Genomic DNA, 56,504 nt, shown 5'->3' with positions numbered 1-56,504 from the left:
CCGTGGCCACCGGCGCATTCCGGTCGCGGCCCGTCACCACCAGGAGCTGCCCGCACCGGCGCGGGCATCCCGCCCCAGGTCCGGGGCCCCGGCCCCGGAAGTGGCGGCGCCAGGGTGACCGGACGCGGTGTGCGTCGTGGTGACCGGACGTGGTGTGCGTCGTGGTGTGCGCATGGCCATGGGCCGACCCCCGGTCGCTGACCTGCGGTGTCACCGCCGAAGCAGCCACGGCCGAGTTCTCCGCGTCCATGCTGTAGAACGTTTGCTCGATTACGCGGGTACGCTGCACATATGGGTGCGTATCTCCAAGGCTCGCTCTTCGACCAGACCGACGACATCGGTCTCGGCTCGTTGTGCGGGATGCGCAGGACCGAGCTCGGGTCCGGGGCCTGGATCGATCTGCTGCCCGGGTGGCTGAGGGGAGCGGACGACCTGTTCTCCCGGCTCGTCGCCGAGGTCCCCTGGAAGGCCGAGCGGCGGCACATGTACGAGCAGGTGGTGGACGTCCCACGGCTGCTGTCGTTCTACGGCGCGGAGGACCCGCTGCCGCATCCCGTCCTGTCCGAGGCCCGGGAGGCGCTCTCCACGTACTACGCCCCAGAGCTGCGGGAGCCCTTCACCACGGCCGGGCTGTGCTACTACCGCGACGGCCGGGACAGCGTGGCCTGGCACGGCGACCGCAACGGCCGTGGCGGAAGCGAGGACACCATGGTCGCCATCCTGTCCGTGGGCGCGCCCCGGGACCTGCTGCTCCGCCCGCGTGGCGGCGGCAGCGCCATGCGACGGCCGCTCGGCCATGGCGATCTGCTGGTGATGGGCGGCTCCTGCCAGCGGACCTGGGAACACGCGATCCCCAAATCCTCCCGCGCCACCGGCCCACGGATCAGCATCCAGTTCCGCCCCAGCGGCGTGCGATGAGGCCGACTGTCGACCATCCGACTGCCCGACCACCCGACCACCCCGACCACCTCGGCCACGGCCGTCCGCCGTCCGCCCCCGCCGTGATTGTTAGGCTGCGGCGGTGATTCTGCCGACCGCCGACGAGGTGCGTGCGCTGCACGAGAAGTACGCGCCGACGCGTGCGGCCCTGGACCTCGTGTACACCCACTGCGAGATCGTCTGCCACATCGCGGAGCAGCTCATGGCGCGCGCCGGGCTACGGCTCGACGCCTCCCTCGTCCGCGCGGGGGCGCTGCTTCACGACATCGGTGTGTATCGGCTCTACGATCACACGGGCCGGCTCGACGAGGGCGGCTACATCCGCCACGGAGTCCTCGGCCACGAGATCCTCCGCCAGGAAGGCTTTCCGGAGCCCCTGTGCCGCTTCTGCTCCCACCACACGGGCGTCGGCATCACCCGGGACGACATCCGCGCGCAGAAGCTGGATCTCCCTGCGGCCGACTACACGGCCGACACCACGGAAGAGCAACTGGTGATGTACGCGGACAAGTTCCACAGCAAGACCTCGCCACCGAAGTTCCTCACCGCCAACTCGTACGCCACCTATGTACGGAGATTCGGCGGCGCCAAGGTCGATGGATTCCAGCTTCTGCGCGAGCGGTTCGGCGAGCCCGACCTCACGTCCCTCCGGGCGCGGTACGGCCACTCTCCGGTCTGAGCCGGGGCCAGGGCCGCGACTGGTTTTGGTCCAGACCATTGACATATATGGCTCGGGGCGCTGTCATGAGGGACCGTCAGCTCTGGGGCGGATTGTCATGATCGGGGCAGCGGCAAAAGAGGCAACGTGGTCGCCGCCGCGGCCGGCTGGCGAACGGCACACCCGCGCTCACATCACACCACCACAACCCGAAGTGAGGTTCTCCGCCATGCGCAAGGGAACGCTGATCGGCCGAGTGGCGGCCGCCGCCGTCGCACTGACCGCCGTGCTGGGTGTCGCCCCGGCGAGCACCGCCGCGACCAGCGACACCCCGCCGGCCGGTGAGAACTGCTGGGCGACGCACTACGGCTACATACCCCCAGGCGCCTATACCGCCAGCGGCGAACTCTTCGACAACAACGCGGACACCGCGGCGACTTCTCTGAGCCGCGATCCGCAACTGCCGTTCGGGACCAGGGTGAAGGTCACCAATGTCGCGAACAACGCGTCGCTGGTCGTACGCGTCAACGACCGCGGCACCTTCGCGTGGACCCCGTCGGTGCCCAAGTGCCTCGACCTGACCGACGGGGCGTACGCCCGGCTCGGCGGCGTGCTCGACCCGGACTCCGGTCACATTGTGGTCAAGGAGGAAATCGTGCCATGAGCCGGTGAAGACCGTTCATTTCACGCCGTGCGACGGCCGGGTGCGACCGTCGCACGCCGGAGGCTTCCCTCCTTCCGGGGGCCATCCACCGGAAGCGCTACCCACCGACGTCGGGGCCAAGTACTCTCCGTGGCGACACGGGAACGTGATAGGTGCGATGAAACGGGGTAGCGGGGGTGCGGGTGATGGCGGAGGCCGGTGACCGGGTCGCCGACCGATATCTCCTCCAGGAGCCCATCGGGAGAGGCGGAATGGGCGTCGTCTGGCGGGCCCACGATGAGCTGCTGGACCGCCAGGTCGCGGTGAAGTGTGCCCGTCCGGACGACGACCGCGCGGCGCTGCGACTCACCAACGAGGCACGGAACGCCGCGCGGCTGCACCATCCGCATATCGTCTCGGTGTTCGACTTCGTGGAAGAGAGTGAAGTCTGCTGGATCGTCATGGAGTACGTGTCCGGGGGCAGCCTCGCCGACCTGGTGCGCGACCGTGGTGCGCTCACCCCGGAGGAGGCGGGCTCCATCGGCTGCCAGATCGCCACCGCGCTGGCGAAGTCGCATGCCGAGGGCGTGGTGCACGGCGATGTCACCCCGGAGAACGTCCTGATCACCGAGGACGGCGTCGCCAAGCTGACCGACTTCGGCATCTCCCGGGCGCTGTGGAGCGAGGCCACCATGACCCGGACCGGCGGGGTGCGCGGCAAGCCGCCGTATCTGCCGCCCGAGGTGGCCAGGGGAGACGCGGCCGACCGGAAGTCCGATGTCTTCTCCCTGGGCGCGACGCTCTACGCGGCGATCGAGGGACGGTCCCCGTACGGCGAGGCATCGCACCCCATGGCCTACGTGGCGCGGGCCATCGAGGGCTATGTCGAGACCCCGCACCGGGCCGGTCCGCTGGTGGACCCGCTCAGCGCGCTGCTGAACGTGGAGCCGAAGCGGCGCCCCGCCGCCGATCAGGCCGTACGGCTGCTGCGGCGGGTCGCCCCGTCGTCCCCCCACCTCGAACACATCGAGGACACCTACGAGGACCCGCACGACGGCGACACGCTGGACCGCACCCCATTCACGATGCGGCTGCTGCCGCCGTCGGTGCGAGGGGCATGGCGCCGCCCCACCCGCCGGGTGGTGATCACCGCGACCGCGATGGGCACCGCCGCGGCCCTGGTGGCCTGGGCCGCCCTCGTCGGCCCCTGGGGCGACGGGCACTCCGACGAGAGCGGCCGGTCCGGGCAGGACGGCGGGCGTGGCGCGTCCGGTACGGGCGGCTCGCTGTCACAGGCGGGACGGGCCGGCACCGTGGGCGACGCGCGGACGGCCGACCCCTGCAAGCTGCTCAACGCCGCATCGCTCAGCCGCTTCGGCGAGACCGTCATCGACCCGGACTACGGCGAGATCGACCGATGCGATGTCCTGCTGCGCGGCGAAACCGGCGATGACATCGCCGATGTCCAGCTCAACTTCGACGCCGACCCGCCGGAGCCGGGCGGCGACGTGCCCACCCGGAGGATCGGCAACGTCACCGTCGGCGCCTTCCAGCGCGAGGGGGACGAGTGCGTGCGGAACATCGCCTCCGCCGACCGCGAGCAGATCTGGATCATCACCGAGCGGCTGGACACCCCGGCGCCCGACCCGTGCCAACTGGGCGACGCCGCCACCGACTACGCGGTCAGTGTGCTGGACCGCGGTCAGGTCCCCCGGCGCTCGGGGCAGCCGGTCGCGAGCTCCCTGGTTCGCACAGACGCATGCCGGCTGCTGGACGGCGACGAGCTTGAGCGGATCGCCGGTATGCGGGTGAAGGACCGCGACCCGGGCTTCGGGGACTGGCGGTGCGAGTGGGCGGACAGCTCGGACGACGCGGGAGTGGAGCTGGAGTTCACCCGGGACAATGAGTTCTCCCCGGAGGACGGGCAGCGGGCGGAGATCGACGGGAAGCTGAGCTCCGTGTCGCCCAAGGAGTGGGACGACGACTCATGCCTCGTCCGGATGCTGCACCGCTCGTACCGCAACTACCTCGGTGACGACACCGTCGAGTTGATGGCGTTGAACGTCTACGGGCCGAAGCCCACCAAAAAGCTCTGCCAGACCGCCAAGGCGCTCGCCGCCACGGCCGCGAAGAAACTCCCGAGCTCATGACCACACCTCCCGGCAGCGATCGCCGCACCACCGGCTGGGCCCCCGCCGCCCGCCACCCCGCCACCGGCCGTCACGCCGCGGGCGGCCGCCTCCTGCCCGCCGCACACGGCAGCCTGGCCCGCGGTGTGACCGCGCCGGTGCCGGGCACCGCCTTCGCCCTCGCGCTGACCGGTGGCATGACCCTGGGCCCCGGCGACGGCCGTGAGCTGCTCTTCGGGCGGAACCGCCCCGAGGTGCACGTCTGCGTGGGCGAGGACGACCCCCAGGTCAGCCGCTGCCAGGGCAGACTGACCCACCGCCACGGCCGCTGGTGGGTCGCCAACAGCGGCCGGCTTCCCCTCCGTTTCCCGACCCGGCTGCTCTTCACTGGCGAGGAGCCACTGCCCCTCGAAAGCGGCTACACCCCGCTGTTCGTCCGGGGCTCGCGCGACCGTGAGCATCTGCTGGAGGTCTTCGTCAGCGGCCCCGAGGCCGAGCGGCCGGTAGCCCTGCCCGGGGAGGTCACCCGCCCGCCTCGGGTATGGGTGCTCACCGAGGAGGAGAAGCTCGCGCTCGTCGTCCTCGGCCAGCGGTATCTGCTCCACGAACCCCGGCCGCAGCCCCTCACCTGGAAGCAGACGGCCGCCCAGCTCGCCGAGTTGCGGCCCGGCGAGGGCTGGCGGGAAAAGCGCGTCGAGCACCTGGTCAACCGGGTCCGCATGATGCTGTCGCGGGACGGAGTGCCCTGGCTGACCCGCGAGGAGGTCGGTGAGCCGGTCGGCAACGCGCTCAACGACCACCTCATCCGCGCCCTGATGATGTCGACCACGCTCGTCCCCCCGGACCTGGCCCTGATCGACGCCGCCTGACCGCACACCCCCGCGCACTCGGCGCCCGCCGCCGCACCGGTCATTCGGTGTCCGCGCCGATGGCCTCCAGCATCGGGAGGCGGGCGGCCTGACGCCCCGGCCAGAGCGAGGCGAGCACACCGATCGCGGCGCTCGAGAAGAAGAAGAGGGCCGCCCTGCCCCAGGGGATGACGAGCGGAACCACCTCCTGGCCGAGGACCGCCGCCGCGCCGATGGCCGTACCGGCGACGACACCGAGCGCGGAGCCGAAGAGCGAGATGGTCACCGACTCCAGGCGCAGCACCGATCCCACACCGGCGCGGTCCAGTCCGATGGCCCGTAGCAGTCCGATCTCCCGCACCCGCTCGAAGACGGCCATGCCCATGGTGTTGACCACCCCGAGGGCGCCGATCAGCACGGTGACGCTGAGCATGGCGTACATGATGTTGAGGAACGGCGCGGACCGCGCGGTGGCGGCGGCCCTCGCGTCGGCGTGGTCCTGGACGAGCAGCGCCGGGTTGTCCAGGGCGCGCCGGATCTCGTCCTGGAGCGCGGCGGTGCGGCCGGGGGCGGCCTTGACCAGGACCGAGCTGATGGTCGGCCGGTCCTCGGCGCCGGCCGGACGCGGCAGGGCGCGGTCGGAGACGAGGGCGGGGGTCAGATCGTCCGGGCCGTCGTAGATCGCCACGACGGGCAGGCTCGTCGGGGTGCCCGGCTTATCCGAGCTCGCGCCGGTGAAGCTGCCGGTGACGCGGGAGCCGAGCCGCCAGCCGCGGGCGGCGGCCAGCTTCTCGGTGACGGCGATGCCATGGCCGAGGCGGTCCAGCGAACCCTCGCGGACGGAGAGCGATGCCGCACGTTCCACCGCGCCGGGGTCGACCGCGGTGACCGCCAGGGACGGCTCGTCCGGGACGTCGAGGTAGGTCTGGATGATGGGTGTGACGGCCTCGGCGTCGGCGAGCCGCCCCACCCGGGCCGCCGTGTCCTCGCCGATCTCCCCGAAGTCGACGGCCGTGATCCGCAGATCCGAGGTCATGGAGCTGTCCACCTCCTGCTCGTCGAAGCGGTTCAGGGAGGTGACGGCCACGGTGACGGCGGTGACCATCGCCAGGCCGACCATCAGGGTCGTCGCCGTGGCCGCCGTACGCCGTGGATTGCGGCGGGCGTTCTCCACCGCCAGCTTGCCCCGGATGCCCGCCAGCCGGGTCAGCGGGGAGCGCAGCAGCCCGGTGACGCCCAGGGCGAGCAGCGGGGTGAGGACGATCAGGCCGACCAGCAGCAGCGGCGCGGCACCGAAGAGGAGGTTCGGCTCGCCGATGGCGGCGGCGACCAGCAGCGCTCCGCACGCGGTGACGATCAGCCCGATGGTGTTACGGCGGCGCAGCGAGGCGGCGGTGGACGGCTGGACGGTCCGCAGCGCCGCCACGGGCGGTACGGCCGCCGCCCGGCGGGCCGGGACGTAGGCGGCGAGGACGGTGACGCCGATGCCGACGGCGAAGGCCGCGATGAGCGCCTTGGCGGACCACGCCTGCACGGTGGCGCTCCCTACACCGGAGGCGTCGAACAGGCTGCCCATCAGGTTCGCGGCACCGATGCCCAGCCCGTAACCGAGGGCCGAGGCGGCCGTGCCGACCAGGGCGGCCTCGGCCAGGACCATCCGCATCACATGGCTCCTGGTGGCGCCGACCGCCCGCAGCAGCGCGTGTTCCCGGGCACGGGCCGCGCTGAGCATGGTGAAGGTGTTGGCGACCAGGAAGGTGGAGACGAACAGGGCGACACCGGCGAAGCTCAGCAGCAGTGTGGTGAGCTTGTCCGTGTCCTGCTCGGAGGCGGCGCCGGACTCCAGCTCCGCGCGGGTGGCCGCCCGCAGCCCGGACGGCAGCGACTTCTGTGCCTGCTGGGCGAGTTGGGCATCCGTTGTGCCGTCGGCGGCGGACAGGGTGATCGCCGAGTAGCCGTTCGGCGTGGGAGCGAAGTGCCGTTGTGCGGTGGCGGTGTCGAAGGCGGTGAGCGTACCGCCGGAGTCCACACGGCTGTCATGGGCGGTGAAGACGCCGACCAGCCGCGCGTCGCGGGCCGTGCCGCCCACGACGATGCGCACCTTGGCACCCACCCGGTACCCGGCGCGCTCGGCGGTCCGCCGGTCGACGGCGATCTCGTCGGCGCCACGGGGGCCGTGGCCCGCGGTGAGCGGATAGCGGACGTCCTCGCCGCTCTCGTCGGGCACATAGTTGACGCCCGCGGCCTGGTAGAGATCGCCCACCAGAGTGCCGTCGGAGCCGACGAGGAACGAGGGGCCCTCCACCACACCGCGCGCCGCGGCCGCCGACGGCAGCGCCCGCAGCCGCCGCAGAAGCGTGTCGTCGAGCGGGTGTGCTTCGGAGGAGTCCGCGGCAGAGGAGTCTGCGGTGATCGAGACGGACGCATCGGGCTGGGAGTTGGCGTGTGCGCGGTTCACGGCCGCCTGGACGGAGTCGCCGTAGAGCAGCGACCCGGTCACGAAGGCCACGCCCAGCACGATGGCCAGGGCGGGCATCGCGAAACGGAGCCGATGGGATCGGAGGGTGCGCAGAGCGGTGCGGAACATCGACTGCCTTCGGAAGGGACAACGGTCGGAAGGGGCGCGGCGCATCGCGCTCGAGCGCTCTCCGGCCGCCCCGGATGCCATCCTTCGCGAGAGCGCGGCGCGGCGGATCCACCGGATTGCCGAAGCGATCCGCGCACCTTCCCCGGCTTCCTCGGCCGAAAGTCTGATGTGGCGACGGCGGCCGGGCCGTAGCGTGACCTGCCATGATCTCCGATTTCCGGTCCAGTTTCCGGTCCCTGTCCGGGTCCCGCTTCCGTTTCCGGCATCTGTGGCTGGGCCTGGTCGGCGTCAGCCTGATGGTCCTGGTGGTCCTGGAGGGGCTGAACGCGCCGCATCCGCCGATGGCCGCGGCGACGATGGTGTCCGGGGTGCTGTGCCTGGCCGCGTTCGCCGTGCCGGAACGCCTCTTCGTGCGCTACGCCATCGGCGCGGCGGCCGTCTCCTGCGCGCTGACCTTGGTGGAGGCGCAGCTCTCCCAGCGTCCCCCGAACACCCCGGGCCTGGTGGAGCTGGGTGTGCTGCTGCTGCTCATCACCCGCGCCGTGCGGCGCTGCCCGCCCCTGCGAGCGGCCGGGCTGGTCGCGGGAGCCACACTCGCCGCCGTGGTTCTTCCCCTGCGGATCGAGGAGAGGAACGGCAACCTGCTGAATCTGATCGCCGTCATCGCGGTCTGCGCCGTGCCGTTCATGGTGATGGTGGGGCTGTGTCTGCGTCTGTACGACACGCTGCGGGAGCGGGAGCGCGAAGCCATCCGCCAGGGGCAACGCCTTGAGCACGCACGGGAGTTGCACGATTTCGTGGCCCACCACGTGACGGCGATCGTCGCGCAGACCAAGGCCGCGCGCTTCACGGCCGCGGCCGGCCACACCCAGTCCCCGGAGGACCTGGACCGGATGCTCGCCCAGATCGAGCGGGCCGGATCCCAGGCGCTGGGGTCGATGCGCGCCATGGTCTCCAGCTTGCGGGAGCACACCACCGCCTCCGCCACGACCCGGCCCACGGGCGATCCGGCGGGGCTGCGCGGGCTGCGCGACCTCACCGAGGAGTTCTCCGAGGTGGGGCCGCCCGCCGAGCTGACCCTCGCCCCGGAACTCGCCGACCGGCCGCTGCCGCCCGGCATCCTCACCACCGTCCACCGGGTGGTGCAGGAGTCGCTGACCAATGTGCGCAAGCATGCCACCGGGGTCGGCCGGGTCGAGGTGCGGATCGGTGTGCGGCCCGGCGCCCCGGAGCAACTGGAGGTGTCGGTCGTGGACGACGGGCAGGGTGGTGCCTCGCCCGCCGCCGAGCGGTCGGTCGAGGGGGGCGGCTACGGTCTGGTCGGCCTGGCCGAGCGGGTCGAGAAGGTCAAGGGGCGTATCACCACAGGGCCACGGGACGGCGGCGGGTGGCACGTCGTGGCGGTCCTCCCGCTGAACAAGGCGGATATGGCGGATATGGCGGATAGCGCGGACAAGGCGAACGCGACGGACAGCGCGTACACGGCGACCCTGGGCAAGATGGCCCCGAACGCGGCCTCCTCCGGCTGACGGCCCGCGCGCCTGCGATCATGCATGACATGACGATCCAGGTGCTCATCGCCGACGACCAGGAGATGGTCCGTGCCGCTTTCCGCATGATTCTCGACTCCCAGCCGGATATGCGGGTGGTCGCCCAGGCGGCGACCGGTGTCGAGGCGGTCGAGCAGGCCCGCCGGCTGCGGCCCGACGTCTGCCTCCTGGACATCCGCATGCCCGAGCTGGACGGTCTGGAGGCCACCCGGCTCCTCGCCGGGCCCGATGTGCCGGACCCCCTCAACGTCCTCATCGCCACCACCTTCGACCTCGATGAGTACGTCTACCGGGCGCTGCGCAACGGTGCCTGCGGCTTTCTGCTCAAGGACGGCGCGCCCAGCCTGCTCACCGAGGCGGTGCGGGCCGCGGCCTCGGGCAACTCGCTGATCTCCCCGTCGGTGACCGTCCGCCTGCTCGCGCACATGGGCCCCCACCGCGACCGGTCGGCCCCCGCCGAGGCCCGTCCGGTCAGCCGGGGGAGGGGCGAGCCGGAGGGCCTGATCGAGCCGCTGACCCAGCGGGAACGCGAAGTGGTCCGGCGGGTCGCCCGCGGCCGTACCAATGAGGAGGTGGCCGTCGATCTGCATGTCACCCTGTCCACGGTCAAGACCCACCTCGGCAACGTCCAGCGCAAGCTGGCCGCCCGCAACCGCGTCGAGATCGCGGCCTGGGCCTGGGAACACGGCATGGTGGACCAGTCCTGGCCGAGCGACGGCGGGTGACCCGCCCGGCGGCATTCCCTGATGTGCGCGCTACCAGGTGCGGGCGGCGCGCTGAAGCCGCTCGCGGACCCGCGCCACGTCCGGGTTGGCGGGGCCGATGAGGCCGTTGCCCCCTACGAGGCGTTCAAGGCCGCGGGCCACGAGATCACCGTGGCCACCCCCGGCGGCGTCGTTCCGCCCGTCGACGCCGCCAGCCTCAGCCCCGAGGCCAACGGCGGCCCGGAGAACGCCGCCAGGATCAGGAGCGTCGCCGAGACCGCCGCCGAGTTCCACGCCCCCATCGCATTGAGCGAGGTGCGCCTGGACGAGTACGACGCCGTCCACGTCCCCGGCGGTCACGGCCCCATGGAGGACCTCGCGGTCGACGCCGACTCGGGCCGGATCCTCACCCAGGCGGTACGCGGCGGTATGCCGGTGAGCGTGGTCTGCCACGGCCCGGCCGCGCTGCTGGCGGCGGTCACCGAGGACGGCACCCATGCCTACGCCGGCTACCGGATCACCGCCTTCACCAATGAGGAGGAGACGATGGCCGGTAACGCCGACAAGGCCAAGTGGCTTTTGCAGGACCGCCTGACCGAGGCGGGCCTCACGGTGCGCGTCGGCGAGCCCTTCGCACCGCATGTGGAAGTCGACCGTAATGTGATCACCGGCCAGAATCCGGCCTCCTCCGGCCCGCTCGCGGACGAACTGCTCAAGAAGCTCGGCTGACCGCTCATCCCTCGTCCCCGTCCACCGCACCGGTGGACGGGCCGTGGTCCGAACAACCGCCTAGGAGCTGGGGGGCGCGGAGGGCTTGGCCGGCGGTTGCCAGCCCTGTGTGAGGATGTCGAAGATCGCGTCGACGGCGGCTCGGCGGTCCTGCCGGCCGCGGGCCAGGGCCGGGATCTCGAGTACGAATCGGGCAAGGGTCACACATGCGAGGTCGTCGTGGTCGACGCCGAACTCGTCGGCGATGGCCGCGCCGAGGCTGTCGGTGTGCCGGGTCCACATGCGTTCCGCATAAGCACGCAGTGCCGGTGTGGAGTCCACCAGGTTGGTGAACTCGGCTATCCGCGGATGCGCCGTGATCGGCAGCCAGGAGTCGAGGACATGCTGTCGGAGGGCGTCGAGGAGGCTCTGACCGGCGGCTCGTTGCCGCACCGCCGCGTTCAGTTGCGACTCCCGGTCCTGCTCCTGGTCGAATACCAGCGCTTCCTTGCCGGTGAAGTGCTTGAAAACCGTCGTCGTCGACACATCGGCCGCATCGGCGATGTCACGGATGCTCACCTGGTCGTAGCCGCGTTCCAGGAAGAGCTGTAGCGCGGCGTCGGCGATCGATTGGCGGGTGGCCGCCTTCTTGCGTTCGCGGCGGCCGACGGGGGGCTCGGTCATGGCTTGAGCATATCCGATAGTTGCATCGAGGGCTAAGTTGACTCGTTGCACTTTTCTACTGGGTCTGCTTTTCTGAGGTCTGCGAGAACCCGAGCGGCGCCTCTGCCTCGGCATGGTCCTCGCCCCTCTTCGCCGGTGAAAGGAACCACCATTGACCTCCCCCGAACCTGCCCACGCCCGCATCAGCGTCATCGGCGCCGGGCCCGGCGGCCTGACTTGCGCCCGCATCCTCCAGCAGCGCGGCATAGCGGTCACCGTCTACGACCGCGACTCGGGTCCCGGCGCGCGCAACCAGGGCGGCACCCTCGACCTGCACGCGGACAACGGCCAGATCGCCCTGCGCGAAGCCGGTCTGCTCGACGAGTTCTTCAAGCTGGCCCGCCCCGAGGGGCAGGAAATGCGCAAGTTCGACCCGGCCGGCACGGTGACGTTCCATCACATCCCGGAGGCCGACGAGCTGTTCAAGCCGGAAATCGACCGCGGCCAACTGCGCACCCTGCTGCTCGACTCCCTGAAGCCGGGAACGGTGCGGTGGGGACGCGCCCTCGACAGGGTCGGCGGACCCGCCGACGGGCCGCGGCAGTTGTCCTTCGCCGACGGCACGACCATCGAGACCGACCTGGTCATCGGCGCCGACGGCGCCTCCTCCCGGGTGCGCCCGGCCGTGTCCCCGGCCGTCCCCGGGTACACCGGGGTGAGCTTTCTGGAGGCATGGTTCTCCGACGTCGAGAACCGGCACCCCGACATCGCCGAACTGGTCGGCTCGGGCAGCGCGGGCGCGGCCGACGGCGAGCGCGGCCTGTTCGCCCAGCGCAACAGCGGAGACCACATCCGCGTCTACATCATCCGGCGAGCCCCGGTCGACTGGCTCGCCATGGGCGGCCTGACCGCAGACGACACCGACGGCATCCGCGCCCTGCTCCTCGACGAGTACGCCCACTGGTCGCCCCGTATGCGCCAGATGATCACCACCAACGACGGCCCCTACGTCGACCGCCCGCTCTTCGCCCTCCCGGTCCCGCACACCTGGGAGCACAACCCGACGGTGACCCTGCTGGGCGACGCCGCCCACCTGATGCCTCCGCTCGGTGTCGGCGTCAACCTCGCCATGCTCGACGCGAGCGAACTCGCCCTCGCCCTCGCGAACGCGGCCACCGTCGATGACGCCATCCGCGTCTACGAGAAGACCATGCTTCCCCGCTCCATCGAGATGGCCAAGGCCCTTGAAGGCGGCGCCGAGCACCTGCTGTCCGCCGACCTGCCCGACGGCTTCTGAAGCCAGAGGTGAAACGGACCGGTCGTCGCGTATCAGGCGGGCCCGGCCGTCGTGCCCCGGATGACGAGGTGCGGGGCGACCACGGCCTCGTCGGTGGGTGTCCGCTCGCCCTCCAGGCGGGCGATGGCCCGGCCGACGGCGAGTTCGGCGAGGCGGGGGATGTCCTGGCCGACGGTGGTGAGGTTGATATGGGCCAGGCGCGCCAGATGGCTGTCGTCGAAGCCGATGACGGAGACCTGGTCGGGAACGGAGACCCGGGCACGGAGGAAGGTGTCCAGGACGCCGGTGGCGCAGCGGTCGTTGAAGGCGAGGACGGCCGTGGGCAGGGGAGTGGCGTCGAGGAGGGCGTGGGCGCCCGTGGCGCCGTCCTCCTCGGTGAGCCCGCCGGGCAGGATATGGACGCGGTCGGCGAGGCCATGGCGGCTCATGGCGGTGCGGTAGCCGCGGCGCCGGTCGGCGGCGCCCGGTGCCCTGCCGCCGTCGATATGGGTGATGTCGCGGTGGCCGAGGGCCACCAGGTGGTCCACGGCCTGGCGAGCGCCCTCGTCGTCGGCGGTGCGCACCACCTCCACGCCCGGGGCGGTCCCGCGCAGCCGCCGGGCCACGGAGACGACCGGAAGCTGTCCGGCGAGTTCGGCCAGCCGCGCGGCCGGGGCCTGCGGGCCGAGCAGGATCAGGGCCTCGCAGCGGTCGGCGAGCAGCGCGTCGGTCGCCCGCTGCTCGCCCCGACCGGCGGCCACGGCGCTCAGCGCGATCTGGTACCCGGCGGGCTCCGCCACCGCGTAGATGCCCTCCAACAGGTCTGAGTGGAAGGGGTGCTGGAGGCCGAACTGCACCCCGAGGAGATGGGACCGGTGGCTGCGCAGCAGCCGGGCCCGGGTGTCCGGCCGGTATCCGATCTCCCGTGCCGCCTCGAGGACCCGCTCGCGGGTGGCGGCACCGGCGCCCTTGGCGTCCCGCATCACGATGGAGACCAGCGCCGTGGACACGCCTGCGCGCGCCGCCACGTCCGCGAGGGTGGGGCGCTTCCCATGGGGGACGGCCGGGGTCGGTGGCACCACTGGTCTCCCTGGTCGAGATGTCGGTCGAGATGTCGTCTTCGGGCGGAGCGGGGCGGTCGGCGTTTCGCCTTCCGGGCGACGATCGTAGCCCAGGCCGCGATGGGTGGCGCCCGGCTTCTATAACGTTCTAGCCATTCGGTCGTCGGCCCTTGACAGGGGTGGCCGGTGGCTGGCTTACTGCTGCTCGTTCACTAGAACGTTCTAGCAATTGGAGCGTTCTAGTTGGTGTCGGGGTCGTCGTAGAGAGGGCGAGCAGCGATGTACACGTTGGCGGTCTGCGCCGAGATGGTCTTCCGGGAGCTGCCGGTCCAGGAACGGGCACGGCGCATCCACGACGCCGGCTTCCAGGTCGAGATCTGGGACTGGAGCCGACACGATCTGACCGCCCTGGAGCGGACCGGCGCGGTGTTCTCCTCGATGACCGGCTATCTCCGCGGCAGCCTGACGGACGAGGACGGGGCGGCCGAGCTCCTGCGCACCGCCGAGGAGTCGGTCAAAGTGGCCGAACGGCTCGGCTGCCCCCGGCTGAATCTGCACGGCACCGGGCTGGACGGCGACGGCCTGCCGGTGGTGCCGGTGGCGGGCCCGGCCACCGGCCCGATGTGGATCGCCGCCCACCGCACCCTCACCCGCCTCGCCGAACTGGGCGAGCGCGCCGGGGTCACTTTCACCCTGGAGAATCTCAACACCGCCGTCGACCACCCCCAAGTGCCGTTCGCGACGGCCGCCGACACCCTGGCCCTGGTCGCGGCGGTGGACCGGCCGGGCCTGCGGATGAACCTGGATCTGTACCACGCGCAGATCGGCGAGGGAAACCTGATCGAGCTGGTCCGCCGGGCCCATGGCCGGGGCCTGATCGGCGAGATCCAGGTGGCCGACGTACCCGGCCGCCGCGAACCGGGAACCGGGGAGATCAACTACCCGGCCCTCGCCCGAACCCTCGTCGACCTCGGCTACGAGGGCACCGTGGCCATGGAGGCATGGGCCTCCGGCGACAGCGGCCTCGCTCTGGAGCGTTTCCGCTCCGCCTTCACCCGCTGACCGACCCCGCGGGCGCGACACCGTACCGCCCTGACCGCACCCGTTCTCACCCGTTCCCGCTACGGACCTCACGGAATCCACGGAGCATCCGCATGACCACGCGACACCCCCTCCCCGTCGGTCTCATCGGCGCCGGCCGCATGGGCTCCTTCCACGCCGAGACCCTCGCCCGCCGTCTCCCCGGCGCCCGTCTCGCGGCCATCGCCGACCCGGCCCCGGGTGCCGCCCAGGGGCTCGGCGACCGGCTGGGCGGCACCACGGCGTACACCGAGATAGCCGAACTGCTCGCCGACCCCGGGATCGAGGCGGTGGTCATCGCCACCCCGGCCCGTACCCACGCCGGGCTGGTCGAGGCAGCGGCCCGGGCGGGCAAGGCCGTCTACTGCGAGAAGCCCATGGCCGTCACCCTCGATGAGGCGGACCGCGCCATCGCGGCCGTGGCCGACGCGGGCGTCCCCCTCCAGGTGGGCTTCAACCGCCGCTACGACACCGGCTTCCACGCCGCCCACGAGAGGATCCGCGCAGGTGCCATCGGCACCCCGCAACTGCTGCGCTCGCTCACCCGCGACCCCGAGCTGGCCGATCCGGGCCGCATCCCGCCGTGGACCATCTTCCTGGAGACCCTCATCCACGACTTCGACACCCTGCGCCACCTCAACCCCGGCGCCGAGCCCGTCGAGGTCTTCGCGTTCGCCGACGCCCTGGTCCGCCCCGACTTCAAGGACCGCGGACTGCTCGACACCGCCGTGGTCACCATCCGCTTCGACAACGGCGCCCTCGCCACCGCCGAGGCGAACTTCCAGGCGGTGTACGGATACGACGTCCGCGGTGAGGTCTTCGGCTCGGCCGGCATGCTCACCATGGGCGACATCCGCCGCAGCCATCTGACCGCCTACGGCCCGGACGGCGTAGGCGCCGCATGCGTCACCTACGACCAGGATCTCTTCCACGACGCCTACGTCGCCGAACTCGCCGACTTCACCGAGTGCGTGCGCACCGGCCGCGCCCCCTCCGTCACCGGACAGGACGCCCGCGCCGCCCTGTCCATCGCGCTCGCGGCCATCGAGTCGGTCACCACCCATGGACCCGTCCGGGTCGGCGACGCCGTGGCGTAGGCCCTCACACCGCCTCGGCGGGCTTCCGGTAGACCACGACATATCCGCCCTCCGCGGTGAAGGGCGCCCGCGACCAGCCGTCCCAGCGCCCTTCCAGCCGGAGGCCCGCCAGCCGTGCCATCAGGTCCAGCTCGGTGGGCCAGGCGTAGCGGAACACCATGGGGTACAGCTTCGTCCCGCCCTCGGTGATGGCGACGTACTGCCGGTTGACCGTCTGCGTCACCCGGTCGAACTTCGAGACCCGCAGCACCACCTGGTCGAGTGCCACCTGAAGGGCGTCGCTGGCCTGCGGCTGGATCAGCCGGTGCGGATCGGGCACGAACACCTGGAGGACGAAGGCGCCACCGGGGGCCAGCCGCGCGGCCACGTTCTGGAAGCAGCGGATCTGGGTCTCCTGGTCGCGCAGCAGGAAGAACGTGTGCTGGACGGCGTAGACGAGGTCGAAGGTCCCGTCGACGGCGGCCTCCGCGAAGTCGCCCTGGACGGCCCGCACCTGGGCGCTGCCCGGCTTGTCGGCCATCTGCTGGAGCATGACGGGGGAGGCGTCGATGCCGGTGACCCGCACTCCCCGCTCCGCCAGCGGCAGGGCGACCCGCCCGGTGCCCACGCCGAGTTCCAGCGCATGGCCGGGCTTGGCCACGTCCACGAGGAACCCCACCGCCGCTTCCTCGTCCTTCGCGGCCGGCCAGCCGATGGCGTCGTGGTCGGTCATGCGGTCGCCGTAGGTCGACGATTGGTATCCCTGCACGTGCGCACTCCTTAAGGCTATGCGACTCGGCGCGGGCCCAGCAGGCCCTTGGCGGCGAACGGAACGAGAACGAGAGTGCATGCCGCGGAGAGCAGCAGTCCGCCGCGCGCACCGAGCGCGCTCACCAGCGGGCCGCTGAGCGGCAGGCCGATCGGGGCCGCCAGCGTCGAGCCGGTGGTCCAGAGCGTGATCACCGGCTGCTGCTCATGAGGCGGGAGCTCCGACTGCACAAAGGTGTAGGCGATGGGGGTGAACGGGGCGTAGATGAGTCCGCCCAGGGCGAAGGCGCACATCGCGACCGGCCCGGAGGGGGCCAGGGCGAGAAGCACCACCGAACCGCCCCACAGCGCGATGACCGCCACCAGGACGGCCTGCTGGTGCAGTTTCCGCAGGAAACCGGTGAGCGCCCCGCCGAGCAGCGCCCCGGCGCCGAAGGCGGTCCAGATGATGCCCAGGGTGTTTCCGTCGCCGTGGAGATCTCCGTTGACCAGCACGGGAAGCGCCACTTCCACCGGCATATAGGACAGATTGAAGAAGAAGACCACGAAGAACAGCCGGGCGGCCACGGGACGCAGCCGCAGGATCCGCCACCCGGACTCCGCCGACCGCTCCGCCCGGGGCGCTCTCGGCTGTGGTGGCACGACGAGCGCGACGGCCGCGAACAGCAGGAGGAAGCTGAGCGCTTCGAGGAGGACGGCCACGTCCGCTCCGAACGCTACCGTGACCGCGCCGCCGACCGCGGGCCCCACGACGTAGAGCGCCAGGCTGTTCGCGAAGCCCAGCAGTCCGTTGACGGTGAAGAGCTCGCCCTTCCCGGCCATACCGGTGGCGACGAGGCGCCGGCTGCTGGACGCCGTCTGATGCAGCACGGACCCCAGGAGCAGTGCCACCACCAGGAATCCGATGCCGATCCGGTCGGCCATGGCGGCGAGGCCCACCACCGTGAAGAGGACGGTGCGCAGCGCGCTGTCGGTGATGACCACGGCCCGGGTGGGCAGCCGCAGCCGTCCCAGGCCGATGCTGAGGGCGAGCACGGTCGACAGCACATACGGTGCGGTCATCACCAGGCCGACCGCCACGGGGGCGGAGAGCTGCCCGTGGTGGCGTAGGGCCAGCAGCGGCAGGGCGATCAGCAGGATGCCATCGCCCACGCTGGAGATCACATAACCGGCGAGCAGTACGGCCAGCCGCGGATTCCCCGTCAGCACCTGGCGGTAGGACCGGTGGCCGGCGGCCCCGCCCGCCGTCTCGTCCGTGGTGTCCGTGCTCATGGGCAGTCCGTTCGCGCTTCGCCGGGCGGGCGGAAGGACAGGTCCGCGATCCACAGGGTGTCGGGCACCAGCAGGGCCCAGCGGGTGCCCCGGGCGGACGGGTCGCCGCGCAGGCTGAACCGGGCGTCCCACAGCTCCTCCCGCTCGCCCAGGTACCGGGTGAGCTTGCGGCGGCCCCGGTCCGTGTCGAAGTCCACCACCCGGCCGCGGCCGCGGGCGATGACCTGGTGAACGGTGCCGGTCGCCAGGTCGCATGAGTCCACCACGAGTTCGAAGACCGGGTCGCGGGCCAGTCGCTCCGCCAGCCGGGCCCAGGGGCCCGTGAGCACCCAGAAGGCGTGGTCCTCCCACAGGAACCACACGGGCCGCACCCGTGGGCCCTCGGTGGCCAGCCGGGCCACCAGGGGCCGGGCCAGGAACGCGGCCACGTCGAACGGGGCCTTGTCGAGACCGGGGAAGGTTCCGTCGTCGTCCCTGGTGAGCTTCATGAGCGGGGTTCCTCGCGCAGGGTCCGCCACGCCCGTTCCAGCCGGGCGACGCCTTCGACGATGTCCTCGGCGCGGGTGCAGGAGAAGGACAGCCGGAGGGTGGACGGGTCGGGTTCGGTCGCGTAGAAATCGGTCCCCGGTACGAAGGAGACGCCTTCCTCGACCGCGGCGGCCAGCAGTTCGGTGGCGTCGGCGCCCCCGGGCAGCCTCGCCCAGACGAAGAAGCCACCGTGCGGCACCGCGAACTCCAAAGCCCCCTCGAAGGAGCCGGCCAAGGCGCTCACCAGTGCGTCGCGGCGCTTGCGATAGAGATGACGGGAGCGCTCCAGCCGGGTGGCCAGAAAGCCGGGCTCCTGGACGAGCTCATGCACCACCTGCTGCATCAGAAGCGAATTGCCCAGGTCGGCCGCCTGTTTGAACTTCATCAGCACATCGGTGAGAAACGGTGGGACGACCAGATGGCCCAGGCGCGCGGCGGGGAAGAGCACCTTGGAGAAGGTACCCATCCGTACGGCGGAGGCCGCGGCGGCAGGCCGGGGCGCGACGGTGTCGTAGCCGAGATCCCGGTAGGGGTCGTCCTCGACGAGGACGCAGCCGTACCGCTGGGCGAGGGCGGCCAGCCGGCGCCGGTGCGCGGTGTCCAGGGTGGCGCCCGTCGGATTGGCGAAGGTGGGGACCACATAGATGATTTTGGCCCGTTCCTCCACCGACAGTGCCGCTTCGAGCCGGTCGAGACCCTCGTCCGACCCCAGGGGAATGTCCACCACCCGGGCCTGGAAGAGACGGAAGACCTGGAGCGCTCCCACATAGCTGGGCCGGTCCACGAAGACCACGTCCCCGGGATCGAGCAGCGCCTTGCACAGCAGATCGAGGCCCTGTTGTGAGCCATGGGTGAGAAGCACCTGCCCGGCGTCGACCGGACGGCCGAGCCCGGCGGACTCCCGGGCCGCGATCCACGACCGGAGCTCGGGCAGCCCGCTCGCGTCGCCGTACCGCAGCGGCAGACCGCCCTGGCTCAGCAGGCGGGTGGTGACGTCGGCGAACTCCTGGTGGCAGTAGGTCTCCGGGGCCGGGCTGCCGGCCGCCAGCGCGATCACATCGTGGCCGTCGGTCAGCCGGAGCACGGCGCCGACGGCGGAGTCCGCGAGCTGGTCCGTACGGCTCGCCAGAGCCGGAAGCCTGCTGGGTGCGTCCGTGAAGGTCACCGGGGCTCCTCCCCGCCGTCGCTCGCGGCCGTACAGATCCGGCGCGGGGTCCGCTGACGGAAGATGAGGGTGTAGGGGACGTCGATGCCGTGCCGTTCCAGGAGGGACTGCCGCACCCGGGCGACGCCCATGGAGTCCCCGCCCAAGCCGAAGAAGTCGTCGTGGGCGCCGATGTCCGCGCGGCCGAGGACTTCCCGGAAGACGTCGATGACCCGCTGCTCCCTCTCGTCCCGCGCCGCGGCCCGACGACCGCGGAACACGATGTCCGCCGTGGGTTCCGGGAGCCGGCCGCGGTCCACCTTCCCGCTGGACAGCAGCGGCAGGGAGGGGAGGCGCACCAGGACGCCGGGCACCATCTGAGGGGGCAGCCGCCGGGCGACCGCGTCGATCACCTCATCGGGGGCCGGCCGGTCGTCGTCCGTGACCAGATACCCCACCAGCCGTGGCCGCTCGCCGTCGTGGACCCGGATCGAGGCCGCGGCCCCGGTGACCCCGGGCGCGGCGAGCAGCGCGGCCTCGACGGCCGCGAGGTCGACGCGGACACCGCCGACCTTCGGGTCGTCGTTCAGCCGGCGGACGAATTCCACCCGCCCCCGCTCATCGACGCGCACCAGATCACCGGTGCGGTACAGCCGCCGTCCGCCGCCGTGGAACGGATCGGGTACGAAGCGCCGTGCGGTCTGTTCCGGGTCGCCGAGGTAGCCGCGGGCCAGTCCGACACCGCCGATGAACAGCTCCCCGACCTCCCCGTCGGGCACCGGGGCCAGTGCGTCGTCGAGCACATGGACCCGGGTACCGCGGATCGGACGGCCCACGGAGGGGAGACGTCCGGTGGAACCCTGGGAGGGGCCGAGCCGGGCCGCCAGGCGGACGCTGGACGCCTCGGTGACACCGTAGGAGTTGACGACCTCGAAGGGCAGCCCGCGGGGCCAGACCCGTAACTGCTCACCGCCGGTCACCAGCAGGCGCAGCGGGCAGCCGGCCGGCCAGGGGACGCCGAAGAGCCGTTCCGCGAGCCCGGTCACCACGATGCTCCAGGTCACCCCCTGGTCCAGCAGCCAGTCACGGAGCGCCTCCGGCTCGCGGAGGTGGCCTTCGCCGGAGACGGCGATGGCGGCGCCCGCGGTCAGCGGAGTCCACAACTCCCATCGTGAGATGGCGAATCCGGGGGAGGCCAGCCAGCCGCTGCGGTCCTCTGGGCGGATCGAGAAGGCGTCATGGGACCACCGCGCCTCGTTCACGATGCCCGCGTGGGTGAGGGCCACCGCCTTGGGACTGCCGGTCGAGCCCGAGGTGAAGTAGACGCAGGCGACGGCACCGTCCTCGCCCTCCGGAGCCGGGGGCAGACCGGCGAGTGGCCGGTCCACGGGGGGATCCGCGACCTCGCTGATGGTCGGTCCCGGGCCCACGGTCAGCCGCACCCCGGCGATCCGCAGCATCTCCGCGATCCGGGCCGGGGGCAGATCGGTCGCCAGTGGCACATAGACGCCACCGGCCTTCCACACGGCGAGCGCGGCGATCACATGCTCGGCGGAGCGTGGCGCGCCGACCCCGATGGTCATGTCGCGGACCGCGCCCCGCGCCAGCAGGGCCTGGGCCAAGTCCGCCGCGCGCCGGTCGAGTTGGCGGAAGCTGAGGACGGTGTCGCCCTCGATCAGCGCCGGGCGGTCCGGCCACCGTAGTGCGGCGTCGCGCACCAGGTCGTGGGTGCGGGCCGGTCGGCCGGGTCCGGGCGGGTCAGCGGCCGCTGTCATGCCACACCTCCCCGATCCGCGTCCCGGGATCCTTGAGCATGCGTTCCAGGTTCTGGCAGTGGCGGTCGACATAGCGCTGTGCGCTGCTCGGGGTGAAGACCGCGCGGTTGTACGTCAGCTCGCCCTCCAGGCCGGTCGGGCCTGCGTAGAGGGTGGGCACCACGTTCTGGCCGTAGACATGCGCGTACCGATCGGCGTCCAGCTCGATGGGATAGCAGGTCTCCCTGGCGAACTCGAAGGAACTCACCTCGGCGTCGCCGATGCGCTCCGGCGGGCCGAGGTCGGCGTTGAGGACGCTGCCGCGCACCCACACGTGGTACAGCGCCCTCGCCGGCCAGGGCCGTCTGGCCGTGAAGTCCGGGTCGATCGCGTCGGCGATGCGCGGATACGGCAACTGGTTGTCGTAGGCGTCGAGCGCGGTGTCCCTGACGTGTTCCAGAAGCTCGCCGAAGGTGTGCTCGGGGCGCACCTCGATCGGCAGCAGCACCAGATCGGCGAAGTGCCCGACCGTATGCGGATCCGGTTTGAGCTCCAGACGGGTCAGCGTGGATCCGACCACGACGCGCCGCGCCCCGCAGAGGTCCGCGAGGGCGGCCACATAGGCCGCGACATGGATCAGATAAGGAGTGACGCCCGCCCGGCCGCGGAGCCCGGCGAGGGCCTGCGGATCGGCCTCGGCCCGGAACGGCGTCGTCTCCCGCAGAAAGACCGGCGGTGGGGCCGCGGGGTAGTCGGTGCGGACGTCGAGCGGGGCGGGCGGGGGGCTGAGCACCCGGCGCCAGTGCTCCAGACGCCGGTCGGCGTCCGCGGACGGCCGGGCGGCCCGCCGCACGAAGTCGCGGTACTGCTCCTGCCGCGCCGGAGGGGCGATCCCCTCGTACGCCTCGGCCAGGTGCCGGACGACCAACTGCACCGAGGGGGCGTCCAGCACCAGATGGGCGGCGGACAGGACCAGCACATGCTCGGTCGGGGAGCGGCGCACCAGCGTCGCCCGCCACAGCGGGCCCCGGACATAGTCGAAGAGGCGGTGCTCCTCGGTGCCGGCCACCAGCTCGCAGTAGGTGTCCTGATCCTCCGGTGGCATGCCGGAGAGATCCACCAGGGCGAGGAGGGGCGGGTGCGAGTCCTCCGCGTCCCGGACGTGGGTGCGGGGTGCGGTGCCCAGGTCGCTGAGGCAGGTGCGCAGGGCCTCGTGCCTTCGGTGGACATCGGCCAGCGCCCGTTCGAGCCGCCCGGTGTCCAGGGGGCCGCGCAGCGTGACCGCCAGACAGACATTGGTCCGGGTCAGCGCCGCGTCGTCCGGGTTCATGAAGCGCATGCTCTCCCAGATCCACTCCTGCTGCGGACTGAGCGGAACCGGCTCGCCGGACGCGGTCATACGCCCTCCATGAGCTCGGGCAGCACGCGCTCCCCGAGCAGCCGCACCGCCCGCATGGCCTCGGTGTGCGAGACGGACCCGAACCGCAACTGAAGGCTCAGTTCGGCACCGGGGTAGAGCTTGCCGATGCGGCGGAGGGTGGCGGCGGTCTCGGCCACCCCGCCCACGATGATGTTGTCGGCGGCCATCAGACCGGCCACCGTGGTCGTGCGGGCCGCCTGTTCCATGCGCTCATAGCCCTGGTACTGGTCCGAGGTGATGCCACGCCAACTCCCGTAAGCCTCAAGCTGTTTGGCCCGATACGCGGTGTAGTGCTCCTCGGCTCGCGCCACCGCCTCGCCCTGGCTCTCCGCCACATAGCAGTGGTAGCTGACATGCAGCCGGAAGTCGGGGGAGTGGCCGTGCTCGATCCGGGTGGCGCGGTACAGATCGAGAAGCCCGGTGAGCTTCTCATGGCTCGCCACCACCGGGATGATCATGAGGTGGTACCCCTTGGACGCGGCCCAGGTGAAGGTCTCCGGAGAGGTGGTGGCGGCGATGAACACCGGTGGCCGGGGCCGCTGTGCGGGGCGGGGCAGCATCGCGGGGAGTGGGCCGAAGCGGTGGAAGCGGCCCTCCCAGCGGAAGCCCTCGTCCGTCCACAGCCGCTCGACGGCCTCGACGTTCTCCTCCAGCAGCGCCCGGCTGTCGGCCATGTCCACCCCGAACGCCTCGAACTCCGAGGGCAGGAACGCCCGGCCGAACCCGGCGTCGAGGCGGCCGTGGGAGAGGTTGTCGAGGACCGACAGTGAGGCGGCCAGCTTGATGGGGTGGGTGAACGCGGGGGTGACCGCCCCGGTCACCAGCCGTACGCGGGTGGTCCGCCGGGCGATGGCCGACAGCAGTGCCACCGGGTCCGGGCTGTATCCGCCCCACTCGTGGAAGTGGTGCTCGACCAGCTTCACATGGCTGAAGGAGAGCCGGTCGGCCAGCTCGCTGAGCTCGATGATCTCGTCGTAGAACCGCTCGGCCGGCATCTCGCCGGGGCCCACGGTGGGCAGGAAGTTGAGCCCGACCTTCATGGTGTCACTTCCCGCGCCGGCAGGTCGTCTCGTACAGATTCCGGTACTGCCGGTCGGCGAATTCGAGCTTGGCCAGCGCGCGTCCGGTCTCCAGGGCCGTCTCGTGCGGGATCAGCCGCGGTGTGCCCACGGCCTCGGCCATGAGCTGGGACGCGGCGGCCCGTTCCATCACGATGAACAGCCAGATCGCCTCGCCCAGGGAGCGGCCCCCGGCCAGGAAGCCATGATTCTGCATGATCACGGCAGTGCCGTCGCCCATGGCCTCGATGACCTCCTTGCCCTCCTGGCGCGCGTTGACCAGACCGGTGAACCGGTCGTACAGGCCGTGCCGCCGGTAGAGGACGCAGGCGTCCTGAGTGATCGGATCGAGCAGTCGGCCCAGGGACGACCAGGTCTTGCCGTACATCGAATGGGTATGGGCGAAGGCCACCAGGTCCGGCCGGTTGCGATGCAGTTCACCATGGAGCGGGTCCACCGAGGGATTCAGCTCGCCCGACCCCTCCAGGACGGTGCCCCGCGCCCCGACGAGGAGCAGATCGTCGACCCTCACATGGTGGAAGTCCAGACCGAAGGGATTGACCCAGTAGGCATCCGGGTCCTCCGGGTCGCGCACGCTCACATGGCCCGCGATGCCCTCGCTGTAGCCCAGCTCCGCGAGCAGATGGATCCCCTCCACCAGAGACTGCCGCAGCACATCGCGCTCGCCTCGGTCCGGCATGGTGCAACCTCACTTTCCAGAAGCGTCGTATACGCAGCGAAAGCCGACCTCGTTGTGCCGGTCGGTGAGCAGGTCCTTGCCTCGGTAGAAGGTCGACAGGCAGACCGGAGGCGAGGTCCACGTCCCACCGCGCAGCACATGGAAAGCCTCGGGACGGTTCATGAATTCCTGGCCCGAACGCCCCTTGAAGAAGGGAGCCATATCGGCCCGGGTGAAGAAATTGGTGCGGGTGAGCTCCCAGACGTTCCCCGCCATGTTGAGGACGCCGTAGGGGCTCGCGCCGGCCGGATGGGAGTCGGCCGCCGCCACCGGGCGCTCGGGCCAGGAGACGGTGGTGGTGACGAGCAGCTCCTCCAGTTCCGCGAGGTTCCGGATGTCATCGCGGCCGTATGCCGTGAAGACGCTTTGTGCCTTGTCATTGCTCCATTCGTCGCCCCATGGGTAGATCCGGCCGTCGGTTCCGCGGGCGGCCTTCTCCCATTCGTTCTCCGAGGGCAGTCTGCCTCCGGCCCAGCGGGCGAACGCGTAGGCGTCGTACCAGTCGACCCCGACCACCGGGAAGTCCGGCCCGTTGAACCGGGGATCGTGCCAGTGCGCCGGGGTGTAGTCCTTGCCGTCGGGCTCATCGGGGTGGGCGAACTCCCTGGAGCCGCCCACCGCGTCGAGGAATTCCGCGTACCGGGCGTTGGTCACCGTGGTCCGGTCGATGTAATACGCGGGAAGTTCCTCGGCGCGCAGCGGATTGTCGGTGTTGTCCATCTGGAAGGGGCCGATGCCGTTCACCCGGGCCCCGGCGATGAAGGGCCCGGCCGGAATGAGTACGGCATCGCGCAGGTCCGGTTCGCGTCTGGCGGAGTCCACCGTGGCCCGCAGCCGGGCGAAGTGGCGGTCCTCCAGCTCGCGCAGCTCGTCCGGATCGGTGGAGTCGAAGAAGTCGAGGAGGGCGCGCTTGGTGAAGGCGGCTCCGCAGCCCACGGGTTTGCGGGCGTAGGCGGGCTTGGTGAAGTTGCTGGGCCAGCCGGAGATGCGGATCATATGGGCCACCGCCTCCGGCACCCGGTGCTCTCCGGCGACCTTGATGGCGGTGAAGGCCACCCAGTCGACGTCGTCGTGGATCGCCTCGGTGATCGCTGTCCGTGCCTCGGGCGCGTCGACGAACCGGGCGCCGAGGGTCTCCACGGCGAGGCGTCTGACGTTCCAGTCCCGGTGCCCGACCGCCCATTCGGCCAGTTCCTTCGGCGAGAGGTCGCCGTCGGCGGCATCGGTCAGCGCCTTTTCTATCCGCTGGATCCGATCACGATACTCCTGGCCTTGAAGGGAGTTTATCGATTCCTCGTTCAAGAGTCCGTGCAGCATTGTCCCACCCACCCTCGTACACACTGCCCCGACGGGGTGCCGGGCGAATACGGAGATCCGCCCGGCACCCCTTACCTATCGGTCGCGACGATTACCACTTCGTCGCGGCCTCACCCGCCTCGCGGGAAGCCAGGAAGTCCTCGGCTGTCATCCTCAGTCACCTCCATTCGCTCGCCGGTCGGAGTTTTCCAAGCCACGCGCACAGCGTGGCCACTCATGGGCGCCCGAGGGCGCGATGACGAGAAGGTCTCCCGTTTCAGAGATTCCTGAGAGATGCGTACCGGCCGTGATCGCACCGGGCCGGGATCTTGCACTGACGGGCGCTGTGGGTCAGCAGCGCACCATGCTCATCTGCATCTTCGAAAGAGTCCGAGGGGATCGCACCCCCAGGAAATCAGTGGCACTACACTTCCTCCGTTGCGTGACGTCCAGCATCCGCTCGGGGAGTCGCATGTACACCTCACGGCACTATAGGCATCCGTCACCTCCGTCACAACGGATGTGAGCCCAAAAGATTTTCGGCTTTATGTAATCTTGGTGTTCGAGCTGAATTGAGTATTCCATTCCGGTTGTGTTTCGATCTTCGCGTCACCCGTCTCCCGGGGGGGCACCCGTCTCCGGAGGGGCGGCCGTCGCCCGAGGGGACGGGGTCCGGGTGGTGCCCGCGATGCGGCCCGCCACCGTCACGCTCTAGGATCGGTCGGTGACCGCCGTGAAACAGCAGACCACCAGGGATCAAGCGGCACCGGGGCGGAAACGCTCGGACGGTGCCGGCCGGAGCGCCACCGTCAAGGACGTGGCGACGCTCGCCGGGGTCTCCCCGAAGACCGTGTCGAATGTGATCAACGGCTTTGTGCATGTGTCCCCGGCGACCCGGGAGCGGGTCCAGCGGGCCATCCGGGAGCTCGGCTACCGGCCCAACCGGGTGGCCCGCAACCTCCGCCGCGGCAGCACCGGCATGATCGGGCTGGTCCTGCCCGAACTGGACGTCCCGTACTTCGCCGAGCTGGGACGCCACTTCCTCACCACGGCCGAGGAGCACGGCCGCACCCTGCTGATCGAGCAGACCCTCGGTGACCGCGAGCGGGAGGCGGCGGTGATCCACGGGCTGGGCGACCAGGTGGTGGACGGCATGGTGGTGAGCCCGCTCGCGCTGCACGGCAGCGCGCTCGCGAACCATCTCGGCACCGTGCCGCTCGTGCTCATCGGCGAGCGCCCCAGCGGCGGCCTCGCCGACCATGTGGTGATCGACAACGTCGCCGCCGCGCAGCAGGCGGTGAGCCATCTGGCGGCCGGCGGGCGCCGCCGGATCGCCGCCATCGGGGTGCAGCCCGAGCCGTACATCGGCACACCGCTGCTGCGCAGGACCGGCTACCGCCAGGCGCTGGAGGAGGCCGGGCTGCCGCTGGACCCCCGGCTGGAGCGGGAGACCCCCCGCTACCACCTGGCCGAGGGCGCCCGGGCGATGGCGGCGCTGCTCGACCGGGCCGAACCGCCGGACGCGGTGTTCTGCTTCAACGACGCGCTGGCCCTCGGCGCCCTGCGCACCCTGTACGAGCGCGGGCTACGGGTGCCGGACGACATGGCCGTGATGGGCTTCGACGACATCGAGGCCGCGCGGTACAGCACCCCGAGCCTGAGCAGCGTGGCACCGGACAAGACCGCCATCGCCCGGCACGCCATCGATCTGCTGCTGGAGCGGATCGAGGCACCGGACCGCCCGCCCCAGGAGGTCGTCGTCGGACATACCCTTCACGTCCGCGAGTCCACCGAGGGCGGTGTCGCCCGGATCGCTCACTGACCTCCCAGACCCGTGGTGGCCACCGACCTCACGATCTGACGCTGGAACAGCATGAAGACGATCAGCAGCGGGATGGAGCCGAGGATGGAGGCGGCCGACTCCTGGGCGTTGCGCAGCCCGGTGGAGTCCTTCACCGTCGACAGCCCCACCGGCAGCGTCATGAGCTGCGGATCGCTTGTGCTGATGAACGGCCAGAGGAAGTTGTTCCAGGTGTTGATGAAGACGAATATCCCCACGGCCGCCAGGATCGGCCGGGACAGCGGCAGCACCACACTCCAGAACACCCGGAAGCTGCCCGCCCCATCGATCCGGGCCGCCTCCTCCAGCTCACGCGGAATGCCGTCGAAGAACTTCTTCAGGATGAACACCATCGCGGGCGCCACCACTTGCGGCAGGATCACCGCCGCATAGGTGTCGACGAGGTTCATCGCGAGCATCTGCCGGAAGAGCGGCACGATCAGGATCTGCGGCGGCACCATGATCGAGGCGATGGTGACGGCGAAGAACACGCGGCGGCCGCGGAAGAGCGTACGCGAGAAGGCGTACGCCGCCATCGCCGAGATGGTCACGGTGATCGCCGTGACGCATACGGCGATCACGACGCTGTTCACCGCCCATACCGGGAGATTGCCCTGCCCGAGGATGGTCCGGTAGGCGTCGAGGGTGAAGCCCGCCTTGGGGATCCAGCCGGCGCCCGACGCGCTCGCGTCGACCTCCGTCTTGAACGAGGTGTCCACGCCCCAGCCGAACGGCACCAGCCAGATCACCGTCATCAGCGCCAGCGCCAGCAGTGTCAGCACACGGGGGAGGGGACCCGTTCCGAGCGTGGGGTGCCAGGCATGGCCGCCGTAGCGACGCCGCCGCACCACCTCCCGGGGCATGGTCGAGCGGGGCTTTCCGGGGGTACGGGGGGAGAGTGTCTCGGTGGACATGGCGCGATCAGTCCTCCCTGCGCGAGAAGATCTTGAGCTGGGCGAGCGAGAGGATGATGATGATCCCGAAGAACACGTACGACACCGCCGAGGCATAGCCGAGCCGGTAGTTGGTGAAGCCGGTGTCGTAGATGTACTCCAGGATCGGCCGGGTGGCCCCGTTCGGGCCGCCCTTGGTCAGCAGATAGATCTGGTCGAACACCTTCAGCGACGCCATCACCTGCAACACCGCGATCAGTGCCGTGGTCCGGCGCAACTGGGGCAGGGTGACCGACCACAGCCGCCGCCACGCACCGGCGCCGTCGAGCGCCGCCGCCTCGTAGAGGTGGTCGGGGATCGCCTGCAACGCGGCCAGGTAGAGCAGGAAGTTGAAGCCCACCGTCCACCACAGGGTCACCAGCCCGATGGACCACATCGCGTACTTCTCGTCCGTCAGCCAGGCGATCCCGTCCATCCCGAACGTCTGGAGCACGCTGTTGAGCATCCCCCGGTCCGGCTGGAACAGCATGCTCCAGATCTGGTAGACCACCGCCACCGGCAGCAGATGCGAGGCGAAGAAGGCCAGCCGCCACAGCCACTGACCCGGCATCCCCGTGTACACCAGCAGGGCCATCACCAGGGCGACGATCACGAGCGGGACGGTGGTCAGGACGGTGAACCAGACCGTGTTGCCGAGGGTCTGCCACACCTGGCTGTCGCCGAACGCCTCGGTGTAGTTGTCCAGGCCGACGAAGACGCCGTCACCGTGTCCGGTCAGGCTGGCGTCGGTGAAGCTCATCCACAGGCCGATGCCGATCGGCACCAGGAGGAAGAGCGTGAAGAACACCAGGAAGGGGGTGGCGAAGAGCCACCCGGCGCCGCCCGGGGACCGTCGCCGGTCCATGGCGGCGGACCATCGGGACCCGGCGCGCCGGGATCCGGCCGCGGCCCGCCGAGCGGGTGTGGAGAGGGAAGCCATCACATCGCTCCTTTCTGCGATTCGGTCGCGATCAGGCCGGATTCGGCTGGGCCATCAGGGTGTTGATCTGGGAGACCATCGTGCGCACCGCACTCGCCGGGGACGACGAGCCGCCGAGCGCGGGATCGAGCGCCTGGCACATCCGCGTCTGGAAGTCCGAGCCGGAGCCCGCGAACCACACCGGCGGGTCGAGCACGAGCTGCTTCGCGGCGCCCGCGTACTCCGACTGCGGACGCAACTTGGCGTAGCCCGCGGACGAGACGGCCGGTGTGTACGCGGGAATGTGCCCCGCCGACGCCCACGTCAGCCCGGATTTGACCAGCTCGGCCACGAATTGGTGGGTGCGCCGCCGGTGCTCCGGATCCGGGTTGTCCTGGTGCGGCAGCACCAGCGCATGGCTGTCGGACGCCCCGGCCGGACGGTCGTAGAAGGTGGGGATGGGGGCGCCGCCGAGCCGGTCCCCCAGTGCCGTCTTGTAGGTGGCCATGTCCCACTCGCCCGAGAAGATCATCGGTGAGCGGCCGTTGGCGAACGCGGCGATCGCCGTCTGGACGTCCATGGTGCGGCTGTCGCGTGCCAGATCGGTCATGAAGCGCACCACCTCGACCGCGGTGTCCTCGTCGATCTCGGCCCGCTCGCCCGTGAGGTCGAAGGTGGCGCCGGTCTGGCTGAACAGCGTCCAGAACATCCGCCAGCCCATCGCCGCGTCGTTCGCATGGCCGAAGACCGGACCGAGCTTGCGGGTGTCCTTGCGGAGCTTGTCCATCAGCTCCATGGTGTGCTTCGGTGATTCGAAGGGCACGAGTTGCCCGTCGCCCGTGAGCAGACCCGCCTTGTCCATGACGTCCCGGTCGAAGAAGACGACGAAGGGATGGGTGTCCAGCGGAATGGCGTACGGGGTGCCCTCGTACAGACTCCGCTTGACCAGCGTCTTGTTGAGGTCGTCCTGCTTCAGGCCGAACTCCGCCAGCAGATCCGTGTCCCAGGGGTCGAGCAGACCGCCGGGGGCGTAGCCCGCCAGCCGGGTCAGATGCATGATCGCCACATCCGGCGAGCGGCCGCCGGCCGAGGCCATCGCCAGCTTGGTGTAGTACGGCGGGCCCCAGTCCAGCACCGTCGTCCTGACCTTGAGATCCGGGACGCGCCTCTCCACGTTCCGGGTCATCGTCTTCATCAGTTCGCCGTCGGGGCCGGTGAACAGGGTCCAGTACTGGATCTCGTCGGCGCTCGCCACGCTCCCGGCGATCGATCCGCAGCCGCTGAGCGCGGACGCCGATACGGCGGCGCCCGCCCCGTACACCGCGCCTCTCAGCAGCCCACGCCGTGACAGACCGCTCATCGCCCCTCCTCACCGGCCGGGCGCTCGAAGGCGGCGGGGCGCTGCTGGGCCGCGCGCACCCGCGCCACATCGAGCTTGCTGCTCCGGTCGAAGCGGTAGACGCCGTTCTGCTCCTGGAAGACATCGGTGAGCTGGGTGTAGCAGTAGCCGAACATCAGCGGATCGTCGAGCAGCACCGCGGTCAGCCCCGCGAAGCGCGTGTGGAACTCCTCCTCGGTCCGCGGCCGCTCGCCGTAGCCCCAGGAGACCTCGCGGTCGTCACCGGCCGCGGCCTCCGCCTCCTCCGGATTCCACCAGATGCCGCCGAACTCGCTACAGAAGTAGGGCTGGCCGCGGTACGGCAGCGACCACACCGCGTCGGTGTCCCGCTTGCCGGGGTTTCCCCGGTTGTCGGGGTTGAGGAACGGCTCGTCCTTGTCCAGCCCCGCCATCTGGCGGCGGAACGCCTCCGGGTCCTGTTCATAGCTGTGCGAGTCGTATACGTCGGTCTCGGCCACGCGGTGGGAGTAGCCGGAGGCGTCCAGGACCGGTCGGGAGGTGTCGGCGGCCTTCGTGGCCAGGAACATGCCCCGGGTCACATCGTCCAGGACGCTCTGCCGGTCGTGGAGCTCCTGGTGCGTCTCGTTCAGCGGGCACCAGCCCACGATGGACGGATGGGAGTAGTCCCGCTCCACGGCCTCCAGCCACTGCGCGACGAATCCGGCGGTGGGCTGCTGGTTGTCCCGGGTGGTGCGCCCGGTGCCGGCTCCCCAGTCGCCGAACTCGCCCCAGACGAGATAGCCGAGCCGGTCCGCGTGGTGCAGGAACCGCTCCTCGAACACCTTCTGGTGCAGCCGCGCCCCGTTGAACCCCGCGGCCAGCGACAGCTCGATGTCCCGGACGAGCGCGGCGTCGTCGGGCGCGGTCATCAGCCCGTCGGGATACCAGCCCTGGTCCAGGACGAGCCGCTGGAAGACGGGGCGGCCGTTGAGCAGCAGCCGCTTGCCGTCGATGGCCACCGACCGCAGCCCGGCGGTGCACTCGGCGCGGTCCACCGCCTCGCCGTCGGCGTCCAGCAGCTCGATCCGCACCCGGTACAGATGGGGGTCCTCCGGAGACCATGGCCGGTGCCGGTCCTCCGGCAGCACGAGCACCATACGGGGTGCCATATCGAGGTCGGCGCGCACCGTCGCCTCGGCCACCGTCTCGCCGTCCGCGTCGCTCACCCGGGCGGTGAGCCGGTGGCCGGGGCGGTTGGTGCTGAGCGGGAGTTCGAGGTGGAAGGCCCCGGAGGCGAGGTCGGGGGTGATCCGGGGCCTGCGCAGATGGACCTCGGACACCGGCTCCATCCAGACCGTCTGCCAGATACCGGTGGTGCGGGTGTAGTGGCAGTCGCTGTTGGCGTACTCGGTGGCCTGCTTGCCGCGCGCCTGAGGGCCGTGCCGGGCGTCCCGGGCCCGAACCACGATCACCACCTCGGTCCCTTCACCGGCCGGGTCCGCCACCTCGCCGAGGTCGGCGGTGAAGGAGGTGAAGCCACCGCTGTGCCGGGCCACTTCGCGGCCGTCGGCCCAGACGGTGGCGTCGTGGTCGACGGCTCCGAAGTGCAGCAGCACCCGTCGGCCGGCCCAGTCCGCCGGGATCCGGACCGTGCGCCGGTACCAGACCGCGGGGTGGAAGTCGGTGTCACCGATCCCCGACAGCTCGGACTCGGGGCAGAACGGGACCAGGATCCGCCCGTCCAGCTCCTGGTGCACCAGGCCGCGTTCGAGTCCACTGTCACCGGGGTCGAACGCGAACTGCCAGGTGCCGTTGAGATTGAGCCACTTCTCGCGGACGAAGCCGGGACGGGGATATTCGGGTCGCGGAACGGCGTTCGACACGTCGGGCGAAGGGATGTCGGTGTGAGCCATGGGGTCTCCGGGGCGGGGCGGGGAATCGGCCGGTCAGGGGTATGCCATCACCCGTTTACATCGTTGTAAAGATCCCGCGCACCATCTTTTGCCGCGACCTGGGCGACCGCCGGTGGGCCTGGCTAGATCTCGCCCTTCTTCACCTTGTACAGCTCGATGTCAGTGTTGGCGAAAAGGTGCACATAGCCGCAATTCCAGCAGATCAACCCGGTGGCCGATTCATTGGCCCAGCCGAACTTGAACAGCTCCATACCGGTGCTGTTGAGCTTCACCTCGCGGTCCCGGAAAAGGTCGCCCTTGCAGAACACACATGTGATCCACACGTCCCCGATCGCCGCACGTACAGGCTTGGCCACGCTCGCTCACCTTCCCCGGCCGCCGAAGCGGCCCCCGTCACGCATCAACAAAGTGATCAGCATAGGACGGGGCTCGCCCGGAAGGTCAGCGGCGGTAGGTGTGCACGTAGTCGAAACGCGCGAGGGCGCCCGCGGTGTTCTGCGCGACCAGCCCGATCCTGAGCCTGCTCGACGTCGGCAGGGTCCAGACGCCGGTGTGGACCCAGTGCGCACCGTCCGTGCTGGTGGCGGCGCTCACCTCGGTCTCGTCCCGCGCGGTGTCGGCGTGGTACGACAGCCGCATCCACAGCGTGTCCGCGGGCGGGTCGCCGAACATCGGCCCGTAGGCCACCGGGGTCGGCGGTGTGGTGGTGGGGCGCTCGCCCTCCTTCGCGAACTCCGTGACGTGCGTGGCCTTCCCGTCGGTGTGGCTCACGGGTCCTCCTCTTCAGCCCGGGCCCGGGGCGGGCCGGATCAGCCCGGACGGGCCGGGTAATGGCTGAGCAGGGGGGATTCATGCAGGACAAGGGCGATGGCGCCCAGCGCGCCACCGGCCTCGCCGAGCGTCGCCGGCCTCAGGTCCACATGGTCCCGTGAGATCGGCATGATGTGTGCGCGCAGCGCCCGTTCGACCGGCTCGAAGAGTGGTGTGCCGGCCGCGGCCAGTTCGCCACCGAGCACGATGACCCCGGGGCCGACCGCGTTGCACACCGCCGCCAGTACGGTGCCGATATGGACGGCGGCCGCCTCCAGCGTGCGCAGCGCCACCGGATCGCCGGCCTCCAGCGCCCCGAGGAGCGCGGCCAGGCCGTCCGCGTGTCCGCCCGCACGGCGGTAGGCGGCGAGCACGGCGCCCACCGAGGCCACCGTCTCCAGGCAGCCGGTGGCGCCGCACGAACATCGCCCGTCGCCCGACTCGACCGCGATATGGCCGAACTCGCCGGACAGCCCGTACGCCCCCCGGTGCAGGGAGCCGCTCACCACCAGCCCGCCGCCCACACCGTGCGACAGCCGCAGATACAGCACGTCCTGACCGCCCGCCGCCGCGCCCCAGGTGGCCTCGGCGAGCGCGGCGAGCCGGGTGTTGTTGTCCACCAGCACCGGGGCCTCGAAACGCTTGCGCAGCAGGGCGGGCAGCTCGTCGGAGGGGCGGGGTTCCGGCGGCCCGGAGTCGGGATCTGCGACCGGGCCGACCACACCCACCCCGATGGCGTTCAGCGCGCTCAGCCGCAGGGCGCCGTCGGCGAGTGTGCCGACCAGCCGCTCGGCCAGGGTGATCCGCTCCTCCCAGGGCAGTCTCGGGTCATGCGGTTCACTGGCCGAGCCGATCACCTCGTGTGCGACGTTCACCGCGGAGACATGCACCGCCCGGCGGGCGAAGTCGAGACCGATGGCCTGGCCCGCGCTGGGGTTGAGCGTCAGCGCCTCCACCGGCCGTCCCCGGCGGCGCGGGGCCGTTTCCGGCGCCGTGGCGACCACGGCGCCGCTCTCGATCAGCTCGGTGACGATATCGCTGAGGGTGGTCCGGGAGAGCCCGCTGTGCTGTCCCAGTTCGGCCCGGCTGAGCGGGCCGTGTTTGCGCAACAGCTCCAGTACCAAGTCTTCGTGGCCCCGCCGCAGCCGGGCCAGCGGGCCGTCCTGATGGGGGTGCATGCCGAACAGCATGGGCACCCCACGCTATTTCGTCAACATCCCGGAATAAAAGAAGGCTCAGGTGTCGCGGACGGTACGGAAGCCGGGGTCGCCGGGGGAGCCGTCGGGTGTGTGGCGGCGCGGACGGCCACGCGGCAGCGGTTTCACCGGAACCCGTCCGCGGGCCCGCCACCGCCGCCCCCTCCTGGGCGCCACCCCACTTCACCTGCTATAGCTGTTGGCTGACTCTTCATCACGGCGACATCTCCCGCCGCCGCTCAAGGAATGCGATCATGCTGACCTGAGCATGCCAACCACCCCCCCTCGTGGTGCCACACCGCGGTCGTTCAGGAGGACGCAGTGAAGAAGAGTTCGCGGATCCGTAGGGGATCCGCCATCCTCGGCAGCGCCATCGCGCTCGTCGTGGCCTTTCCGGGCAGTGCGCTCGCGGACCCGCCCACGGCGCTGCCCGCCAACGCGGACGGCACGGAGCAGACGTTCCAGCCCGCGTTCGACTACGACACCGACGGCTGCTACCCCACCCCCGCCATCGGGCCCGACGGGACGATCGCGGGCGGGCTCAACCCGAGCGGCGCCCTCAACGGCCAGTGCCGCGACTCCTGGGACCTCGACAACACCAACGGATACTCCCGCTCCAAGTGCAACAACGGCTGGTGCGCGATCATCTACGGCCTGTACTTCGAGAAGGACCAGGCCGTGGCCGGGAGCGGGCTCGGCGGACACCGCCACGACTGGGAGCATGTCGTGGTGTGGGTGCAGGACAACGAGGCCAAGTACGTCGCCACCTCGGCCCACGGCAACTTCAACATCTACAACCGGGACCAGATCCGCTGGGACGGGACCCATCCCAAGGTCGTGTACCACAAGGACGGCGTGAGCACCCACTGCTTCCGCCCGGCCAACTCCAACGACGAGCCGCCGGAGAACCACCACCAGACCTGGCAGTACCCCGCGCTGGTCGGCTGGAACGGCTACCCCGCAGGGCTGCGCGACAAGCTGAGCCAGGCCGACTTCGGCAGCGCCACCCTGGGCCTCAAGGACAGCACCCTCGCCTCGCACCTCGCGAAGGCCAAGCCGTCCGAGATCCCCTTCGACCCCAACGCGTGAGCGGTACCGCCCCGGGAGGCGACGTGGCATCACCGCCCGCGCCTCCCGGGCCGGTTCGGTCCGGGCCGGGTCAGCGCCGGGAAGGCCCGGCCGGCGGCGGCTCGACCTCGAGGTAACGGTGGCGGCGCGGCCCCCGGTACTCCAGCGCCTCCCAGCCCAGCCGCCGCAGCACGGCCGCGCAGTTGCGCAGCGCGTCCTCCGCCGCGTACCCGGCACCACTTCTCGGCGGCCCCAGCCACTCGACCCGCACCACCCCGGTCCGCTCCGCCGCGCCGAGGCAGTATCCGGTCGCCGTGCGGCGGCCGTCCGCGCCGGTGGCCGACGGCGGAACACCGGCGGCCTCCAGGGCCAGGGCCACGGCCCGCACCGGCTGCCGCCGCTCCCACTCGGCGGGCACACCCTCGGGGTCGGCGGCGTCGGCGTTCATCAGCCGGCGGATCTCCAGCAGCCCCTCGAACGCGGTTTGTACCGCGGCCCGGCGGCCCCGGTCCTCTCCCTCGGGGACCCCCGCGGAACCGGTGGCCACCTCGAACTCCGCCATCCCCTGCCCCCTTCGGACGTGGCGGCCGGTGGCCCGGCGGCGGTGTTCAGCGCCGTCGCAGACCGTCGGCCTCGACCACGGCATCGGCGAAGGCTTCGGGAGCCTCCTGGGGCACATTGTGGCCGATGTCCTTCAGCGTCCGGTGGGCGTACGGACCCGAGAACTTGTCCCGGTAGGAGGCACCGCCCCCGGCGGGGGTGAAGGGATCGCGCCCGCCGTCCAGCGTGACGGTGGGGACGCCGATGACGGGACCCTTGGCGAGACGCCGCTCCAAACCGTCGTACCGGGGATCACCCGCCGCGAGCCCCAGCCGCCAGCGATAGTTGTGGATCACGATGCGGACATAGTCCGGATTCCGGAAGGCGGCGGCGGTGCGCGCGAAGGTGGCGTCGTCGAAGTGCCATGTCGGCGAGTTGAACCGCCAGACGAGCCGCGCCAGTTCACGCCGGTATTCCGGATTCTCCAGCCCCAGCACACCCCGCTGCGTGGCGAAGTAGTACTGATACCACCAGGCCCATTCGACCTTCGGCGGCTGCGGCTGCTTGTTCTTCTCCCGGTTGGTGATCAGATAGCCGCTCACCGAGACCAGGGCCTTGCAGCGCTTCGGCCACAGCGCCGCGACGATGTCGGCCGTCCGCGAGCCCCAGTCGTATCCGGCGAGGATCGCCCGCTCGATCCCGAGGGCGTCCATCAGGGCGAGGAGATCGAGGGCGAACACCGACTGCTGGCCGTCGCGGAACGTCCGGGGTGACCGGAAGCGTGTAGTCCCATAGCCGCGCAGATACGGGACCACCACCCGATAGCCCTCGGCGGCCAGCAAGGGCGCCACCTCGACATAGCTGTGGATGTCATAGGGCCAGCCGTGCAGCAGGACGACCGCGGGGCCATGGGCCGGACCGGCCTCGGCGTAGCCGACGCTCAGCTCCCCGGCCTTGATCTGCCGCAGGGCGGCAAAGGACGTATGCGGCCGCGCGGACGGCGTCCGCCGCTCCTCCGGAACGTCCCCGGCGGCCTTGGCCGAGCCGGTGGCGCGGACGGCGAACGGCGCCCCGACCGCACTCGCGCCCACGATCTTCCCGAAGCTGCGCCTGTCGAACATCCGCACCCTCCACCAGTGCGACCGCTCCCGGGCCCTGGCATCCACCATGGCGCACGGGTGCGACCCTCGCACGCCGTGCGTCACCCGCCGGACAGGTGACACGCGAGGCGAGGGCGAGGGCGCGCCCTACTCGGCCAGTTCCTGCTCGTCGATGCCGGCTTGCTCCTCGGCGAGCTCCCGCTCCGTGGTCACCGCGAGCCGGCGTCTGATCACCGCGGCCGCCGTGAGCGCGCTCATGGTGAACGCCGTCGCGATCAGCCACGGCTGGTCCAGCGCATGGCGGGTGAGGTGATCGAGCGAGTAGCGGCCGGGCCCCGCGATCCCGAGCGCCGCCGACGAACATCCCAGCAGGGCGGGGAACTCATAGCCCCCGGACTGGGCGAAGAATCCGGCCGGCGCGTTCACCGACACCGCCCCCGCCATCGTCCCCGCGGCCGCAGCCCCGGCCGCGGGAGTGGCGAAGCCGAGCGCGAGCAGCAGCCCGCCGCCCGCCTCGCCCAGCCCGGCCGCCAAGGCACTGGCGCGCCCCGGACGAAAGCCCATCGCCTCCATGGCCTGGCCGGTACGGTCCAGGCCACCGCCGCCGCACCAGCCGAAGAGCTTCTGTGTGCCGTGCGCGGCCAGCACCCCGCCCACACCGAGGCGCAGTGCGAGCAGTCCGAGATCCTTGCGGTGGTGCATGGGGTCTCCTCCGCTCCCGTACGGGCACGCCACGGGCGGGCGCCCGGCGTCTCACCCAGTCTCGGTACGCATCCCGGGGCCCGCTGTCGCTGCTACGCCATCGGAGTGCATCAGCTCCGTCGCGGTGACCGCGCGCAGACCGCGCCCGCGCAGACCGTCGAGGACCGCGGGCAGCGCGGTCAGCGTCCCGGTGTGACCGAAGTGCAGACTGACCACGGAACCGGCGCGGACCTGGCCGAGGACCGCCTCCCGCACCGCGTCCGGCCCCGGGTCCTGGAAGTCCTGGGAATCCACGTCGTAGGAGAGGACGTGCGGGTACCCGGCGCGGGCCGCCAGACGGGTCACGAGGTCCGTGGCGGTACGGGCCCGCGACGGCCGGAACCAGCTTCCGATGGTCCCGGTGAGGCGGCGCAGCCGGTCGGCGCATTCGGTGATCTCCGCGTACGCCTCGTCGGCGGGCAGTGCGCAGACGGCGCGATGCCGCATGGTGTGGTTGCCCAGTTCATGGCCGCCGTCCAGGACCCGCCGGGCCAGCTCCGGGTGCTCGTCGAGCCAGGTGCCGACGGCGAGGACGGTGACCCGGGCCCCGGCCCGCTCGGCCTCGGACAGCAGCGAGCGGGCGAGCTCCGCGTCCCCCTGGCCGTGGAAGGTGAGGGCCACCGCGCCTGCGCCGCGCGGGCCGTGGGCGATCTGGGGTGGCAGTCCGGGGAAGCGCACCGGTCCGCGCGGCGCGGCTCCGGCGGGCGTGGCCGGGTCCGAGGCCGCACCGGAGGAGGGGGTCTCGGCGGGACCGGCCGGTCTGGACGACGAGGACACGGTGTGGTGGCCGCAGCCGACGCCGCACGTCGTGGCCGCCACGGCACCGCTCGCGGACCGCAGGACATCACGGCGGGAGGGAGAGGACACCTGAAGCATGAGAACACGCCTCTGGCCGATATGCGGCGATTTCTCGCTGGTGAGGTGTGTTTTTCCGTCGATCGCCGGGCCTGGCCATCGGCCCTCACCCGTGCGTGGCCATGGGCTCGCACCGAGGTCCGGGGCGCGTCGGGGGCGGCCGTCGGCACGCATGGCACGCTGGGCCTTTGTATGTTCATGCACCACCGAGGAGACGAGCCACGTGCCGCAGAACCACCCACCGGAGTCCATCGCCGCCCCGGCGGTGCTCGCCGAGGAGCGACGGCTCCATAAGGACCTCGGATTCTGGGGCCTGACCGCGATCGGGTTCTCCAACATCCTGGGGTCCGGGTGGCTGTTCGCGGCCATGTACGCCGCCCAGACCGCCGGCCCCGCCGCCCTGCTCTCCTGGATCGCGGCGGGTGTGCTGTGCGCCCTGATCGCCCTGGTCATGGTGGAACTCGGCGCCACCCGCCCGGAGGGCGGCGGCACCGTGCGCTGGCCGCTGTACGCCAGCGGACGGCTGGTCGGCACGATGATCGGCTGGTCCGTGCTGCTCTCGGTGGGCGGTACGGCGGCCGAGATCAGCGCGATCATGCAGTACGCCGCGCACTATCTGCCGGGCCTCTACAGCGGTGGCACACTCACCGTCTCGGGCCTCGCCGTGGCCGTGGCGCTCAGTGTCGTGCTGACGGTGTGCAACTGGTTCGCCGTGCGGATATTCGCCCGGCTGAACAACCTCATCTCGGTGTTCAAGGTCATCGTCCCCGTTCTCACCATCGTCGCGCTGTTCCTGTCCGGCACCCACTCCGGACGCCTCACGGACCACGGCGGTTTCGCGCCGTACGGCTACGCGGCCTGCCTGACCGCGCTGGCCGGTGGCGGCATCGTGTACTCCGTCAACGGCTTCCAGGCCCCGCTCGACTTCTCCGGGGAGGCGCGCAATCCGCGCCGTACCGTCCCGGCCGCGGTGCTCACCGGCATCGGCCTCGCCGTGCTGGTCTACCTCGGGCTCCAACTGGCCTTTCTGTTCACGGTGCCCGAGTCGCTGCTGGGCCACGGCTGGAAGGGAGTCAACTTCGAGTCGCCCTTCGGACAGCTCGCCCTGGTGCTCAATCTCCACTGGCTGGCCACGCTGCTCTACGCCGACGCCGTGATCTCACCGGGCGGATCGGCCTATGTGGGCGTGGCCATCGACGCTCGCCATACCTATGCCCTGGCCAAGAACGGGCTGCTGCCCCGCTTCTTCATGCGCATCCACCCCCGGTCCGGGGTGGCGCGCCGGGCGCTGCTGCTCAACCTGGCGGTCATCGTCGTCTTCATGCTGCCGTTCGGCGGCTGGCAGGACATCGTGAGCGTGATGGGGGACATGTATCTGTTGATTTACGCGGCCTCGGCGGTCGCCGTCGCGGCGTTCCGGGCACACGACCGCGAGCGGGGAGTGACGCGGGCCGAGGGCCGGGTGCCGGGGGTGCGCTGGATCGCACCGGTGAGCTTCGTGGTGGCCAGTGAGTTCGTCTACTGGTCGGGCTGGCACGATCTGCGGCTCGCGCTGCCCTTCGTACTGCTCGGCGCGGTGTTGTTCCTGTTTCAGCGTCGTGCGGACGGCGGCGCGTCCCTGGGGGAGGAACTGCGGCGCGGCGCCTGGCTGGTCTTCCATCTGGCGGCGCTGACCGTGCTGTCGTGGCTCGGCACCTTCGGCGGTTCCGCCCGCCTCCCGGCGCCGTACGACACCGTGGCGGTGGGCGTCCTCGCCCTCGCCGTGTTCGGGTGGGCGGTCCGCGCGGGCGCCCGGCATCTGCGCGCCTCGCAGGTCAGCGCAGTGTCGCCGTGAAGCTCCGGCCGTAGGCGTGGCGGGTGGTGACGACGATCCGGGTGCCGCCGGGCACCCGGCCCACCCGGATGCCGTCGTCCGCCGCCACGGTCCTCATCCTCCGGCCCCGGATGACGACCGATACCGTGTCGCGCTCGGTGGTCGGATCGGCCACCGCGATCGCCAAGGCGCCGTCCCGGGCTTCCCGCAGGAGCACCGAGCCGGGTCCGCGCACCGCCAGCCGCCCGGCGCGATGGGTGCCGGGGGCGAAGGCGTTGAGCGCGGTGATCCGCAGACCCCGGTGGGCCACGGCCTGTAGCCGGGTGGTGTTGGCCAGGACGGCGAGCGGCCGACGGGCGTAGGCGCCCAGTCGGCGTTCGGTGGCGCTTGGCACGAGGGCGTACGCCATCGAGGTGTGCGGCGCCCCGGCCGGCCGCTCCACCGCGACGGCGAAGAGCTGTTTGGTCACCGGGAGGTCGGGGTTGGCGAGACGGACGGTGCGGCGGCTGCGGGTGACGGTGTCGAGCGTGACCGTGGGCGGCGGCCCGTCGAGGAAGACATACCCGACCGAGGCGGCCTGGGTGGCATTGGCGTACCGCAGCCAGGCGAGCGGGGCCGTGCCGGTGCCGGACCAGGGCGCACCGCCGCGGAGCCGCCCGGTGAGGGCGAGGGTGTCCGAGGGGGCGGCGATCCGGGTGTCGAGGGTCGTCGTCACCGCGCGGCCGGCGGCGTCGCCGACCCCCGCGGCCAGCACCACGATCTCGTCGTCGAACAGGAACCACGACTTGGTGGCATCGGCGTTGCGGTACACCACGAAGTCGTCGGGGAGGTCGCCCGCCTGTTTCGCCTCGTACGCCACGTCATCGGACTGGACGAGCCCCGCCACACCGTACGCGCCCAGGGCGGCGCCACCGGAGAACGGGTGGGTGCCGCGCGGGAAGTAGACATAGGTGTTCTGCGCCTCCGAGGAGGAGGTGAAGCCACGTTCGGGGTTGTCGTACCAGAGCGTGCCGTACAGCTCGGGGACGGTGCGGCGGGTCTCCACGGGGGCGGTGACACCGGCGAGGCGGTGGGGCGGGACGGCGGTGAGGTAGTCGATGCCGAACGCCTGGGTCTGGTCCTGGCCGGAGAGATACAGATGGTGGGCGCCGTCCCCCTGGAACCAGGGCATCAGGTTCTCGCCGCTCATGTACTCGTATCGGCTGATCCTGGACGAGCTGCGGGCCAGGGCGAAGGCATAACCGGGGCGCCGGTGGACGGTTCTGTCCATCGCGTTGAACGCGACATGGCGCTCGGCGGGGCCGAGGTCCCGCGCCGGGATCGAGGAGTCGGCGAGGATGTCGGCGTAGCGGACGATGCTCACCGGGGACACGAACGCAGAAGGATCGAGCGTGGCCTTGGAGGTCTGCCGCAGATACGAGACATAGCCCTTCAGCGCCGTGGCGTCGGCGCCGGTGGCGTGGGCGGACAGGCCCACCACGGCCTCCACCACCTCGGCGGCGTCCGCGTACCCCGTCGCCGGACGGGACACCCCGCGCCCCTTGACGATCTCCATCAGCCAGCCCTCGAAGATCAGTGGGGCGAAGCCGTCCACCACCCACCCCTGGGCGACGCGGACCAGCCGGTCGTCGGTGGTGTAGCCGGTGCCGTCGAGCATCTTGATGGTCTGTACGACACGGGTGAGCAGCCCCTTGCCGTAGGAGCTCGTGTAGGCCACGGACGCGTGCTGGATGAAGGAGCCGTCGGCGTAGAAGCCGTCGGTGACACCGTGTCGCAGCGCGTACGGGTCGATCGTGGCCAGGATGGTCAACTGGTCGGCGATGGCCTTGGTGATCCGGGCGTCGTCGCCGAGCACGGCGCCCTGGAGGATGCGGTTGGTGGTGATGTCGGCGAGGTTGGCGCCGGTGTGGAAGCGTGAGTCGAGGTCGACGTCACCGGCCTTGCCATTGCGCAGATACGCGTCCATCGAGGCGACGTAGGTGGCGGCCAGTTCGGGCCGGTAGGCGGCGAGTTGGTCCACGAGCAGCGCAAGGATCTTGCTGACGTGGGTGGATATGCCGATCTCCCAGGTGAACCAGTTGCCGTAGTAGCCCTTCGACTGGTCGCCGTAGTAGTGCTCATGGAGCCATATCAGGCCGTCGATGACGCGCCGCTGGACACCGGTGTCACCGTGGAGTCGGGACGGGGTGCCGTCTTCCGGTGTGCGGGTGGCGAGGGCGATCTCGTAGAGGTACTGGAACGAGGTGATCAGGTTGGGATCGCTCGTGCCCAGTGCGAGGCCCTGGAAGAGTTCGCCCTGCCCGGCGCGGTCCATCGCGGTGAGCCGGGCGCGGGCGGTCGTGGCGATGGCCGCGAGTTTGGCGCGGACCTCGGGACGGGTGCCCACCTCCGGCGTTCCGGCGAAGACGGCCACGGTGTTGTCGATCAGCCGGGTGTGAGCGGGCCCGGCCCCTTCGCCGTCCGCCGTCCCACCGGATGCGGCCGGATGTCCCGCCGCCCGTGCGCGCAGCGGCAGGGCCATGGCCGACAGGGTGGCGGCCGGGAGCGTGGAGACGAGGGCACGACGCGAGAGAGGCACGGGCACGCTCCAACGGTCGACGGGGTCCGATGGGGAACCGCCGCACCATTCAAGCAACCCCGGCCTCCCCTGTCACGAGACCGGAATCAGGGGAACGTGAGCGGGCTCATGTCGCCAATATAGGCAACGAAATCGTTGACAATCTTGTTGGCCTAGATTTACCTTCGACAGGCACTCACTCAGGGAGGGCACGCAATGCCGAAGGAAGCTCGTCCAGGCACCGGAGAGCAGGCCAAGCAGCATGCGATGGAGCGGCTGCGGCAGGCGATTTTGCGCGGGGAGATGGCACCGGCCCAGCGGCTGGTGGAGAACGAGCTCGCCGAGCAATTCGAGGTGACACGGGCGAGCATCCGCGCGGCGCTGATCGATCTGGCGTCCGAGGGCTTGGTCGAGCGGATCCGCAACCGTGGCTCACGGGTGCGGGTGGTGAGCGTGGAGGAGGCCGTGGCCATCACCGAATGCCGCATGGTCCTGGAAGGGCTGTGCGCCGCCAAGGCGGCTGTTCAGGCCGGCGAGGAGCAGTTGACCGAACTGGCCGACCTGGGCACGGCGATGTCCAAGGCGGTCGCCGACGGCGAACCGCTGACCTACTCCGACCTCAACCACCAACTGCACGCCCGCATCCGGGAGTTCTCCGGCCAGCAGGTGGCGGTGGAGCTGCTGGAGCGGCTCAACGCACAGCTTGTGCGCCATCGGTTCCAGCTCGCGCTGCGGCCGGGGCGTGCCCAGCGGTCCCTGGGTGAACACCTGGCCGTGATCGAAGCGATCAGGGCCAGGGACCCACAGGCGGCCGAAGCGGCCGTCCGTGCCCACCTCACCAGTGTGATCGACGCCTTGAGCGAAGCGCCGGCGTCGTCGCCGTGACCACATGGCGCGGGGCTCGCGCCGCGGGGTGGGTCACCGACCTGTCCAGCAAGGAGAGATCAGCAATGACGCACGGTAACGCGGGCGACGCACCCGCTGCCGCACGGCCGGCCGGCGTGATCGTCACCGATCCGCCACGCGCCGGGGCCGAGCATGCGGACGCCCTGGGGGCGTATGGCGTGGCCACGGTGCACGAGGCCATGGGCCGCACCGGATGCCTCGGCCCCGGGCTGCGCCCCGTCCAGCAGGACGTGCGCATCGCGGGCACCGCGGTCACGGCGCTGTGCCGGCCCGGCGACAACCTGATGATCCACGCCGCGATCGAGCAGTGCGCCGAGGGCGACATCCTCGTCGTCACCACCACCTCGCCGTCCACGGACGGCATGTTCGGCGAGCTGTTCGCCACCGCGCTGCACCACCGCGGCGTCCGCGGCCTGGTCATCGACGCCGGGGTGCGCGACACCGCCGAACTGCGCGCGATGGGCTTCCCCGTATGGTCGGCGGCCGTGTGCGCGCAGGGCACCGTCAAGGCCACGGCCGGATCCGTCAATGTGCCCGTGGTGGTGGGCGGGCAGTGCATACGCCCCGGCGATGTGATCCTCGCCGACGACGACGGGGTGATGTGCGTACCGCGCGAGTCCGCCGCCACGGCCGTCGAGGCGGCGAAGGCGCGCACCGCGAAGGAGGAGGCCACCCGGGCCGCCTTCGCCGAGGGCCAACTGGGCCTGGACCGCTACGGGTTGCGGGAGACCCTGGACCGGCTCGGGGTGCGGTACCAGCCGTACGCCGAGCATGCCGCACACGCCCGCGGCGGGGCCGTCTCATGAGCGGGCCGGAGGGGGTGCGCTGCATGCTGATGCGCGGCGGCACCTCCAAGGGCGCCTATTTCCTCGCGGCGGACCTGCCGTCCGACCCCGGCGCCCGTGACGATCTGCTGCTGCGGATCATGGGCAGCCCCGATCCACGGCAGGTCGACGGCCTCGGCGGAGCGCACCCCCTCACCAGCAAGGTGGCCGTCGTCTCCACCGCCCAGGGGCCGGACGCCGATGTCGACTATCTGTTCCTTCAGATCGGTGTGGACCGGGCCGAGGTCTCCGACCGGCAGAACTGCGGCAACCTCCTGGCCGGGGTCGGCCCCTTCGCCGTGGAACGTGGCCTGGTCGCCGCCCGGGACGGGCGGACACCGGTGCGGATCAGGATGGTCAACAGCGCTGACCACGCCACCGTGACCGTGCCCACCCCGGACGGGCGCGTCGATTACACCGGCTCGGCCGAGATCTCGGGCGTACCGGGATCCGCCGCCCCGCTGGTGATCGCCTTCCGGCAGGGCAGCGGTCCCCTGCTGCCGACCGGCCACGCCCGTGACGTCATCGACGGCACCCCGGTGACCTGCGTGGACAACGGCATGCCGACCGTGCTGATCGCCGCGTCCGCCCTGAACGTCACCGGCCATGAGGATCCCGGCGAGCTGGAGGCGGACCCGGTGCTCGGCGTCCGGCTCCAGGAGATCCGGCGGGAGGCGGGCCGATTGATGGGCCTGGGCGATGTCAGCGCCACGACCGTGCCCAAGCTCAGCCTGCTGGCCCCGCCCGCCCACGGTGGCACCGTGATGACCCGCACCTTCATCCCGGTCCGCTGCCATACGGCGATCGGCGTCCTGGGAGCCGCGAGTGTCGCCGCCGGGCTGTGTGTCGAGGGAAACGTCGGCGAGGAGGTGGCCCGGCTCCCGGCGGCGGGGGAGCGGCTGCGCATCGAACACCCCACCGGCTTCCTGGACATCGACACGGCCGTGGACGACGGAGCCACGCCCGTGGCACGGGGTACGGCGGTTGTGCGCACCGCGCGGAAGATCTTCGACGGCACGGTCTTTCCCCGCCCCGCCTGATCCGGCGGCCGGTGGCGCCCACACACCGGTGCCCGGTCGCGCCCCACCCCGGCGACCGGTCGAACCCACATCACCTCTCCTCTTCGGCACCGCCATGCCTTCCCCCATCACGCCCCCATTCCCCGACCCACCGCCCAGTCTCAAAAGGAGTTGCCGATGACCCCGCCACTCGGGGACATCGCCCACCTCGGGCATGTCGAGCTACTCACCCCCGACCCCGACCGCAGTCTGTGGTTCTTCACCACCATCCTCGGTCTGACCGAGAACGGCCGCTCCGGCGACTCGGTCCACCTGCGGACCTGGGACGACTACGAACACCACAGCCTGACCCTCACCGCCCACCCGACCTCGGGCATCCGCCGCACCGCCCTGCGCGCGTCCGGTGCGGAAGCCCTCCACCGCCGGGTGAAGGAGGCCGAGGCCGCCTGCCTCTCCGGGCGCTGGGTCGAGGACGAACCCGGTATCGGCCCGCTCTATGTCACCAGCGACCCGGACGGCCATGAACTCGCCCTGTACTGGGAGACCGAGTGGTACGAGGCGCCGCCCGAGCTCAAGCCCGGGCTGAAGAACCAGCCCCAGGCCAAACCCGCCCACGGCGTGGGGGTGCGCCGCCTGGACCACGTCAACTTCCTCGCCTCCGACGTGGCGCCCAACGCCACCTTCACCCGCGATGTGCTCGGCGCTCGCCCCACCGAGCAGATCGTGCTCGACAGCGGACGGCTGGCCGCCCAGTGGCTGACGTTCACCAACAAGTCCTACGACATCGTCTACACCGAGGACTGGTCGGGCTCGCGGGGCCGACTGCACCACATCGCGTTCGCCACCGACACCCGCGAGGACATCCTGCGCGCCGCCGATCTGTGCCTGGACAACGGCGTTCACATCGAGACCGGCCCCCACAAGCACGCCATCCAGCAGACGTTCTTCCTCTACGTCTACGAGCCGGGCGGCAACCGCGTCGAACTGTGCAACCCGCTCACCCGCCTGGTCCTGGCCCCCGACTGGCCCCTGATCACCTGGACCCAGGCCGAGCGCGCCAAGGGCCAGGCGTGGGGTCTGAAGACCATCGAGTCCTTCCACACCCACGGCACCCCGCCGGTCGACTGACCGGCCACCCCCGAACCCGCCCGCAGGACACGCCTCCACGACGAGAGGAATGCCATGTCCTCCTTACCCACCCCCGCCGCCCGTTCGCGTGGCACCGCACTCGCCGCCCTCGTGGTCGCGCTGTGCTGGACGGTCGTCCTCTTCGACGGCCTCGACCTGTTCGTCTACGGTGCCGTGCTGCCCGGCATGCTCGACGACCCCGACCTCGGGCTGAGCCCCGGCCGGGCCGGTGACCTCGGCAGCTACGCGACCTTCGGCATGCTGCTGGGCGCGCTGTCGGCGGGCACCGTCACCGACTGGATGGGACGCAAGAAGGTGATCATCGGCTGTACCACGGTGTTCTCCCTGGCCTCCGCCGTGTGTGCGACGGCCCCCACCCTCGGTGTGTTCGGCGTCGCCCGGTTCGTCGCCGGACTGGGACTCGGCGGCCTGCTGCCCACCACCATCACCCTGGTCGCCGAATACGCCCCGCGCGGCCGCGGCAACCTCATGATCGGGCTGTTGATGACCGCCCATCAGGCAGGCGGCATTCTGGCGGCGTTGCTGGGCCTATGGCTGGTGGAGCCGTTCGGCTGGCGCTCCGCCTTCTGGGTCGGGCTGGCCCCGCTGCTCATCGCCGTACCGATGGTGGCGAGGTTCCTCCCCGAATCCCTCGGCTTCCTCCTCGCCCGCGGCCGCACCGACGAGGCCCGCCGGCTCGCCGACCGCTACCGGGTCGAGCTGCCCGCCACCGAACCGGCCCGCGCCACCGAACCGGCCCGCGCCACCGAACCGGCTTCCGCCACCGCACCGGTCCCCGCGACCGCGCCCGACCGCCGCCACGCCCTGACCGCGCTGTTCCGCGACGGCCAGTGGAGGAGGACCGTACTGTTCTGGTGCGCCTCCTTCGGCGGACTGCTTCTCGTCTACGGCGTCAGCACCTGGCTGCCGACCATGATGCGGGGCCAGGGGTATGAAGTGGGCTCCGCCCTGGCCTTCCTCATCGTCATCAACCTCGGTGGCATCGTCGGCATGCTGGTGGCCGGACGCATCGCCGACCGCTTCGGCGCTGCCCGTGTCGCGACCGTCTGGTTCGGCTGCACCGTGCACGGGCCGCCGTGCTCGCCCTGATCGCCCAGGCGGAGCTGACGCCCAAACCGGGGCTCGCCGACACCCGCGATCTTCAGGCCCGCGCCACCGGTGCGGATCTGCTCGCACTGCGCTGGTCGGCCAAGGCACTGGCGCCCGGGTTCGTGGCCATGGCCGCCGCCGCCCGCCGTCCCGGGGAGCCGACCCGGGCGCTGCGCGAGGAGCTGGGAGCCATCGGCCGCTGCGCCGAGTGGACGATGGCACGGGCCGGTGGCGGTGCGGCCACCGGCACCCTCCACCATGGCGCGCTGTGGGTGATGGGCCTGTTGGTGGCCGCCGCCGCGCTGCGGCCGGGCGCCGGGCCCGATGAGGTGACCGCCACCGCCAAGCGGATCGCGGACCACCCCGACCGTGGCGCACCGCGCCGGCCCTCACCTGGCTCGCATGTCTCGGCCACCTTTGGAGCGCCAGGGGTGCGCGGCGAGGCACGGGCCGCCTTTCCCATGTGCGCCGCGCCCTCGACGCCCTGTCCCGGGCGCGTGCGGCGGGGGCCACCGAGACCCGGGCGCGCCTGGACGCGCTGCTCACCGTGATGAGCACCCTCCAGGACACCGGTCCGCTGTACCGGGCGGGCCCGCCCGGCCTCCGACGGGCCAAGGAGGGGGCGCATGCCGTGCTCGAGGCGGGCGGCACCGCAACGCCCGAGGGAGCCGCCGCCCTGGCCGCGCTGGACGCGGACCTGCGTGAGCTGGGCATCGCGCCGCGCGGAAGCGCCGCACCGCTCGCGGGGGCCCTGTTCCTGGACGGTCTCCCGGCGCACGGTCTCCCGGCACCGGCGGTCATGGCCTCGCCCGTGCGGTGACTCCGTCCGGGCGGGTGTCTTCGCGGGGTCAGTCGTTCGCCGGTGCCGTCAGTCCGTGGCGGTGGAGGAAGGCGTCCACGAGCCGGTCGGTGAACTCCTGGCCGACGGGTTCGTCGGTCACCAGTACGCGGTAGTAGAGGGGGCCGATGAGCTGGTCGGTCTCGGCGGTCAGGTCCAGGCCGGGCGGCAACTCCCCGCGCTCCATGGCCCTCTCCAGCGGGAGGCGGTCGCGGCGGCGCTGGTCGTCGAGGTACCGGGACCGGAAGTCCCGGGCGAACGCCGGATCGTGCTGCGCCTGGGCGACCAGGGCCTTGAAGACGGCGCCGGAGTCGGACGCGCCGAGGAACCCGGCCAGGTCGCCCAGATAGCTGCGCAGATCCAGGGCGAGAGCACCGCGGTCGCGCACCGGCAGGTCCTCGGCCACATCCTGGAGGAAAGCGTCCATGAGGATGTCGGTCTTGGTGCTCCACCAGCGGTAGATCGTCTGCTTGGCCACCCCGGCCCGGGCGGCGATCCCCTCCATGGTGACGCCCGCGAAACCCTTCTCGGCCAGCAGGTCGTCCGCCGCGTTCAGCACCGCCAGCCGGGCCTGTTCACTGCGCCCGTGGCGGTTGCCGTGGTGGCGTGGTGCCGGTCGGCCGGTGCCGCTCGTCCCGGCGGTCTGTGTCGCGCGTGCCATCTCTCGCCTCCCCGGTCAGGATAGCCGCAGCCCAAGATCGCTCCGCCCGCATGGCTGGGCCCGCCGACCGGTGGGACATGACCGGCGGGCGGGCCCGGGCGCCGAGAGGGGCGGTGGCTAATCCCACCGTTCCCCTTCGGCCTGTGAGGGAGTCGTCCTCTGTACGTCGGGGTGGCCGGTGTCCCGTTCGTCGTCGCGCTCGCCCTCGGCCTGCGAGGGGGTCGTCCAGGGCACGTCCGGGTGGTCGGCTTCCCGTTTGTGTTCGGCGTGGGAGGGGGCTGGCTCGGTCATGTGATGCCTCCGCTCCTAGTGCGGACCATGCCGATTTTACGCCTGAATGTTCAGGTTGGCGTCAGTGTGGCCGGGCTCCGGCCCCGCCCCTCGGACGGCCTGCCGTCCAGCAGCCCCTTGGGCTTGGACTGTCCGCCGGGTACCCGCGTGTGCGCGGATGACCTCGCGGGGCGTGCGTCTCCTGGCCGATCGGGAACGGGCCGACCGGCGATCACGACGGCCGGAGCGAGACCGGGAGTTGGCGGTTCACCAGTGCGGCGTACCGGCCCTGGGCCAGCATGAGGTCGTCGTGGACACCACCCTCGGTGAAGCGGCCGTCGTGCAGTACGACGATCTCGTCCGCATCCATGATCGTGCTGATCCGGTGCGCGACGACGATCCTGGTGCAGCCCAGCGCGGACAACTCGCCGGCCACCTCCGCCTCGGTCACGGCGTCCAGGTGGCTCGTGGCCTCGTCCAGCACCAGCAGCGCGGGGTCGGCCAGGAGCGCACGGGCGATCGCCAGACGCTGGCGCTGGCCCCCGGACAGTGCACCCCCGCCCTCCGCCACATGTGTATCCAGTCCCATGGGCATCCGCCTCACATCGGCGAGCAGCCCGGCCCGGCCGAGCGCCTCGAAGAGGGCCTCGTCCGGCATGTCCCCCCCCCGGCCGAGCCGCAGATTCGACCCGATGGTGCCGCCGAAGACATGGGGTTCCTGTGTGACGACGCCGAAGCGGCGGCGCAGGCTGTCCGCGTCGTACTCATCGATGTCGCGCCCGTCGACCAGCACCGTGCCCTCGGTCGGCCGCAACAGCCCGGCGAGCAGGCGGATCATTGTCGTCTTGCCGGAACCGCTGGCCCCGACGACGGCGAGTTTCGCGCCCGCGGGAACGCGCAGTGTCAGATCGCGCAGGATCCACGGCCCCTCCCCGTAGCGGAACCCCACCCCGCGCAGTTCGATCTGGCCCCGCACCGCGGCCGGGGCGATGCCGCCCGGCCGTCGGACCTCCGGTCGCTCGTCCAGCACATCGTGCACCCGCTCCAGATGGGCCCCGATGGTCTGGAGGTAGCGCATGCTCGTGGCCCGGCGACGACGACATCCGTGGGCAGGCACCTGCGGCGGCCCACGGTCACCCGTCCCTGCTGGGCCCGGCCGAACTGGCCCTGCCGCTGCTGCGCTGGGCCAGGGGGAACTGCGGAGCCGGGTGACGGGGCTGCCTTCGCACCATCCCCTCCTCCTCCCCGCCCTGGACACGATCTCCGGCATGGTGTCCCGTGTCCTGGTCCTGGAACTCAACGTGGCCAGGGTGACCGGGGGCCTGGCCGGCGCCACCCCCGAGGAACGGTTCGCCTCGTTCCTGGCCACGGTCCGCGACCCCGGGCGGGCGCTGGAGATCCTCTCCGAATACCCCGTGCCGGCCCGTGAACTGGTGGCCTCGCTACGCCACTGGATCGACGTGAGGCAGGAGTTCGCCGAGCGATTCCTGGCCGATCTGCCCCGGCCGCGCGCGGTGTTCGGCGGCTCCTGGTGTGGCCTCGGCGATGTGACGGACATCGGGTTCGGCGCCGGTGACACCCACAACGGCGGCCGGTCGGTCGCACTGCTCACCTTCTCCGACGGCACGAAGCTGGTCTACAAACCGCGGTCGGTCGCCGTCGAGCGCCACTTCAACGATCTGCTCGACCACCTCAACGACCGGGGGCTGCGCCATCCACTGCGTACCGTGGAGGTGCTGTCCCGCCCCGGGTACGGGTGGGTGGAGTACGTGGCCTCCGGGACGTGCGCCGACGAGTCCGAGGCCGACCGGTTCTTCTGGCGCCAGGGCGCCCATCTGGCGCTGTTCCACGCCATCTGTGGTGCGGACCTGCATCTGCAAAACCTGATCGCGGCTGGGGAGCACCCCGTCTTCGTCGACTTGGAGGCCACCTTCCTCGGCCGGTTGCGCGCCGTGACCGACCCCGTCCTGCGGATCGCCGGCGCGGTCCCCGATGTCCTCAACGACTCCGTCCTGGGCATGGGGCTGCTGCCGGAGCGGATCATCGAGGTGGACGACACCGACGAGCTCCGCGCCAAACGGGACGAAATCGACCGGGCACGCCCTCACGGACCCGTGGCTCCCCACCCGGCCGTGCGCTGATGTCGGTACGTGAGTATGTCTAGACCAGTGTCATGTTCACTGCCATGATGACCCCGCACCCTCAGCACCATCAGCCCCCCATTCCCCCCGCTGACGCGGCCGTGCCGCCGCGCGAGAGGTGATGTATGTCCAGACGCGTTTCCACCCGATTCCGGAGCCTGCCCTGTTGGGCCTCAGCCCTGCTGCTCGCCCTGGGCATGACCGCACTGGCCCCCGAGGCGTCCGCCCGGTCGGCCGTGCCGAGCACGATCCCGCTGAAGTTCACCAACAACTCCGGGCGCGGCGACCAGATCTACGTCTATACGATCGGCACCCTGCTCTCGACCGGCCAGCAGGGCTGGGCCGATGCGTCCGGGACCTTCCACCCCTGGCCCGCCGGCGGCAACCCGCCGACCCCGGCCCCCGACGCGTCGATCGCCGGTCCGGCCAACGGCCAGGCCCTGACGATCCGCATCCCGAAGCTCTCCGGCCGGGTCTACTTCTCCTACGGCCAGAAGCTGGACTTCCGGCTCACCACCGGCGGCCTGGTGCAGCCCGCCGTGCAGAACCCCTCCGACCCCAACAGGAACATCCTGTTCAACTGGAGCGAGTTCACCCTCGACGACTCCGGCCTGTACATCAACAGCACCCAGGTCGACATGTTCTCCGCGCCGTACGCGGTGGGCGTGCAGGGCGCCGACGGCGGCGTGAAGAGCGCCGGTCACCTCAAGCCCGGCGGCTACAACGGCGTCTTCAACGCACTGCGCGCCCAGCCCGGCGGCTGGGCGGGCCTCATCCAGACCCGCCCGGACGGCACCCTGCTGCGGGCCCTCGCACCCGGCCACGGCATCGAGGCGGGCGGCCTGCCCGCGAACACGATGGACAACTACATCAACCGGGTGTGGCAGAAGTACGCCGGCTCCACCCTGACGGTCACGCCCTTCGCCGACCGGCCGAACACCAAGTACTTCGGACGGGTATCCGGCGACGTCATGAACTTCACCAACGGTGCCGGCGCCGTGGTCACCAGCTTCCAGAAGCCGGACTCCGACTCCGTCTTCGGCTGCTACAAGCGCCTGGACGCGCCCAACGACGAGGTGCGCGGCCCCATTTCGCGGACCCTGTGCGCCGGTTTCAACCGCACGACCCTGCTCACCAACTCCAACCAGCCCGACACCAGTGACACCGGGTTCTACACCGACGCGGTGACCAACCACTACGCCCGTGCGATCCACGCCCAGATGGCCGACGGCAAGGCGTACGCCTTCGCCTTCGACGACGTGGGCCAGCACGAGTCGCTCGTCCACGACGGCAATCCGCAGCAGGCGTCCATCACCCTGGACCCCTTCAACTAGACCGGCAGGAGGCATGGCATGAGACGCACCAGACCGCTGCGCACCCGCCTGGCCGCCCTCGCCACCGGAGCGTTCGCCCTGCTGGCCACGCAATTCCTCCCGGCCACGGCCCAGGCGGCGCCGTCCGCCACCATCTGCAACAAATACTGCGACACCCGTGACCCGGCGCTCGCCCCGCAGAGCCGCAACCCCGTGACCGCCACCCTCTTCTCCCGCTCCATCGCCCTGCACTTCGACGACGCCGACGCGATGGGCTGGGCCTCCATCGACAACGGCAGCCCCGGTGACGAGGTGTGGCTGGACCGCTCGTTCGACGGCGGCCGTAGCTGGTCCTCGGGCAGCCGCCTCGGCAACACCGCCATCCCGTCCGGGCAGCGGGGCTGGCGCACCCTCATGTACAACGTGGACGACTGGGGCGCCCATGGCGTCGGCGCGCTGCGGGCCTGCGGCAAGGCCGGTGACCGTCCCGACATCGCCTGTACGCCCTGGGCCCGTACGACCTGGAACGCGTGGGACCGCCGTACGGCCGCCGCCACCGCGCAGATGGCGTTCTACTCCTACGGCACCGGGCTGTTCTCCACCACCGGCTGGTGGAACTCGGCCAACGCCCTCACGGCCGTCATCGACAACATCCGCGTCACGGGCATGCGCAGCTATGAATACGCGATCGCCCGCACCTACGACCTCAACCTCGGTGCGCAGGGCGGGCAGTTCCGCAACGACTACATCGACGACACCGGCTGGTGGGGCCTGGCCTGGGTGGCGGCCTACGATCTCACCGGTGACTCCCGCTATCTCGCCACCGCCCGCGCCGACGCCGACTACATGGCCTCCTACTGGGACTCCACCTGTGGCGGCGGTGTGTGGTGGAGCACCGCGAAGACCTACAAGAACGCCATCGCCAACTCCCTCTACCTCCAACTGAACGCCGCCCTGCACAACCGGATCCCCGGCGACACCACCTATCTCCAGCGGGCGAAGGCGGAGTGGTCCTGGTTCCAGGGCACCGGCATGGTGAACGCCTCGAACCTGGTCAACGACGGCATCGACCTGGGCACCTGCAAGAACAACGGCCAACCGGTGTGGTCCTACAACCAGGGGGTTCTGCTCGGCGGCCTCGCCGAACTGCACAAGGCCACGGGTGATGGTTCGGTGCTGGATACGGCCCGCCGCATCGGCACCGCCGCCACGACGTCGTCCCAGCTCAACACGGCCGACGGCATCCTCAGGGACCCCTGCGAGACCGGCGACTGCGGTGCCGACGGCCCGTCGTTCAAGGGCGCCCATGTGCGGGGGCTGGCCAAGCTGGACGCGGCCCTGCCCGACCACCCCTTCACGGCCTATCTCAAACGGCAGGCGGACCGCGCCTACGCCTCAGACCGCAACGCCCTGAACCAGTACGGACTGCGCTGGTCAGGGCCGCTCGACAAGACCGACGCGGCGCGACAGCACAGCGCACTCGACCTGATGAACGCGGCCCCCTAGACCCGCCGGGCAGGGCCCATCAGGGCCGCAGAACGAGCTTGCCGCGGCTGTGGCCGGTCTCGCTCTGCTCATGGGCCTCGGCGGCGTCGGCGAGCGGGAAGCTCCGTACGACGGGCAACCGCAGCCCGCCCTCCGCGGCGAGCCGGGCATAGCCGGCGATGGCCTCCAGGGGGCGGTTGCCGCCGCCTCCGGAGAACGTGACACCGAGATCGGCGGCCGCGGGGTCGGCGATGGTGACGATGCGGTCGGTCGTGCCGCCCCGCAGCTCGATCGAGACGGGCAGGGCGCCCTGGCCGGCCGCGTCGTAGACGGCGTCGACACCACCGGGGGCCACCGCGCGCACCCGCTCGGCCAGGCCCTCGCCGTACGCCACGGGGATCGCGCCGAGCGAGCGCAGATAGTCGTGGTTGGCGGGGGAGGCGGTGCCGATGACGGTGGCGCCCCGGGCCACCGCGAGCTGGACGCCGACCCCGCCGACCGCACCGGCGGCCCCGTGCAGCAGCAGCGTCTCGCCCTCCGCGAGCCGCAGCAGGTCCAGCACGCGTGCCGAGGTCTCGGCGGCCACCGGCAGCGCGGCGGCCGTCTCCCAGTCGAGCCCGTGCGGCTTGGGCGCGACATCGGTGGCCAGGGCGTACGGGGCATAGGCGCCGCTGTCCGTCCAGCCCAGCACCTCGTCGCCCACCGAATAGCCGGTGACCCCCTCGCCGACCTCGTCGACGATCCCGGCCGCCTCCGAACCCGGGATCGCGGGGAACGCGGCCGGGCCCATCTGCGGCATCCAGCCACGGCGGATCTTGTAGTCGATCGGGTTCACGCCGGCGGCCATGACCTTCAGCCGCACCTGTCCGGGACCCGGATGGGGCGCCTCAGTCTCCTTCAGCCGCAGCACTTCGGGGCCGCCGTACTCCTCGTAGACGATCGCCTTCATGTCTCTCACTCCCGTCAGCCCGTCAAGAGGCGTTTGTACCGACAACGCCATCCTCGGCCGGGACATGCCCCGCCCCGGCCGCCCTCTCCCCGGCGGCGCGCGCCGAGGGAAGCTGGCAGGGCCGGGCGCGGATGGCGGGCGCCGAGGTGCCCGTACTGGCCCTGTACAGCGACGCCACCGCGCGGGGCGCGCTGCTCGTCCTCGTCCTGACCGAGGAGACCCCCGTCCCGGCCGGATCCGTGGCGGCCGCCCGCACCCTGTGGGACCTGGTGACCGCGCACCGCGACCGGATGGCGGCGGAGGCGGTCCCCGGGACGCTGGCCCAGTCGCGGGCCG

49 protein-coding genes and 3 pseudogenes are annotated in these 56,504 nt (G+C 71.2%); 24 read left to right on the top strand and 28 right to left on the bottom strand.

All coding sequences use genetic code 11. From position 1 onward, the window contains the following. Window positions 1–291 precede the first annotated feature (291 nt). From KN815_RS05285 to KN815_RS05265, 5 genes are all read left to right on the top strand, one after another. A complete protein-coding gene (locus KN815_RS05285) occupies window positions 292–918 on the top strand; it encodes an alpha-ketoglutarate-dependent dioxygenase AlkB (RefSeq protein WP_216340564.1) in 627 nt (208 codons plus the stop codon). Between the two features lie 103 nt (window positions 919–1,021). Then, window positions 1,022–1,618: an HD domain-containing protein gene (locus KN815_RS05280; protein ID WP_216340563.1), complete on the top strand. Its 597-nt coding sequence runs from the start codon at window positions 1,022–1,024 to the stop codon at window positions 1,616–1,618. A gap of 208 nt (window positions 1,619–1,826) precedes the next feature. Further along, a complete protein-coding gene (locus KN815_RS50045) occupies window positions 1,827–2,261 on the top strand; it encodes a septal ring lytic transglycosylase RlpA family protein (protein ID WP_253208773.1) in 435 nt (144 codons plus the stop codon). 185 nt (window positions 2,262–2,446) lie between these two features. Then, window positions 2,447–4,390: a serine/threonine-protein kinase gene (locus KN815_RS05270; RefSeq protein ID WP_216340561.1), complete on the top strand. Its 1,944-nt coding sequence runs from the start codon at window positions 2,447–2,449 to the stop codon at window positions 4,388–4,390. After that, entirely contained in the window at window positions 4,387–5,238 is an 852-nt protein-coding gene (locus KN815_RS05265) for an FHA domain-containing protein (RefSeq protein ID WP_216340560.1), read from the top strand. The genes KN815_RS05270 and KN815_RS05265 overlap by 4 nt, the downstream gene beginning before the upstream one ends. Before the next feature lie 40 nt (window positions 5,239–5,278). Here KN815_RS05265 and KN815_RS05260 read toward each other — a convergent pair whose 3' ends face one another. Next, complete coding sequence (locus KN815_RS05260; protein WP_216340559.1) at window positions 5,279–7,804, bottom strand: ABC transporter permease; 2,526 nt, start codon at window positions 7,802–7,804, stop codon at window positions 5,279–5,281. A 203-nt stretch (window positions 7,805–8,007) separates the two neighbouring features. Here KN815_RS05260 and KN815_RS05255 point away from each other — a divergent pair, with 203 nt between their 5' ends. Genes KN815_RS05255 through KN815_RS05245 form a run of 3 tightly spaced genes read left to right on the top strand, consistent with a single transcriptional unit; the run spans window position 8,008 to window position 10,787 of the window. Beyond that, window positions 8,008–9,333 (top strand): sensor histidine kinase, encoded by a 1,326-nt coding sequence (locus KN815_RS05255; RefSeq protein ID WP_216340558.1) that lies wholly within the window; start codon window positions 8,008–8,010, stop codon window positions 9,331–9,333. 20 nt (window positions 9,334–9,353) lie between these two features. Next, a complete protein-coding gene (locus KN815_RS05250; RefSeq protein ID WP_372458263.1) occupies window positions 9,354–10,079 on the top strand; it encodes a response regulator transcription factor in 726 nt (241 codons plus the stop codon). Window positions 10,080–10,100: 21 nt separating this feature from the next. Further along, entirely contained in the window at window positions 10,101–10,787 is a 687-nt protein-coding gene (locus KN815_RS05245; RefSeq protein ID WP_253208772.1) for a type 1 glutamine amidotransferase domain-containing protein, read from the top strand. A 60-nt stretch (window positions 10,788–10,847) separates the two neighbouring features. Here the strand turns inward: KN815_RS05245 and KN815_RS05240 are convergent, their stop codons facing one another. Beyond that, complete coding sequence (locus KN815_RS05240) at window positions 10,848–11,450, bottom strand: TetR/AcrR family transcriptional regulator (protein ID WP_216340556.1); 603 nt, start codon at window positions 11,448–11,450, stop codon at window positions 10,848–10,850. 151 nt (window positions 11,451–11,601) lie between these two features. Between KN815_RS05240 and KN815_RS05235 the strand changes: the two genes are divergently transcribed. After that, window positions 11,602–12,726, top strand: a complete 1,125-nt coding sequence (locus KN815_RS05235) for an FAD-dependent oxidoreductase (protein WP_216340555.1) — start codon at window positions 11,602–11,604, stop codon at window positions 12,724–12,726. 32 nt (window positions 12,727–12,758) lie between these two features. On the opposite strand, the gene KN815_RS05230 is transcribed toward KN815_RS05235, so the two are convergent. Next, window positions 12,759–13,784 (bottom strand): LacI family DNA-binding transcriptional regulator, encoded by a 1,026-nt coding sequence (locus KN815_RS05230; RefSeq protein ID WP_216340554.1) that lies wholly within the window; start codon window positions 13,782–13,784, stop codon window positions 12,759–12,761. Window positions 13,785–14,045: 261 nt separating this feature from the next. Between KN815_RS05230 and KN815_RS05225 the strand changes: the two genes are divergently transcribed. Both KN815_RS05225 and KN815_RS05220 read left to right on the top strand, forming a co-directional pair. Next, the gene (locus KN815_RS05225; protein WP_216340553.1) at window positions 14,046–14,828 is read left to right on the top strand and encodes a TIM barrel protein; all 783 of its coding nucleotides are present in this window, start codon (window positions 14,046–14,048) and stop codon (window positions 14,826–14,828) included. Window positions 14,829–14,920: 92 nt separating this feature from the next. Continuing rightward, window positions 14,921–15,943, top strand: a complete 1,023-nt coding sequence (locus KN815_RS05220) for a Gfo/Idh/MocA family oxidoreductase (RefSeq protein WP_216340552.1) — start codon at window positions 14,921–14,923, stop codon at window positions 15,941–15,943. Window positions 15,944–15,947: 4 nt separating this feature from the next. Here KN815_RS05220 and KN815_RS05215 read toward each other — a convergent pair whose 3' ends face one another. From KN815_RS05215 to KN815_RS05175, 9 genes are read right to left on the bottom strand one after another with little or no spacing between them, the layout of a single operon-like run. Next, the gene (locus KN815_RS05215) at window positions 15,948–16,691 is read right to left on the bottom strand and encodes a class I SAM-dependent methyltransferase (protein WP_216340551.1); all 744 of its coding nucleotides are present in this window, start codon (window positions 16,689–16,691) and stop codon (window positions 15,948–15,950) included. A gap of 17 nt (window positions 16,692–16,708) precedes the next feature. Continuing rightward, window positions 16,709–17,962 (bottom strand): MFS transporter, encoded by a 1,254-nt coding sequence (locus KN815_RS05210; protein ID WP_216340550.1) that lies wholly within the window; start codon window positions 17,960–17,962, stop codon window positions 16,709–16,711. Then, complete coding sequence (locus tag KN815_RS05205) at window positions 17,959–18,450, bottom strand: pyridoxamine 5'-phosphate oxidase family protein (protein WP_216340549.1); 492 nt, start codon at window positions 18,448–18,450, stop codon at window positions 17,959–17,961. The genes KN815_RS05210 and KN815_RS05205 overlap by 4 nt, the downstream gene beginning before the upstream one ends. Beyond that, a complete protein-coding gene (locus KN815_RS05200) occupies window positions 18,447–19,655 on the bottom strand; it encodes an aminotransferase-like domain-containing protein (RefSeq protein WP_216340548.1) in 1,209 nt (402 codons plus the stop codon). The genes KN815_RS05205 and KN815_RS05200 overlap by 4 nt, the downstream gene beginning before the upstream one ends. Next, a complete protein-coding gene (locus KN815_RS05195; protein ID WP_216340547.1) occupies window positions 19,652–21,409 on the bottom strand; it encodes a non-ribosomal peptide synthetase in 1,758 nt (585 codons plus the stop codon). The genes KN815_RS05200 and KN815_RS05195 overlap by 4 nt, the downstream gene beginning before the upstream one ends. After that, window positions 21,393–22,787 carry a condensation domain-containing protein gene (locus tag KN815_RS05190; RefSeq protein ID WP_216340546.1) on the bottom strand — a complete coding sequence of 465 codons (1,395 nt, stop codon included), beginning with the start codon at window positions 22,785–22,787 and terminating at the stop codon, window positions 21,393–21,395. The genes KN815_RS05195 and KN815_RS05190 overlap by 17 nt, the downstream gene beginning before the upstream one ends. After that, the gene (locus tag KN815_RS05185; RefSeq protein WP_216340545.1) at window positions 22,784–23,848 is read right to left on the bottom strand and encodes an LLM class flavin-dependent oxidoreductase; all 1,065 of its coding nucleotides are present in this window, start codon (window positions 23,846–23,848) and stop codon (window positions 22,784–22,786) included. The genes KN815_RS05190 and KN815_RS05185 overlap by 4 nt, the downstream gene beginning before the upstream one ends. 4 nt (window positions 23,849–23,852) lie before the next feature. Further along, on the bottom strand, window positions 23,853–24,566 hold the full coding sequence (locus KN815_RS05180; protein WP_216340544.1) for a class II aldolase/adducin family protein: 714 nt from the start codon (window positions 24,564–24,566) through the stop codon (window positions 23,853–23,855). A 9-nt stretch (window positions 24,567–24,575) separates the two neighbouring features. Continuing rightward, window positions 24,576–25,922, bottom strand: a complete 1,347-nt coding sequence (locus tag KN815_RS05175; RefSeq protein ID WP_216340543.1) for an SUMF1/EgtB/PvdO family nonheme iron enzyme — start codon at window positions 25,920–25,922, stop codon at window positions 24,576–24,578. A gap of 703 nt (window positions 25,923–26,625) precedes the next feature. Here KN815_RS05175 and KN815_RS05170 point away from each other — a divergent pair. Continuing rightward, window positions 26,626–27,723, top strand: coding sequence for a LacI family DNA-binding transcriptional regulator (locus KN815_RS05170; protein ID WP_216340542.1), 1,098 nt, complete (start codon window positions 26,626–26,628; stop codon window positions 27,721–27,723). On the opposite strand, the gene KN815_RS05165 is transcribed toward KN815_RS05170, so the two are convergent. The 7 genes from KN815_RS05165 to KN815_RS05135 form a co-directional block, all read right to left on the bottom strand. Then, complete coding sequence (locus tag KN815_RS05165) at window positions 27,717–28,655, bottom strand: carbohydrate ABC transporter permease (RefSeq protein WP_216340541.1); 939 nt, start codon at window positions 28,653–28,655, stop codon at window positions 27,717–27,719. The two genes, KN815_RS05170 and KN815_RS05165, sit on opposite strands and share 7 nt — an antisense overlap. Before the next feature lie 7 nt (window positions 28,656–28,662). Continuing rightward, complete coding sequence (locus KN815_RS05160; protein ID WP_216340540.1) at window positions 28,663–29,613, bottom strand: carbohydrate ABC transporter permease; 951 nt, start codon at window positions 29,611–29,613, stop codon at window positions 28,663–28,665. 31 nt (window positions 29,614–29,644) lie between these two features. Then, the gene (locus KN815_RS05155; protein WP_216340539.1) at window positions 29,645–30,952 is read right to left on the bottom strand and encodes an extracellular solute-binding protein; all 1,308 of its coding nucleotides are present in this window, start codon (window positions 30,950–30,952) and stop codon (window positions 29,645–29,647) included. After that, window positions 30,949–32,844, bottom strand: coding sequence for a glycoside hydrolase family 2 protein (locus KN815_RS05150; protein WP_216340538.1), 1,896 nt, complete (start codon window positions 32,842–32,844; stop codon window positions 30,949–30,951). Before KN815_RS05150 ends, KN815_RS05155 begins: the two co-directional genes overlap by 4 nt. A 122-nt stretch (window positions 32,845–32,966) precedes the next feature. Further along, window positions 32,967–33,200: a hypothetical protein gene (locus tag KN815_RS05145; RefSeq protein ID WP_043236480.1), complete on the bottom strand. Its 234-nt coding sequence runs from the start codon at window positions 33,198–33,200 to the stop codon at window positions 32,967–32,969. Between the two features lie 85 nt (window positions 33,201–33,285). Continuing rightward, the gene (locus KN815_RS05140) at window positions 33,286–33,615 is read right to left on the bottom strand and encodes a DUF1349 domain-containing protein (RefSeq protein WP_216340537.1); all 330 of its coding nucleotides are present in this window, start codon (window positions 33,613–33,615) and stop codon (window positions 33,286–33,288) included. Window positions 33,616–33,653: 38 nt separating this feature from the next. Next, window positions 33,654–34,844 carry an ROK family transcriptional regulator gene (locus KN815_RS05135; protein ID WP_216340536.1) on the bottom strand — a complete coding sequence of 397 codons (1,191 nt, stop codon included), beginning with the start codon at window positions 34,842–34,844 and terminating at the stop codon, window positions 33,654–33,656. A 327-nt stretch (window positions 34,845–35,171) separates the two neighbouring features. Here KN815_RS05135 and KN815_RS05130 point away from each other — a divergent pair, with 327 nt between their 5' ends. Further along, window positions 35,172–35,939, top strand: coding sequence for an NPP1 family protein (locus KN815_RS05130; protein ID WP_216340535.1), 768 nt, complete (start codon window positions 35,172–35,174; stop codon window positions 35,937–35,939). 70 nt (window positions 35,940–36,009) lie between these two features. Here KN815_RS05130 and KN815_RS05125 read toward each other — a convergent pair whose 3' ends face one another. From KN815_RS05125 to KN815_RS05110, 4 genes are all read right to left on the bottom strand, one after another. Then, complete coding sequence (locus tag KN815_RS05125) at window positions 36,010–36,480, bottom strand: hypothetical protein (RefSeq protein ID WP_216340534.1); 471 nt, start codon at window positions 36,478–36,480, stop codon at window positions 36,010–36,012. A gap of 46 nt (window positions 36,481–36,526) precedes the next feature. Next, the gene (locus KN815_RS05120; RefSeq protein ID WP_216340533.1) at window positions 36,527–37,579 is read right to left on the bottom strand and encodes an alpha/beta fold hydrolase; all 1,053 of its coding nucleotides are present in this window, start codon (window positions 37,577–37,579) and stop codon (window positions 36,527–36,529) included. Window positions 37,580–37,705: 126 nt separating this feature from the next. After that, window positions 37,706–38,260, bottom strand: a complete 555-nt coding sequence (locus KN815_RS05115) for a DoxX family protein (RefSeq protein WP_216340532.1) — start codon at window positions 38,258–38,260, stop codon at window positions 37,706–37,708. Between the two features lie 51 nt (window positions 38,261–38,311). Then, window positions 38,312–39,175, bottom strand: a complete 864-nt coding sequence (locus tag KN815_RS05110) for a polysaccharide deacetylase family protein (RefSeq protein ID WP_253208771.1) — start codon at window positions 39,173–39,175, stop codon at window positions 38,312–38,314. 151 nt (window positions 39,176–39,326) lie between these two features. On the opposite strand from KN815_RS05110, the gene KN815_RS05105 reads away from it, so the two are divergent. Then, the gene (locus tag KN815_RS05105) at window positions 39,327–40,988 is read left to right on the top strand and encodes an APC family permease (protein WP_253208770.1); all 1,662 of its coding nucleotides are present in this window, start codon (window positions 39,327–39,329) and stop codon (window positions 40,986–40,988) included. Here the strand turns inward: KN815_RS05105 and KN815_RS05100 are convergent. Further along, window positions 40,969–43,545 carry a polysaccharide lyase family 8 super-sandwich domain-containing protein gene (locus KN815_RS05100; protein WP_216340567.1) on the bottom strand — a complete coding sequence of 859 codons (2,577 nt, stop codon included), beginning with the start codon at window positions 43,543–43,545 and terminating at the stop codon, window positions 40,969–40,971. The genes KN815_RS05105 and KN815_RS05100 overlap by 20 nt on opposite strands. A gap of 195 nt (window positions 43,546–43,740) precedes the next feature. On the opposite strand from KN815_RS05100, the gene KN815_RS05095 reads away from it, so the two are divergent. The 6 genes and pseudogenes from KN815_RS05095 (at window position 43,741) to KN815_RS05070 (ending at window position 49,331) form a co-directional block, all read left to right on the top strand. After that, on the top strand, window positions 43,741–44,409 hold the full coding sequence (locus tag KN815_RS05095) for a GntR family transcriptional regulator (protein ID WP_216340530.1): 669 nt from the start codon (window positions 43,741–43,743) through the stop codon (window positions 44,407–44,409). Window positions 44,410–44,474: 65 nt separating this feature from the next. Beyond that, entirely contained in the window at window positions 44,475–45,236 is a 762-nt protein-coding gene (locus tag KN815_RS05090) for a 4-carboxy-4-hydroxy-2-oxoadipate aldolase/oxaloacetate decarboxylase (protein ID WP_216340529.1), read from the top strand. Next, a complete protein-coding gene (locus KN815_RS05085) occupies window positions 45,233–46,294 on the top strand; it encodes a 4-oxalomesaconate tautomerase (RefSeq protein ID WP_216340528.1) in 1,062 nt (353 codons plus the stop codon). Before KN815_RS05090 ends, KN815_RS05085 begins: the two co-directional genes overlap by 4 nt. Before the next feature lie 156 nt (window positions 46,295–46,450). Then, window positions 46,451–47,401 carry a catechol 2,3-dioxygenase gene (locus KN815_RS05080; protein WP_216340527.1) on the top strand — a complete coding sequence of 317 codons (951 nt, stop codon included), beginning with the start codon at window positions 46,451–46,453 and terminating at the stop codon, window positions 47,399–47,401. Window positions 47,402–47,455: 54 nt separating this feature from the next. Further along, window positions 47,456–48,493 (top strand): annotated as a pseudogene (locus KN815_RS05075) (MFS transporter); the annotation flags it as partial. Then, window positions 48,469–49,331, top strand: a pseudogene (locus KN815_RS05070) (triphosphoribosyl-dephospho-CoA synthase). The pseudogenes KN815_RS05075 and KN815_RS05070, both read left to right, overlap by 25 nt. A 28-nt stretch (window positions 49,332–49,359) precedes the next feature. Here the strand turns inward: KN815_RS05070 and KN815_RS05065 are convergent. The 3 genes from KN815_RS05065 to KN815_RS05055 form a co-directional block, all read right to left on the bottom strand. Then, window positions 49,360–50,010 (bottom strand): TetR/AcrR family transcriptional regulator, encoded by a 651-nt coding sequence (locus KN815_RS05065; protein ID WP_216340526.1) that lies wholly within the window; start codon window positions 50,008–50,010, stop codon window positions 49,360–49,362. 117 nt (window positions 50,011–50,127) lie between these two features. Continuing rightward, on the bottom strand, window positions 50,128–50,301 hold the full coding sequence (locus KN815_RS05060) for a hypothetical protein (RefSeq protein ID WP_208521366.1): 174 nt from the start codon (window positions 50,299–50,301) through the stop codon (window positions 50,128–50,130). Between the two features lie 211 nt (window positions 50,302–50,512). Continuing rightward, window positions 50,513–51,358, bottom strand: coding sequence for an ABC transporter ATP-binding protein (locus KN815_RS05055; protein ID WP_216340525.1), 846 nt, complete (start codon window positions 51,356–51,358; stop codon window positions 50,513–50,515). A 190-nt stretch (window positions 51,359–51,548) separates the two neighbouring features. Between KN815_RS05055 and KN815_RS05050 the strand changes: the two genes are divergently transcribed. The 3 genes from KN815_RS05050 (at window position 51,549) to KN815_RS05040 (ending at window position 55,240) form a co-directional block, all read left to right on the top strand. Then, window positions 51,549–52,421 (top strand): DUF4135 domain-containing protein, encoded by an 873-nt coding sequence (locus KN815_RS05050; RefSeq protein WP_216340524.1) that lies wholly within the window; start codon window positions 51,549–51,551, stop codon window positions 52,419–52,421. A gap of 197 nt (window positions 52,422–52,618) precedes the next feature. After that, the gene (locus KN815_RS05045; RefSeq protein ID WP_372458267.1) at window positions 52,619–53,755 is read left to right on the top strand and encodes a glycoside hydrolase family 64 protein; all 1,137 of its coding nucleotides are present in this window, start codon (window positions 52,619–52,621) and stop codon (window positions 53,753–53,755) included. A gap of 18 nt (window positions 53,756–53,773) precedes the next feature. After that, the gene (locus KN815_RS05040) at window positions 53,774–55,240 is read left to right on the top strand and encodes a glycoside hydrolase family 76 protein (protein WP_216340522.1); all 1,467 of its coding nucleotides are present in this window, start codon (window positions 53,774–53,776) and stop codon (window positions 55,238–55,240) included. Between the two features lie 19 nt (window positions 55,241–55,259). Here KN815_RS05040 and KN815_RS05035 read toward each other — a convergent pair whose 3' ends face one another. Then, window positions 55,260–56,168 (bottom strand): NADP-dependent oxidoreductase, encoded by a 909-nt coding sequence (locus KN815_RS05035; RefSeq protein WP_216340521.1) that lies wholly within the window; start codon window positions 56,166–56,168, stop codon window positions 55,260–55,262. Window positions 56,169–56,299: 131 nt separating this feature from the next. Here KN815_RS05035 and KN815_RS05030 point away from each other — a divergent pair. Beyond that, a pseudogene (locus tag KN815_RS05030) lies at window positions 56,300–56,504 on the top strand (helix-turn-helix transcriptional regulator); the annotation flags it as partial.

Source organism: Streptomyces niphimycinicus, from assembly GCF_018883605.1.
Lineage (GTDB): Bacteria > Actinomycetota > Actinomycetes > Streptomycetales > Streptomycetaceae > Streptomyces > Streptomyces niphimycinicus.
This window is presented reverse-complemented; position numbering and strand designations above follow the sequence as displayed.

Coding starts and splice junctions, on each gene's coding strand:
- KN815_RS05285 (WP_216340564.1), top strand. CDS start 292: ATGGGTGCGTATCTCCAAGGCTCGCTCTTCGACCAGACCGACGACATC.
- KN815_RS50045 (WP_253208773.1), top strand. CDS start 1,827: ATGCGCAAGGGAACGCTGATCGGCCGAGTGGCGGCCGCCGCCGTCGCA.
- KN815_RS05270 (WP_216340561.1), top strand. CDS start 2,447: ATGGCGGAGGCCGGTGACCGGGTCGCCGACCGATATCTCCTCCAGGAG.
- KN815_RS05265 (WP_216340560.1), top strand. CDS start 4,387: ATGACCACACCTCCCGGCAGCGATCGCCGCACCACCGGCTGGGCCCCC.
- KN815_RS05260 (WP_216340559.1), bottom strand. CDS start 7,804: ATGTTCCGCACCGCTCTGCGCACCCTCCGATCCCATCGGCTCCGTTTC.
- KN815_RS05255 (WP_216340558.1), top strand. CDS start 8,008: ATGATCTCCGATTTCCGGTCCAGTTTCCGGTCCCTGTCCGGGTCCCGC.
- KN815_RS05250 (WP_372458263.1), top strand. CDS start 9,354: ATGCATGACATGACGATCCAGGTGCTCATCGCCGACGACCAGGAGATG.
- KN815_RS05245 (WP_253208772.1), top strand. CDS start 10,101: ATGTGCGCGCTACCAGGTGCGGGCGGCGCGCTGAAGCCGCTCGCGGAC.
- KN815_RS05240 (WP_216340556.1), bottom strand. CDS start 11,450: ATGACCGAGCCCCCCGTCGGCCGCCGCGAACGCAAGAAGGCGGCCACC.
- KN815_RS05225 (WP_216340553.1), top strand. CDS start 14,046: ATGTACACGTTGGCGGTCTGCGCCGAGATGGTCTTCCGGGAGCTGCCG.
- KN815_RS05220 (WP_216340552.1), top strand. CDS start 14,921: ATGACCACGCGACACCCCCTCCCCGTCGGTCTCATCGGCGCCGGCCGC.
- KN815_RS05210 (WP_216340550.1), bottom strand. CDS start 17,962: ATGAGCACGGACACCACGGACGAGACGGCGGGCGGGGCCGCCGGCCAC.
- KN815_RS05205 (WP_216340549.1), bottom strand. CDS start 18,450: ATGAAGCTCACCAGGGACGACGACGGAACCTTCCCCGGTCTCGACAAG.
- KN815_RS05195 (WP_216340547.1), bottom strand. CDS start 21,409: ATGACAGCGGCCGCTGACCCGCCCGGACCCGGCCGACCGGCCCGCACC.
- KN815_RS05190 (WP_216340546.1), bottom strand. CDS start 22,787: ATGACCGCGTCCGGCGAGCCGGTTCCGCTCAGTCCGCAGCAGGAGTGG.
- KN815_RS05185 (WP_216340545.1), bottom strand. CDS start 23,848: ATGAAGGTCGGGCTCAACTTCCTGCCCACCGTGGGCCCCGGCGAGATG.
- KN815_RS05180 (WP_216340544.1), bottom strand. CDS start 24,566: ATGCCGGACCGAGGCGAGCGCGATGTGCTGCGGCAGTCTCTGGTGGAG.
- KN815_RS05175 (WP_216340543.1), bottom strand. CDS start 25,922: ATGCTGCACGGACTCTTGAACGAGGAATCGATAAACTCCCTTCAAGGC.
- KN815_RS05165 (WP_216340541.1), bottom strand. CDS start 28,655: ATGTCCACCGAGACACTCTCCCCCCGTACCCCCGGAAAGCCCCGCTCG.
- KN815_RS05160 (WP_216340540.1), bottom strand. CDS start 29,613: ATGGCTTCCCTCTCCACACCCGCTCGGCGGGCCGCGGCCGGATCCCGG.
- KN815_RS05155 (WP_216340539.1), bottom strand. CDS start 30,952: ATGAGCGGTCTGTCACGGCGTGGGCTGCTGAGAGGCGCGGTGTACGGG.
- KN815_RS05150 (WP_216340538.1), bottom strand. CDS start 32,844: ATGGCTCACACCGACATCCCTTCGCCCGACGTGTCGAACGCCGTTCCG.
- KN815_RS05135 (WP_216340536.1), bottom strand. CDS start 34,844: ATGCTGTTCGGCATGCACCCCCATCAGGACGGCCCGCTGGCCCGGCTG.
- KN815_RS05125 (WP_216340534.1), bottom strand. CDS start 36,480: ATGGCGGAGTTCGAGGTGGCCACCGGTTCCGCGGGGGTCCCCGAGGGA.
- KN815_RS05120 (WP_216340533.1), bottom strand. CDS start 37,579: ATGTTCGACAGGCGCAGCTTCGGGAAGATCGTGGGCGCGAGTGCGGTC.
- KN815_RS05115 (WP_216340532.1), bottom strand. CDS start 38,260: ATGCACCACCGCAAGGATCTCGGACTGCTCGCACTGCGCCTCGGTGTG.
- KN815_RS05110 (WP_253208771.1), bottom strand. CDS start 39,175: ATGCTTCAGGTGTCCTCTCCCTCCCGCCGTGATGTCCTGCGGTCCGCG.
- KN815_RS05105 (WP_253208770.1), top strand. CDS start 39,327: ATGGCACGCTGGGCCTTTGTATGTTCATGCACCACCGAGGAGACGAGC.
- KN815_RS05095 (WP_216340530.1), top strand. CDS start 43,741: ATGCCGAAGGAAGCTCGTCCAGGCACCGGAGAGCAGGCCAAGCAGCAT.
- KN815_RS05090 (WP_216340529.1), top strand. CDS start 44,475: ATGACGCACGGTAACGCGGGCGACGCACCCGCTGCCGCACGGCCGGCC.
- KN815_RS05085 (WP_216340528.1), top strand. CDS start 45,233: ATGAGCGGGCCGGAGGGGGTGCGCTGCATGCTGATGCGCGGCGGCACC.
- KN815_RS05080 (WP_216340527.1), top strand. CDS start 46,451: ATGACCCCGCCACTCGGGGACATCGCCCACCTCGGGCATGTCGAGCTA.
- KN815_RS05065 (WP_216340526.1), bottom strand. CDS start 50,010: ATGGCACGCGCGACACAGACCGCCGGGACGAGCGGCACCGGCCGACCG.
- KN815_RS05060 (WP_208521366.1), bottom strand. CDS start 50,301: ATGACCGAGCCAGCCCCCTCCCACGCCGAACACAAACGGGAAGCCGAC.
- KN815_RS05055 (WP_216340525.1), bottom strand. CDS start 51,358: ATGCGCTACCTCCAGACCATCGGGGCCCATCTGGAGCGGGTGCACGAT.
- KN815_RS05050 (WP_216340524.1), top strand. CDS start 51,549: ATGGTGTCCCGTGTCCTGGTCCTGGAACTCAACGTGGCCAGGGTGACC.
- KN815_RS05045 (WP_372458267.1), top strand. CDS start 52,619: ATGACCGCACTGGCCCCCGAGGCGTCCGCCCGGTCGGCCGTGCCGAGC.
- KN815_RS05040 (WP_216340522.1), top strand. CDS start 53,774: ATGAGACGCACCAGACCGCTGCGCACCCGCCTGGCCGCCCTCGCCACC.
- KN815_RS05035 (WP_216340521.1), bottom strand. CDS start 56,168: ATGAAGGCGATCGTCTACGAGGAGTACGGCGGCCCCGAAGTGCTGCGG.